General features: G+C 57.3%; 41 protein-coding genes, 1 pseudogene and 1 CRISPR repeat array. Of the genes and pseudogenes, 15 read left to right on the top strand and 27 right to left on the bottom strand.

Features of this window, described 5'->3' with window-relative positions; translation table 11 throughout:
• Positions 1-141: 141 nt before the first annotated feature.
• Positions 142-993, top strand: a complete 852-nt coding sequence (locus NW805_RS10140) for a hypothetical protein (RefSeq protein WP_414422409.1) — start codon at positions 142-144, stop codon at positions 991-993.
• Here the strand turns inward: NW805_RS10140 and NW805_RS10145 are convergent.
• The 4 genes and pseudogenes from NW805_RS10145 to NW805_RS10160 form a co-directional block, all read right to left on the bottom strand.
• Positions 962-1,798 (bottom strand): metal ABC transporter permease, encoded by an 837-nt coding sequence (locus tag NW805_RS10145; protein WP_414343173.1) that lies wholly within the window; start codon positions 1,796-1,798, stop codon positions 962-964. The genes NW805_RS10140 and NW805_RS10145 overlap by 32 nt on opposite strands.
• A gap of 10 nt (positions 1,799-1,808) precedes the next feature.
• Positions 1,809-2,600 (bottom strand): metal ABC transporter ATP-binding protein, encoded by a 792-nt coding sequence (locus NW805_RS10150; protein ID WP_414422410.1) that lies wholly within the window; start codon positions 2,598-2,600, stop codon positions 1,809-1,811.
• Positions 2,597-3,718 carry a metal ABC transporter solute-binding protein, Zn/Mn family gene (locus tag NW805_RS10155; protein ID WP_414422411.1) on the bottom strand — a complete coding sequence of 374 codons (1,122 nt, stop codon included), beginning with the start codon at positions 3,716-3,718 and terminating at the stop codon, positions 2,597-2,599. Before NW805_RS10155 ends, NW805_RS10150 begins: the two co-directional genes overlap by 4 nt.
• Before the next feature lie 13 nt (positions 3,719-3,731).
• Positions 3,732-4,037 (bottom strand): annotated as a pseudogene (locus NW805_RS10160) (SufE family protein); the annotation flags it as partial.
• Positions 4,038-4,095: 58 nt separating this feature from the next.
• On the opposite strand from NW805_RS10160, the gene NW805_RS10165 reads away from it, so the two are divergent.
• Positions 4,096-4,838, top strand: a protein-coding gene (locus NW805_RS10165; protein WP_414421590.1) for an IS5-like element ISSoc13 family transposase whose coding sequence is annotated in 2 segments (ribosomal slippage) — positions 4,096-4,414 and positions 4,414-4,838 — 744 coding nt in all. Because the reading frame shifts where the segments join, the coding sequence is not laid out codon by codon here.
• On the opposite strand, the gene NW805_RS10170 is transcribed toward NW805_RS10165, so the two are convergent.
• The 8 genes from NW805_RS10170 to gcvP form a co-directional block, all read right to left on the bottom strand.
• A complete protein-coding gene (locus tag NW805_RS10170) occupies positions 4,758-4,988 on the bottom strand; it encodes a SufE family protein (protein WP_414422412.1) in 231 nt (76 codons plus the stop codon). The genes NW805_RS10165 and NW805_RS10170 overlap by 81 nt on opposite strands.
• A 97-nt stretch (positions 4,989-5,085) precedes the next feature.
• Positions 5,086-6,261: a cyclopropane fatty acyl phospholipid synthase gene (cfa, locus tag NW805_RS10175; RefSeq protein ID WP_414422413.1), complete on the bottom strand. Its 1,176-nt coding sequence runs from the start codon at positions 6,259-6,261 to the stop codon at positions 5,086-5,088.
• Between the two features lie 506 nt (positions 6,262-6,767).
• Positions 6,768-8,318, bottom strand: coding sequence for a glycosyltransferase family 2 protein (locus NW805_RS10180; protein ID WP_414422414.1), 1,551 nt, complete (start codon positions 8,316-8,318; stop codon positions 6,768-6,770).
• A 248-nt stretch (positions 8,319-8,566) separates the two neighbouring features.
• Positions 8,567-16,588: a CRISPR direct-repeat array (repeat unit 36 nt; unit sequence GTTTCCAATTTCTAGGGATCCCCCCGAAGGGGGAAC).
• A 278-nt stretch (positions 16,589-16,866) separates the two neighbouring features.
• Positions 16,867-18,522, bottom strand: a complete 1,656-nt coding sequence (locus tag NW805_RS10185; protein ID WP_414381618.1) for an ABC1 kinase family protein — start codon at positions 18,520-18,522, stop codon at positions 16,867-16,869.
• A gap of 45 nt (positions 18,523-18,567) precedes the next feature.
• On the bottom strand, positions 18,568-19,149 hold the full coding sequence (locus NW805_RS10190) for a peroxiredoxin family protein (RefSeq protein WP_414422415.1): 582 nt from the start codon (positions 19,147-19,149) through the stop codon (positions 18,568-18,570).
• A 38-nt stretch (positions 19,150-19,187) separates the two neighbouring features.
• Positions 19,188-19,625, bottom strand: a complete 438-nt coding sequence (locus NW805_RS10195; protein ID WP_414343614.1) for an SRPBCC family protein — start codon at positions 19,623-19,625, stop codon at positions 19,188-19,190.
• 2 nt (positions 19,626-19,627) lie between these two features.
• A complete protein-coding gene (locus tag NW805_RS10200) occupies positions 19,628-20,191 on the bottom strand; it encodes a hypothetical protein (protein WP_414422416.1) in 564 nt (187 codons plus the stop codon).
• Positions 20,192-20,332: 141 nt separating this feature from the next.
• Positions 20,333-23,299, bottom strand: a complete 2,967-nt coding sequence (gcvP, locus tag NW805_RS10205) for an aminomethyl-transferring glycine dehydrogenase (protein WP_414422417.1) — start codon at positions 23,297-23,299, stop codon at positions 20,333-20,335.
• Between the two features lie 193 nt (positions 23,300-23,492).
• Between gcvP and psbU the strand changes: the two genes are divergently transcribed.
• The 3 genes from psbU (at position 23,493) to csaB (ending at position 26,069) form a co-directional block, all read left to right on the top strand.
• The gene (gene psbU, locus NW805_RS10210; protein ID WP_041436072.1) at positions 23,493-23,861 is read left to right on the top strand and encodes a photosystem II complex extrinsic protein PsbU; all 369 of its coding nucleotides are present in this window, start codon (positions 23,493-23,495) and stop codon (positions 23,859-23,861) included.
• A gap of 50 nt (positions 23,862-23,911) precedes the next feature.
• The gene (locus NW805_RS10215; protein WP_414422418.1) at positions 23,912-24,793 is read left to right on the top strand and encodes an Rpn family recombination-promoting nuclease/putative transposase; all 882 of its coding nucleotides are present in this window, start codon (positions 23,912-23,914) and stop codon (positions 24,791-24,793) included.
• Between the two features lie 190 nt (positions 24,794-24,983).
• Positions 24,984-26,069 carry a polysaccharide pyruvyl transferase CsaB gene (gene csaB, locus NW805_RS10220; protein WP_414422419.1) on the top strand — a complete coding sequence of 362 codons (1,086 nt, stop codon included), beginning with the start codon at positions 24,984-24,986 and terminating at the stop codon, positions 26,067-26,069.
• Between the two features lie 155 nt (positions 26,070-26,224).
• Here csaB and NW805_RS10225 read toward each other — a convergent pair whose 3' ends face one another.
• The gene (locus NW805_RS10225) at positions 26,225-27,379 is read right to left on the bottom strand and encodes a homocysteine biosynthesis protein (protein WP_414416684.1); all 1,155 of its coding nucleotides are present in this window, start codon (positions 27,377-27,379) and stop codon (positions 26,225-26,227) included.
• 129 nt (positions 27,380-27,508) lie between these two features.
• Here NW805_RS10225 and NW805_RS10230 point away from each other — a divergent pair, with 129 nt between their 5' ends.
• Positions 27,509-28,438, top strand: a complete 930-nt coding sequence (locus tag NW805_RS10230; RefSeq protein ID WP_414422420.1) for an ABC transporter permease — start codon at positions 27,509-27,511, stop codon at positions 28,436-28,438.
• Between the two features lie 11 nt (positions 28,439-28,449).
• Positions 28,450-29,268 (top strand): ABC transporter permease, encoded by an 819-nt coding sequence (locus NW805_RS10235; protein WP_414422421.1) that lies wholly within the window; start codon positions 28,450-28,452, stop codon positions 29,266-29,268.
• Here the strand turns inward: NW805_RS10235 and cpdA are convergent.
• The 4 genes from cpdA to NW805_RS10255 form a co-directional block, all read right to left on the bottom strand.
• Complete coding sequence (gene cpdA, locus NW805_RS10240; protein ID WP_011431802.1) at positions 29,265-30,059, bottom strand: 3',5'-cyclic-AMP phosphodiesterase; 795 nt, start codon at positions 30,057-30,059, stop codon at positions 29,265-29,267. The two genes, NW805_RS10235 and cpdA, sit on opposite strands and share 4 nt — an antisense overlap.
• A gap of 330 nt (positions 30,060-30,389) precedes the next feature.
• The gene (gene psbP, locus NW805_RS10245; RefSeq protein ID WP_414381637.1) at positions 30,390-30,914 is read right to left on the bottom strand and encodes a photosystem II reaction center PsbP; all 525 of its coding nucleotides are present in this window, start codon (positions 30,912-30,914) and stop codon (positions 30,390-30,392) included.
• A 308-nt stretch (positions 30,915-31,222) separates the two neighbouring features.
• A complete protein-coding gene (locus NW805_RS10250; RefSeq protein WP_414381640.1) occupies positions 31,223-31,981 on the bottom strand; it encodes a PspA/IM30 family protein in 759 nt (252 codons plus the stop codon).
• 67 nt (positions 31,982-32,048) lie between these two features.
• Positions 32,049-32,732 (bottom strand): polysaccharide deacetylase family protein, encoded by a 684-nt coding sequence (locus NW805_RS10255; protein WP_414350259.1) that lies wholly within the window; start codon positions 32,730-32,732, stop codon positions 32,049-32,051.
• An 80-nt stretch (positions 32,733-32,812) separates the two neighbouring features.
• On the opposite strand from NW805_RS10255, the gene NW805_RS10260 reads away from it, so the two are divergent.
• From NW805_RS10260 to grxC, 3 genes are all read left to right on the top strand, one after another.
• Positions 32,813-33,043, top strand: coding sequence for a hypothetical protein (locus NW805_RS10260; RefSeq protein WP_414422422.1), 231 nt, complete (start codon positions 32,813-32,815; stop codon positions 33,041-33,043).
• Between the two features lie 28 nt (positions 33,044-33,071).
• Entirely contained in the window at positions 33,072-35,867 is a 2,796-nt protein-coding gene (gene polA / locus NW805_RS10265) for a DNA polymerase I (protein ID WP_414422423.1), read from the top strand.
• Positions 35,868-35,959: 92 nt separating this feature from the next.
• Positions 35,960-36,220 carry a glutaredoxin 3 gene (grxC, locus tag NW805_RS10270; RefSeq protein WP_011431797.1) on the top strand — a complete coding sequence of 87 codons (261 nt, stop codon included), beginning with the start codon at positions 35,960-35,962 and terminating at the stop codon, positions 36,218-36,220.
• A gap of 19 nt (positions 36,221-36,239) precedes the next feature.
• On the opposite strand, the gene NW805_RS10275 is transcribed toward grxC, so the two are convergent.
• Both NW805_RS10275 and NW805_RS10280 read right to left on the bottom strand, forming a co-directional pair.
• Complete coding sequence (locus NW805_RS10275) at positions 36,240-36,536, bottom strand: DUF2470 domain-containing protein (RefSeq protein WP_414422424.1); 297 nt, start codon at positions 36,534-36,536, stop codon at positions 36,240-36,242.
• Positions 36,537-36,741: 205 nt separating this feature from the next.
• Positions 36,742-37,413 carry a hypothetical protein gene (locus NW805_RS10280; RefSeq protein ID WP_414350264.1) on the bottom strand — a complete coding sequence of 224 codons (672 nt, stop codon included), beginning with the start codon at positions 37,411-37,413 and terminating at the stop codon, positions 36,742-36,744.
• Positions 37,414-37,512: 99 nt separating this feature from the next.
• Here NW805_RS10280 and NW805_RS10285 point away from each other — a divergent pair, with 99 nt between their 5' ends.
• Complete coding sequence (locus tag NW805_RS10285) at positions 37,513-37,941, top strand: hypothetical protein (RefSeq protein WP_414422425.1); 429 nt, start codon at positions 37,513-37,515, stop codon at positions 37,939-37,941.
• A gap of 69 nt (positions 37,942-38,010) precedes the next feature.
• On the opposite strand, the gene ispG is transcribed toward NW805_RS10285, so the two are convergent.
• From ispG to NW805_RS10300, 3 genes are read right to left on the bottom strand one after another with little or no spacing between them, the layout of a single operon-like run.
• The gene (ispG, locus tag NW805_RS10290; RefSeq protein WP_414355422.1) at positions 38,011-39,240 is read right to left on the bottom strand and encodes a (E)-4-hydroxy-3-methylbut-2-enyl-diphosphate synthase; all 1,230 of its coding nucleotides are present in this window, start codon (positions 39,238-39,240) and stop codon (positions 38,011-38,013) included.
• A 49-nt stretch (positions 39,241-39,289) separates the two neighbouring features.
• A complete protein-coding gene (locus tag NW805_RS10295) occupies positions 39,290-40,111 on the bottom strand; it encodes an MOSC domain-containing protein (protein ID WP_414422426.1) in 822 nt (273 codons plus the stop codon).
• A 45-nt stretch (positions 40,112-40,156) separates the two neighbouring features.
• Positions 40,157-40,672, bottom strand: coding sequence for a bifunctional nuclease family protein (locus tag NW805_RS10300; RefSeq protein ID WP_011431791.1), 516 nt, complete (start codon positions 40,670-40,672; stop codon positions 40,157-40,159).
• On the opposite strand from NW805_RS10300, the gene NW805_RS10305 reads away from it, so the two are divergent.
• Positions 40,671-41,519: a cobalt-precorrin-6A reductase gene (locus NW805_RS10305; protein ID WP_414422427.1), complete on the top strand. Its 849-nt coding sequence runs from the start codon at positions 40,671-40,673 to the stop codon at positions 41,517-41,519. The genes NW805_RS10300 and NW805_RS10305 overlap by 2 nt on opposite strands.
• A gap of 25 nt (positions 41,520-41,544) precedes the next feature.
• Here NW805_RS10305 and NW805_RS10310 read toward each other — a convergent pair whose 3' ends face one another.
• On the bottom strand, positions 41,545-41,901 hold the full coding sequence (locus NW805_RS10310) for a single-stranded DNA-binding protein (protein WP_414381665.1): 357 nt from the start codon (positions 41,899-41,901) through the stop codon (positions 41,545-41,547).
• Positions 41,902-42,237: 336 nt separating this feature from the next.
• Between NW805_RS10310 and NW805_RS10315 the strand changes: the two genes are divergently transcribed.
• Together NW805_RS10315 and scpB are read left to right on the top strand one after the other, a co-directional pair.
• Positions 42,238-44,394 (top strand): NAD(P)H-quinone oxidoreductase subunit 5, encoded by a 2,157-nt coding sequence (locus NW805_RS10315; protein ID WP_414422428.1) that lies wholly within the window; start codon positions 42,238-42,240, stop codon positions 44,392-44,394.
• Positions 44,395-44,558: 164 nt separating this feature from the next.
• Entirely contained in the window at positions 44,559-45,056 is a 498-nt protein-coding gene (scpB, locus tag NW805_RS10320; RefSeq protein WP_414374371.1) for an SMC-Scp complex subunit ScpB, read from the top strand.
• Positions 45,057-45,158: 102 nt separating this feature from the next.
• Here scpB and NW805_RS10325 read toward each other — a convergent pair whose 3' ends face one another.
• The 3 genes from NW805_RS10325 to NW805_RS10335 all read right to left on the bottom strand — a co-directional run bounded on the left by NW805_RS10325 (position 45,159) and on the right by NW805_RS10335 (position 47,654).
• Positions 45,159-45,809 carry a peroxiredoxin gene (locus tag NW805_RS10325; protein ID WP_414422429.1) on the bottom strand — a complete coding sequence of 217 codons (651 nt, stop codon included), beginning with the start codon at positions 45,807-45,809 and terminating at the stop codon, positions 45,159-45,161.
• A gap of 144 nt (positions 45,810-45,953) precedes the next feature.
• Positions 45,954-46,835 (bottom strand): alpha/beta hydrolase, encoded by an 882-nt coding sequence (locus tag NW805_RS10330; RefSeq protein WP_414422430.1) that lies wholly within the window; start codon positions 46,833-46,835, stop codon positions 45,954-45,956.
• A gap of 231 nt (positions 46,836-47,066) precedes the next feature.
• Positions 47,067-47,654: a lysostaphin resistance A-like protein gene (locus NW805_RS10335; protein ID WP_414422431.1), complete on the bottom strand. Its 588-nt coding sequence runs from the start codon at positions 47,652-47,654 to the stop codon at positions 47,067-47,069.
• Positions 47,655-48,146: 492 nt separating this feature from the next.
• Here NW805_RS10335 and NW805_RS10340 point away from each other — a divergent pair, with 492 nt between their 5' ends.
• Positions 48,147-48,275, top strand: a complete 129-nt coding sequence (locus tag NW805_RS10340; protein WP_414422432.1) for a hypothetical protein — start codon at positions 48,147-48,149, stop codon at positions 48,273-48,275.
• An 18-nt stretch (positions 48,276-48,293) separates the two neighbouring features.
• Here the strand turns inward: NW805_RS10340 and NW805_RS10345 are convergent.
• On the bottom strand, positions 48,294-48,799 hold a 506-nt coding region (locus NW805_RS10345), incomplete at its 5' end, for an RNA-guided endonuclease InsQ/TnpB family protein (protein ID WP_414422433.1).

The following is a 48,799-nucleotide window of genomic DNA, read 5'->3' on the forward strand; positions in this document are numbered from 1 at the left end:
CGAGACGACTGCGCAAGGAGCCATCCATGCGTAGCGTGGTAGGAATCTCCGGCCTTCAGGCCGGGGAGGATGTCAAACGAACGACACTTGCTTTCTGAGCCACTAACCTTGTAGAAAGACAAGGGCGAAAGGGCGGCTTTGATGCGGCGGCGCATTCTACAGCTTTGCATCCTCGGCTGGACGATGCTCCTCGTCCTGGCAGTGGGGGGCAGGGGATCCCTGCTGGTTCCCCACTTTTTTGGCATTGAAGCCCTGCAAGCCCAGGCTCAAACTCAAGCCGGAGAACTGCCGCAGCCGATGCGGCTCAAACTCCCCCCCGGCCTGGGTCGCTACGCCTACGACAAGGCGGTGGGAGACTACTTTGAGGAAATCGAGCCGCTTTTGCCAGGTGGAGCCTATGCCCAGTGGGCCTTCTATCCCGTCCCTATCTACATCCAAGGGGATCACCCCCAGTGGAAGGCCTCCGTGGAGCAAGCGGTGAAGGAGTGGTCGGCCTACATCCCGCTCAAGGTGGTGGCCAAAGAGGAGGAGGCTTTCTACGGGATGAGCATTTACCGCGTTCCTCCTATTGGCGGCGGGGTGGCTGGGGCGGCCCGCCCGAAGTTTTTCTTCGCCTCCGATGGCTCTTTGCAGCAGCGGGTGCGCATCGTCATTGCAGAAGGACAGGGGTTGGCCGAAATAACGGCGGTGGCCCGACACGAGATCGGGCATGGGCTGGGGCTGTGGGGCCATAGCCCGAACCTGCGGGATCTGATGTATGGCGGACACCATGCGGCGGCTACCGGCAATCGGCGGGTGTTGCGGGTGCCCAACATTACCAAGCGGGATCTCAACACCCTCAAGCGCGTCTACGAGCAGCCCACCCTCAGCGGGCAGGTCTTTCCAGAGAGCTATCGCCGCCTGTTTGGCCAGCTTCTGCAGGAAAAGCCGCTGCCCGAGAGAGCTCTTGGATTGCCGCTAGCTAGAGCTGCAGGAGTTGCGACACCCCCTTGAGCGCCATAGCTAGGAGAAAAAAGAGCAACTGGGTGGCAACAATGCTGGGGCCGGAGGGCAGGTTGAAGGTTGCCGAGGCGATCATCCCCAGCACCGCGCTCAGTCCCCCAATACCTATGGCCAGCAGCACATAGGTTGTAAAGCGGGATCCCAAAAGCCTTGCCGTCGAGGCTGGGATGACCACAAAAGCGCTCACCAGCAACACCCCCACAGAGCGAATTGAGAGCGCCACCACCACAGCCAGCAACACCACAAAAGCCAGCTTCTGCCAGCCCACCTGAACCCCCCGCGCCCGCGCCAGCGGCTCATCCAGGGTCAGCAACATTTGGGAGGGCAAAGTCAATCCCACATAGGCCGAGCTGATCAGCAAGAGGATCCCGCTCGTCCACAGGGCTGCCGGGCTGATCCCCAAAATCTCCCCAAACAACAACTGGTTGAGGTTGCCCCGATAGCCGGGCAGCAAGCTGAGGGCGATAACGGCCAGCGCCAAAGAGGAAGAGTAGATGATGTTCAGCACCGCATCCGCCGACAGTTGAGTGCGCTCCAAGACAAAGGTGACGCCCAAAGCAAATCCCACCCCAAACACCATCAACACCACGGTGGGATTCAGCCCCAGCAGCACTCCCAAAACAATCCCCAGCAGAGCCGAATGCCCCAGGGCATCGCTAAAAAACGACAGTTGCCGCAGAATAACAAAACTGCCCAGCAGCCCACCTGTCATGCCGGTGAGGATCCCACCCAGCATGGCCCGCTGCATAAAGGGCAACTGCAACAGCTCCACTACCCGCACCCAGCCCTCCAACATCGCCTTCCCCTCAGTGACGGTGGATGTAGCGGACAAAATGGTGCTCCGCACCGCTGTCGCGAACAGGCCCATAAACCCGGCTCAGCACTTCTGGTGCCAAAGCCACCTGGGGGGATCCCTGGCAGATGAGGGATTGGTTGAGGCACAGCACGCGGTCGCAATAGCAAGACACCATTTCCAGATCATGGGAGATCTGCAAAATGGCCCAGCCCAGAGATTGGCGCAGCTCTTCCAGGAGCCGGTAAAACTCCCCCTCGCTGAGCGTATCTAAGCCTGCCGGTGCCTCGTCGAGGATAAGCAGCCGCCGCGGCCAAGCCAAGCAATAGGCCAACAGCACCCGTTTCAGCTCCCCGCCGCTGAGCTGGCCCAGAGCCTTGGAGGACAGGTGGGATGCGCCGGCTCGTTCCAGCGCCTCTTGCACCGCCTGCTGCCGAGCAGAGCGCTGCTGCCAGGGCCAGCGGGGTTGCAACGCCCCCCAACCCAAAGCCACAAACTCCTCCACCACCATGGGGATCCCAGGATTGAACTGAAAACGCTGGGGCACGTAAGCCACCTGCTGCCGCACCGAGGGGGGCAAATAGCCGGACAGGCGCACCGGCTCTCCCAGAATCCAAACCGAGCCGCACTGCCGCGGCAGGATCCCCAAGATGGCCTGCACCAAGGTACTTTTGCCAGCGCCATTGGGGCCGACAATGGCCGTATGGGATCCCGCCCTCAGCTCAAACGACACATTTTGCACCGCCAACTGGGATCCCCGATAGACCGTCAGCCCCTCGACGCGCAGGACAACCTCGCCGGTCACCGCCCCCTCGCCAGTAGTTGTTCCAGTGAACCTTGCCCAAGCCAGGGCAGCTCCAGCGGCACAAAGGCCGTCTCCTTCTCAAAGGCCGAGATCAGATTATCCACGTTCTGCCGCATGATGGTCAGGTAATATTCCGGCTCGATCCCCTCAGGGCCAGCGGTTTCGATGGGATCGAAAACGCGAACTTGGATCCCTAGGTCTCTGGCCAAAACCTCAAAGGGGTTGTTACTCCCCAGCTGCGGTTCCACCAGGATCGTCTTCAGGCCGGATGCCCGCACCGTCTCCATCACCCGCCGCACATCTTCGGGGGAGGGGCTGGCTTCAGGGATCTCCACCAAAAACTCAGCCTTGAGGTTGTAGCGCTCGGCAAAGTAGGGGGCAAAGTTGTGGAAAACTACAAACTTTCTGCCGGCAAAGGGAGCCAAGCGCTGCTCGATCTCCTCATCCAAAGCCTTGAGCTTCTCGATAAAAGCAGCCGCATTGGCCTGGTAGATCTCTGCCCCCGCCGGATCTACAGAGATGAGGCCATCACGAATATTTTCCACCTGCTGAATGGCCCGCCTGGGATCCAGCCAAATGTGGGGGTTAAACTCGCCGTGGCTGTGCCCATGAGAGTGGCCATGGCCATGCCCGTGAGAATGGCCGTGACTGTGTCCATGAGAGTGTCCATGGCCGTGACCGTGGGAGTGCCCATGCTCTGGCTCCTCAGCCCGCAAAGTTGGGATCCCTTCGCTGCTGTCAACGATTTGCAATTGGGGGTTCCCAGCGCTGGCGATCAACCCTTCCAAAAACGTTTCCATACCCAACCCGTTGATCACCAGCACATCCGCCTGAGCCAGCAAACGAACCTCCTCAGGTCGAGCCTGAAAGTCGTGGGGCCCCATCTGAGGGGGAAGGAGTGGCGTGACTTCTGCCCGATCCCCGGCCACAGCACGGGTAAATTGCGTTATCGGCAAAATCGTGGTCACCACCTTTGGGGGGCTGGATCCCTGCTGGGCCCGGGACTCTTCTTGGCGCATCTGCAGGCTTCCCAGGATCCCGACCGAGAGGGCGGCCAGCAGCGAGACCAGCGATCGCACCGGTCGAGCCGAACGGATAGAGTTAGCTTGATCAGTCATGAGCCTGAATACCTCACAAGACAACAGAGACAGCAGAGCTGGAAGCAACTGACTTCCCAAAAGCCAAGGCCCTCTGCCGCAGCATCGAAAACATGCTCACCAGACCGTTGCTCCTGGAAGGGCTAAGGCTGAAATTGAGGCCCATCTCCTGCACAAACTCTGGGGAAACCCCCAAAATCTCTTCCGGCGCTAGGCCACTTAGCCCCTCCACCACAATGGCCACCAAACCCTTGACCAACTGAGCATCGGCATCCCCTTGGATGTAGACCTTGCCCTCCCTAAACTCGGTGGCCAGCCACACCCGCGAAGCGCAACCTCTGACTAGGTCGTGTTGATCTTATGTTAGGATAGAGAGAGTAATTTATAGAGGAAAGAGGATGAAGTTGGTTTTTTTAGATGAAAACAAATGGCAGAAGATATTAGCTTTTTTACAGACAGAAGAGAGAGTTAACATTGGGAAAGAAGCAAACTGCAAACAGTTTATTGAAGCAGTTCTTTGGATAGCCCGTTCCGGTGCTCCTTGGCGCTACCTCCCAGAAGGATATGGCAAATGGTACACCATCTATCAAAGATTTCACCGGTGGAGTCGTGTTGGAGTGTGGGAACGGATGTTCAAGTATTTTATTGACGACCCTGATTTAGAGCATCTCATTATTGATTCAACCACGGTTCGAGCGCACTCCTGTGCTGCCGGAAAAAAGGGGAGCAAGCTTTGGGGAGAAGCCGAGGCGGATACAGCACCAAGATTCATGTGAGTGTAGATGGGTTGGGAAATCCGCTGGAATTGAGAATAACTGGCGGAGAAAAGAGCGATATTACTCAAGGGGAAGAATTGATAGAGGGCTGGCAGAGAAAGGATACCAAAGTAATTGGGGATAAAGGATATGATGCGGATAAGTTGATTAAGAAGATAGGGGAAGCTCAAGCGGTTATTCCACCTAAAAGGAATAGAAAGACGCAGCGGCATTATGACAAGCATCTGTACCAAGAGAGGCATTTAATCGAATGCTTTTTTCATAAGTTAAAGCAGTACCGGCATCTATTTTCTCGTTTTGACAAATTGGCCAGGAACTTCTTGAGTTTTCTCTATCTCGTCAGTGCTCTCTTTTGGCTCAAATGAAAGATCAACACAACCTAGGTTCTCCTCCTTCCTCTCCGCTTCGGGAAAAGGTGGCAGGCGCTTGGCATAGGCTAGGAGAAGCTCATACTTCTGCCGCGAGGTCTTGGCCTTCTGGAAGCGATTGACAATTTGCTGCAGAGCTGCGGGCATCCCTCAGCTTGTCTAGAGTGAGAATGATAATCAAACTCATCATAACACCCCCACTCAGCGAGGGCGCAGGGGCACCTGCAAACTTTTGGGACTGTCGTTACCGAAGCGAGCGATAGCCGCCACTTACTCCCCGTGGTGAGAGGACCAGTTGCCAAAGTTGGCTGGCCCGGGCCTTGAAGCTACCGGCACTCATCAGGAGATAGAGCCGCCACATGCGGCGAAAGCGCTCATCGTAGCGGTCGGCTAATTTTGGCCATGCCTGCTCGAAATTGGCGTGCCAGGCTTTTAAGGTGGCCACGTAATTGATCCCAAAATTGTGCCAGTCTTCCAGCACAAATAAGCCCTCAAAGGCTGCAGTAATCAGATGAGGCGAGGGCAGCATCGAGTTGGGGAAAATGTAGCGCTCAATCCAGGGATCCCGCCCCTGGTAGGCCACGTTGCTGCCGATGGTGTGCAGAAGAAACAAGCCATTGTCGTTCAACAAGCGGCGGGCTACCTGCATAAACGTTCGGTAGTTTCGGTAGCCAACATGTTCAAACATGCCGACAGAAAGGATGCGATCAAACTTTCCCTGGGTCTGGCGATAGTCTTCTAACCGAATCTCGACCGGCAGGCCGCGGCAGCGTTCGCTGGCCAGTTTGGCTTGCTCTTTGGAAACAGTAATCCCCACAACCTGCACCCCGTAGCGTTCGGCCAGGTACTGGGCTGTGCCGCCCCAGCCACAGCCGATGTCGAGCACCCGCATGCCGGGTTGGAGTTCCAGCTTGCGGGCAATGAGGTCAAGCTTAGCTTCTTGGGCTTCATCCAGAGTTTGCGCGCCCCCATCCCAATAGGCACAGCTGTAGATCATGCGGTGATCCAGCATGGCCTCATAGAGATCGTTGCCAATGTCATAGTGGCGCCGGCCAATGACAAATGCCCCCTTGCCCCGCTGGCGGTTGATGAGGCGACTGTCCAGCCCAAGTAGGGGCTGAATTAGCCAACCCACCTGCTGCGGTGCCTGGGCAGTTAGGAGACGACAAACTAACTCATCAATGGCCTCGCAATCCCACCAGCCCTCCATGTAGGCCTCGCCAAAGCCCAGGGATCCATAGAGCAGGCAGCGCAGGTATAGCCGCTCGTCGTGAACTTGAATATCCCAGGGCTGTGAGCCATTGAGGGTTATACCGGTAGCATCCAGAACTCGAAGCGCATACTGACGCGCCAGCCGGTGCAAGCTGTTGAGTCCTTTCCCCATCTCTAGGGATCCCTCACTGCAGGGAAACTGACTCAACAAATACACCCCAAGGTGGCAAGGGATCCAACAAGTTGTTTCCAATTTCTAGGGATCCCCCCGAAGGGGGAACACTTCGACCTACGAAAGTCTAGATTCAAGCGCTTGCTTGAACTGTTTCCAATTCCCTATGGATCTTTTCCAATTCCCTATGGATCTCCCAAAGAAGGAAAGAAATAGCTTCAAAGCCAGACCCTAAGCTCCAGAGCGCCCACAAGCTGTCAATCCTCACCCTAAGCTTGTGACAAACTTAGAAAGTCGACCTCTACCTAGCTCAACTCCGGCTCCGCAGCCCAGAGCTTGGGCAACAGAGCAGACGAGCAAGCGGCTTGCAGGTAGCCCTGGATGGTGGTTGGATAGTCCTAAAAAGCAGCTCGCAGCTTAAGGTCGTGCTGTATTTAGGATAGCTGAGGGTACTCTTGCAGTTTACTGCCCGGCACCTCCAAACTGCCTTGCCAGTCGATAGCAACGCACGACTCCTCAAATACCCCAAGCTCCAACTTAGGTTAATTACCGTCGTCGATAGCTGCGCCGGCGTTGACCCACAGCCAAAAGGTCGCTAACAACGCAGTCGGCAAGAAATCGTAGAGCGGGTAGGTGGCTACAGCACGCCCCACGCCTACATAGGTAACCAAAGTAACGGCGATGCTGTACCCAAGGCAGCAGTAGCAGAAACGCTGGAAGCGACGTAGCTTGTTGTTGGTGCTCGCTGCGCCCGTGGGCTGCCAAGGCATGAGGTTGCCGGTGGCCAAGTCCCAAATGGCAAAAGCGTGAGCCCAGCTATAGACGACGGGCAAACGCAGCGCATACAGGCCCCAAGGGGCTCGGTGCCAGAACGGTGTGACGGCAAAGGTGTAAATAAACGCGGGCAGCACAAAGACCGGGTTGTACCAATGGACGTTCTGCGGAAAGAACCACGCCATCACCAACGGGTGCAGGGGCGTCAGCAGCACTGCTGCGGCCGTGCAGAGGTAGTAGAGCATCCCGCCGAAGTAGTTGAGGCGCACCATCCTCGGTATGGGCGATAGCCAAAAGCGACGCGAGAAGCACAGAGACAGACTGCCACAAGCCCAGCGGTACTGCTGGACAAAGTACGCCGGCATCTGGTCAGGACAGAGGCCCTTGGACAAAATCAGCGGAATGTAGCGAATCCGCCAGCCGTGGCGCAAGAGCTGAAAGCCCGTATTGACGTCTTCCGAGTGGCGTATCTGGTAAAACCCGCCCACGCTCTCCAACGCCTTGCGCCGGTACAGGGCGCTGGTACCGCAGCAGATGGCCCCACCCCAGGTGTCCCGCACCGTCTGCACCACCCGGTAAAAGAGCTCCTGCACATAGGCAGCGCCACGGGCCAAACGGTTGAGGCGGGGGTCACGACTGTCGAAGTACTGTGGCGTCTGCAGAATGGCCAGCCGGGGGTCGGCCCGCAGGTACGGCGCCGTCTGCCGCAGAAAGTCCGGCGCCACCGCAAAGTCCGCATCCAAAACCAAAATATAGTCTCCACCGCCGCCTTCGGCCAGCGCACTGTACGTAAACCCGTATTTGAGGTTGCCCGCCTTGGCCATGCGGCCCCGGTCGGGTCGACTCAAGTAGACAAACCCGTAGCGCTCTGCCAGCTTGCGCACCTCAGGACGTCCCCGGTCGTCCAAACAGTACAAGCGCAAACGGTCTCGCGGCCACTTCAGGCGCGCCGCGTGGGCAAACGTATTCTCCAAAACGGCCAAGTCCTCACCGCAGTTGGGCACGAATACGTCCACCCGCTCGGCTCCGTCGGCGTATCGCCGAAGCAACCGCTCGTGCTCGCTCAACCGAAACGGTCGCGCCACCAGCGTCACGGCGTAGGAGAAGGCCAGCCACCAACCGTAAGTGGCAATGTAGAGCCAGTAAATAGCTAGCCAAGGTGCTTGGGTGGCAAACAGCACGGAAGCGGTCAGCAGCCCTGCTAAGGACAGGAAATTGTACAACGCTAGGGCGGCTTTATGAGTCTTGACGTAGGCGTAGCGCTCCGCGTAGTCGGGGGGTTTAGGCAGATACATATACAGCGAAAAAATGTGCAGCAAAGTTTGCCCGCAGCTTGACCTGGGACAGAACTCGATAAGTGTGCAAATTTGTCGCTGGCTAACCAATAGCGCTGTTTAGTCTGGCCAGACGCTTCAGTATGGTGTCCAGCTCTTGCATCTGCTCATGCAACGTGAGCGCGTCTTCCAAGAGAAAGTGCTCAATCGTCATCAGCAGCTCGCCACCTTTTACGTAGGAGTGACAGGGAACCAGTCAGACCATAGGCAGCCGTTCGCCACGTCGGTAGGGAGTTTCCAATTTCTAGGGATCCCCCCGAAGGGGGAACCTCTGTCTAAATCTGTATTAATCACAGTCACTTCTAGGAATTTCCAATTTCTAGGGATCCCCCCGAAGGGGGAACCCTACAGCACCTATACTACCCCCCTGCCCACCTAAAGTTTCCAATTTCTAGGGATCCCCCCGAAGGGGGAACCTCCCCGAAGTTGGGGTCGCACTGGTTTACACTCCTGAACCGATTTCCAATTTCTAGGGATCCCCCCGAAGGGGGAACAAGTTCTGTAATGCTTAATATGGGGCAAGTTTCATACAAATTTCCAATTTCTAGGGATCCCCCCGAAGGGGGAACTCACGGAGTAGAAACAACACCCAGGTGAAATACCTGGGTGTATTTCCAATTTCTAGGGATCCCCCCGAAGGGGGAACTGGGCATTCTAGGGGCATTAGAGAGAACGTTCTGGTAATATTTCCAATTTCTAGGGATCCCCCCGAAGGGGGAACCCTAACACAATCCAGTGGCCATAACGATGGTCAATCGTCATGAATTTCCAATTTCTAGGGATCCCCCCGAAGGGGGAACAATGATGACATTATTACAGCTGCACTTCGACAAGTGCAGCTTATTTCCAATTTCTAGGGATCCCCCCGAAGGGGGAACGCGAGTGAGACAGGGCTGTGGATTTTCCCGATCCAATTTCCAATTTCTAGGGATCCCCCCGAAGGGGGAACTTTCTCCGTGACTGCATGGTATACGACAGCATAACGGAGATTTCCAATTTCTAGGGATCCCCCCGAAGGGGGAACCGAAGGTACTATCGATAACACGTTCTTTGTGTTTAATGAATTTCCAATTTCTAGGGATCCCCCCGAAGGGGGAACAGCTCAACTTTGGCGGTAGATGGACCACCAACTAGTTGTCAAGTGATTTCCAATTTCTAGGGATCCCCCCGAAGGGGGAACTTAGACATGGCGAAAGCCATGTTCGAAGCCAAGTTCGGCGATTATTTCCAATTTCTAGGGATCCCCCCGAAGGGGGAACAACCGCTATCGGTATCAGCTCTAGCGAGAACGGCTGTGGCCGTTTCCAATTTCTAGGGATCCCCCCGAAGGGGGAACAGTGGACCAACAGCCCGCCCTGGCAGACGACCCAGCAGCAAGGTTTCCAATTTCTAGGGATCCCCCCGAAGGGGGAACCCCAAGTACAAGCTGGAAAGAATCTCAAAAGTGCTCAAGCCTTGCTGTTTCCAATTTCTAGGGATCCCCCCGAAGGGGGAACTGCGACGCTTGTACTCTTCCAGTTGCACCATGATCTCTTGGTGGTTTCCAATTTCTAGGGATCCCCCCGAAGGGGGAACCTGGAGGTTTATATGAACGACACTTACGCTTATCCTTGTGTTTCCAATTTCTAGGGATCCCCCCGAAGGGGGAACAAACACTGTAGCAGTGCTTGCAAGTTGGGGTTTGGATCCCCGGTTTCCAATTTCTAGGGATCCCCCCGAAGGGGGAACCATGAGTCTTGCTTCGCCCCTGTTGTCGAGATAGGCCCCAAGGTTTCCAATTTCTAGGGATCCCCCCGAAGGGGGAACTTATCTGTGCTTGGTGTAGTGACTACAGTATTTGTATTGTTTCCAATTTCTAGGGATCCCCCCGAAGGGGGAACTGTCTACAGTCCGTTCCTGCGTAGAAAAGCAGAGTTTACGGAGAGTTTCCAATTTCTAGGGATCCCCCCGAAGGGGGAACTTGTACGCCCGAGAGGGGTGCAAAGAGTAGGGTTGTTTCCAATTTCTAGGGATCCCCCCGAAGGGGGAACAAGGCCCGCAAGGCGGAGTGCCAACCGAGTGAAATAGTTCCGGGTTTCCAATTTCTAGGGATCCCCCCGAAGGGGGAACAAGGGAGGAAATACGATGAACATCTTTAAATTCTTGTTTCCAATTTCTAGGGATCCCCCCGAAGGGGGAACAGGGAGGAGAATATGCAACCACTGGTTACTATCATCATGTTTCCAATTTCTAGGGATCCCCCCGAAGGGGGAACTATTTGATACCTAAGGTTTGATACCTAGGGCGCGGAGAAGTTTCCAATTTCTAGGGATCCCCCCGAAGGGGGAACCTTTTATATATTACAGAAGCGGACACCGCTTCGTTAAGCGGGTGTTTCCAATTTCTAGGGATCCCCCCGAAGGGGGAACTTAGGAGGTTGGGATGTTTACGCATCGTCAGCAAAAACGTTTCCAATTTCTAGGGATCCCCCCGAAGGGGGAACACTGGTTACTATCATCATGAAAAGTAACTACAAAACTAGTTTCCAATTTCTAGGGATCCCCCCGAAGGGGGAACGAAAGCCAAAGCGCAGGCTGAAGTCCTGCGTAAGCAGTTTCCAATTTCTAGGGATCCCCCCGAAGGGGGAACTCCCACCTGAGTGGAGAGATCAAGTCCGTCTGGCAAACGGGTTTCCAATTTCTAGGGATCCCCCCGAAGGGGGAACTGTTGTTTATTTCCCTTGAAGGGAGGAGAATATGCAACGTTTCCAATTTCTAGGGATCCCCCCGAAGGGGGAACGCCATGGTTGTAGCACTGAACTTTTGTCCTGAAACCTGGAATGTATGTTTCCAATTTCTAGGGATCCCCCCGAAGGGGGAACAGTATGTAATCTGTTACAACTAATAATACAACTAATCTAGTTTCCAATTTCTAGGGATCCCCCCGAAGGGGGAACAGTAGTAGTTCTTGCCATTGAGGTTCTTAACGACCAGTTTCCAATTTCTAGGGATCCCCCCGAAGGGGGAACAACGCGAACCTGGTTTGATGAAGACCGGGATCGGTTTAACATAAGTTTCCAATTTCTAGGGATCCCCCCGAAGGGGGAACTGCGAATATATCCGCGATATCGCGGCCATCCTAGGGAAGTTTCCAATTTCTAGGGATCCCCCCGAAGGGGGAACGAAATCTTATATATCCTAGGCATACGCAAATAACCTCCCCCGTTTCCAATTTCTAGGGATCCCCCCGAAGGGGGAACGGCCTCTGCCCATTCGGGCATTAGGTCCTCCGATTCGAGTTTCCAATTTCTAGGGATCCCCCCGAAGGGGGAACATATTTTAGAAGGCAGGTTCAGTCTTTCACCTGTCTTTAGGAGGTTTCCAATTTCTAGGGATCCCCCCGAAGGGGGAACTTGACTGCCACGCCAGCGCCGTGCCGCAGGCCATAGGACGTGGTTTCCAATTTCTAGGGATCCCCCCGAAGGGGGAACCGGGATGGAGGCATGGAGGCTCCTACGCGGAGCACCTAAGTCGCGTTTCCAATTTCTAGGGATCCCCCCGAAGGGGGAACGTTCCAGCCGGTCTCTAAAACCAGCCAATGACCGCGGTAAGTTTCCAATTTCTAGGGATCCCCCCGAAGGGGGAACCTGAAGGGCAAATGGGCGCCCAAGCTCAAAGGATTCACGTTTCCAATTTCTAGGGATCCCCCCGAAGGGGGAACGAGGAAAGTAGGCACAAACTGTATTACCATCAACGGAGAGTTTCCAATTTCTAGGGATCCCCCCGAAGGGGGAACATCTTGTTGCTTCTGCAAGGTGCTGATTTTTGGGTAGTTTCGTTTCCAATTTCTAGGGATCCCCCCGAAGGGGGAACCTTAAGTGCGTCGCCACTTACCCCAAAGAGGGGCAGTTTCCAATTTCTAGGGATCCCCCCGAAGGGGGAACGTTTATTTCCCACAAAGGGAGGTTTTATGCTCTCGAGAGAAGGTTTCCAATTTCTAGGGATCCCCCCGAAGGGGGAACACTCAATCAATTCCCAGTTCTACTTCACTTTGAACAGTTTCCAATTTCTAGGGATCCCCCCGAAGGGGGAACAAGGAGGTAGCATCCCAACCTAGACCGCCGCAGGGAACCGTTTCCAATTTCTAGGGATCCCCCCGAAGGGGGAACATCTACATGATCAACACTAGCTATATCAAAACACTACGTGAGGTTTCCAATTTCTAGGGATCCCCCCGAAGGGGGAACCTTCGAAAGGAATTTACTTTCGAAGCTTCGCTCAGGATGTTTCCAATTTCTAGGGATCCCCCCGAAGGGGGAACTCGTTTAACCCGAAGAGTCGCTCCCATCCCGTTTCCCGTTTCCAATTTCTAGGGATCCCCCCGAAGGGGGAACCCAAATCGGTAGCAACGTCAAACCGACCTCCGGGATGGAGGCAGTTTCCAATTTCTAGGGATCCCCCCGAAGGGGGAACATCCCTGAAGAAGGGAGGAGTCTATATGGATATTCGTTTCCAATTTCTAGGGATCCCCCCGAAGGGGGAACCTGGGTAGGTTCCTCAACTGACTCCGGACACTACAAACTAGTTTCCAATTTCTAGGGATCCCCCCGAAGGGGGAACACCTAGCAGGTGCCGCCATCAATGGTGCGAAGATCCAGTTTCCAATTTCTAGGGATCCCCCCGAAGGGGGAACGTCTGCTTATCTCGGCGAGGCATACAATACGTGTGCCAACGTTTCCAATTTCTAGGGATCCCCCCGAAGGGGGAACCACACCAAATTCCTCATTGTCGAGGAGAGCACCGGTAGCGAGGTTTCCAATTTCTAGGGATCCCCCCGAAGGGGGAACTTGAGGGAGGTTAGATTACCTCAGCGTGTTTAACCCAGTTTCCAATTTCTAGGGATCCCCCCGAAGGGGGAACCCTGGGTATGGTGAGCTGGATTGAAGCCTGTCGCTTCAGTTTCCAATTTCTAGGGATCCCCCCGAAGGGGGAACTCCAAGGCTTTGCGTCCGAGGCCCTCAGGCTGGGTCGCGTTTCCAATTTCTAGGGATCCCCCCGAAGGGGGAACTTACTCGATGTGGCCAGCAGGGTGGGTGCTTTTCCAAAAAGGTTTCCAATTTCTAGGGATCCCCCCGAAGGGGGAACGACAGGATTCATAACCACCTCTCCCTTCACTGGGGATAAGTTTCCAATTTCTAGGGATCCCCCCGAAGGGGGAACAAGTAGTTTAACCTCCCCCTCAAGCACCCAGGTTCATACCTGTTTCCAATTTCTAGGGATCCCCCCGAAGGGGGAACGGCCTCTGGCTGGTGGAGGACCGGTACGACTGGCACGGTTTCCAATTTCTAGGGATCCCCCCGAAGGGGGAACATTGGATTATCCTAGAACAGGGGTGGAACCGGATAGTTTCCAATTTCTAGGGATCCCCCCGAAGGGGGAACTCAAAGGGTACCTGGCAGAAGTCTTCGGCCTGCTACACGTTTCCAATTTCTAGGGATCCCCCCGAAGGGGGAACATAGACTCCTCCCTTTGATTGGGATAAAGAACACCCGTTTCCAATTTCTAGGGATCCCCCCGAAGGGGGAACCGAGCAGCGCTCTGCTCGTATAATCTGCTCCTTAGTAGTTTCCAATTTCTAGGGATCCCCCCGAAGGGGGAACATGTTCCAGGGTTTAAGGCGAAGGTGCAGTCCTACCAGCAGTTTCCAATTTCTAGGGATCCCCCCGAAGGGGGAACTTCAGGGGTGTAAGTAGGTACGACCCCAACTTTGGGGAGTTTCCAATTTCTAGGGATCCCCCCGAAGGGGGAACACAACGACATCGAAGCGTATTTCGATGTTGTCCTGCTCGTTTCCAATTTCTAGGGATCCCCCCGAAGGGGGAACTTGAAGTTTATAAAGGACTGCACAACTTGTGACATAGCGTTTCCAATTTCTAGGGATCCCCCCGAAGGGGGAACTGGGGGAGGTTTAGACGTTAATGCCCATCTCTTTTTGTTTCCAATTTCTAGGGATCCCCCCGAAGGGGGAACTTTTGATCGAGGAAGGTTTTCTACGATTGGGGAGTCAAGTTTCCAATTTCTAGGGATCCCCCCGAAGGGGGAACAGGAGATAATCCTGGGTGCTTTGGGTGGGGGAGGTTTAGAGTTTCCAATTTCTAGGGATCCCCCCGAAGGGGGAACTACACTTCGTACCGGCGCTCGGCGTAGTTGCCCCGGATTTCCCACCGTTTCCAATTTCTAGGGATCCCCCCGAAGGGGGAACACCTGTTCTTTGGTGTACTTGGCGTCTAAGTCACTGAGTTTCCAATTTCTAGGGATCCCCCCGAAGGGGGAACTGAAGCTTTTCTACTTTAGGGGATCCTGGATCGTTTTGTTTCCAATTTCTAGGGATCCCCCCGAAGGGGGAACAGTAATAGCCTGAAGGAAACGTATGAAATCTTGAAGTTTCCAATTTCTAGGGATCCCCCCGAAGGGGGAACAGTGGGGTATGGCACATGCCACCCCCATTACTTCGTCCTAGGGTTTCCAATTTCTAGGGATCCCCCCGAAGGGGGAACTGTATACTGAGCCTATCAATGAGGAGGTAGGGAGGTTGGTTTCCAATTTCTAGGGATCCCCCCGAAGGGGGAACATCTTAATGGAATCCGTCCTCCTTCTTGCAGAAGGAAGTTTCCAATTTCTAGGGATCCCCCCGAAGGGGGAACCTTCTGCGAAAAGGGCGAGGACGGAGGGTGGTATGTATCGTTTCCAATTTCTAGGGATCCCCCCGAAGGGGGAACGTGTTAGGGAGGAAGGTTTAGTTTCGGATACCTAAGTCGTTTCCAATTTCTAGGGATCCCCCCGAAGGGGGAACTTTGATGATTTGGAACTCGCATTCAAAGATGCATGTGGTTTCCAATTTCTAGGGATCCCCCCGAAGGGGGAACGACCGTGCAGCGAAAACCAGGATTCGGGAGGCGAAAGTTTCCAATTTCTAGGGATCCCCCCGAAGGGGGAACCGTATATGTAGGTCCAGATGTTAGGTACTCCGTCCTTGTTTCCAATTTCTAGGGATCCCCCCGAAGGGGGAACCGGTTACTGGATCGTGTTAGAAACCGGCTGGAACCGGGTGTTTCCAATTTCTAGGGATCCCCCCGAAGGGGGAACTTGGACGTAAAGTCCAAGTCTAACCTAGTTGAAGTCGTTTCCAATTTCTAGGGATCCCCCCGAAGGGGGAACGACCGTCAATCTCAGCCTCGACAGTATGTTTTTGGGATGCAGTTTCCAATTTCTAGGGATCCCCCCGAAGGGGGAACGGACCAAGCCCAAGCCAAAGGTGCGCAAGAACTCCCGGAGTTTCCAATTTCTAGGGATCCCCCCGAAGGGGGAACCGTTTAGCTTAAGTGTTTTCCACTGTTTCTGAATTATGTTTCCAATTTCTAGGGATCCCCCCGAAGGGGGAACCAAGGAGGTTAATTATGGCAGTTGTGAAACTGAACTTGGTTTCCAATTTCTAGGGATCCCCCCGAAGGGGGAACCGCATAAGGGAGGAGTTTACAATGCAAATCACACTCTTTGGGTTTCCAATTTCTAGGGATCCCCCCGAAGGGGGAACTCAGAACTGAGTTGAATTGCTATAAAGGGCATATCAGGTTTCCAATTTCTAGGGATCCCCCCGAAGGGGGAACGATAGACTTTCTATAATTTCCGAGGCCTTTTAAAGACGTTTCCAATTTCTAGGGATCCCCCCGAAGGGGGAACCCTCCGACATGACGGAAGAAGAGTTGTGGGAGCTTTTGAATAAATGTTTCCAATTTCTAGGGATCCCCCCGAAGGGGGAACAATCCTGGGTGTTCTTTCTATCCCGTAAAGGGAGAGGTGGGTTTCCAATTTCTAGGGATCCCCCCGAAGGGGGAACTCCCATAAGGGTAGCGACATCCCTAATGTACGAGCAGCGCTCTGGTTTCCAATTTCTAGGGATCCCCCCGAAGGGGGAACACGGAGGAACGCAGAATCTGCTCTTTGGTGTATTTCATTGTCGTTTCCAATTTCTAGGGATCCCCCCGAAGGGGGAACAAGGGCCGCCGACGTAGGTCCGCTACTGCCAACAGCACGTTTCCAATTTCTAGGGATCCCCCCGAAGGGGGAACACTGTCGGATCCCATAGGTGTGGGAGTTTTTGCTGTTGTTTCCAATTTCTAGGGATCCCCCCGAAGGGGGAACATTGGCGTCCACCAACATTACGAACCACCAACTTCGGCTGTTTCCAATTTCTAGGGATCCCCCCGAAGGGGGAACTCCACCCCTATTAAACCCAAGCAGGGCAAGGAATGCAAGGCCCATTTGCGAGGGATCCGGAAAAAAGTCGGCAAAAAGAGTTTTGGCGAGGGGGTTTTGTAGCCGGAAAGCCTTGTGGCGCAAGGCGTCGAGGGATCGAACGAAAGAATCGGCCTTTGCGGCTTTTGGCGGATCGCTCGCGGAGGCGTTGATACCGTTTTGGTGTTCTTTTGGAAACATCGAGATCCAGACAAGGGCAGTAGGGCCCTGAGTCCACTGATGAGCCAACCTCAGCCAATCTAGCCGCGCAGGCGACCGGAGCGCAGGATGCTGATGACGAGCCACAGCCCCAACAGGCTGGCCGCGCCGAAGAGGAGTTCGCTCAGCCCAAAGACCTGGAAGCGCTGCGTCTGAGCCGAGATGATGGCGGCCCCGACGATCAGAGAGCCGACCACAATGCTGTAGGAGAGGCGGTTGGCCGACTGATCCAGGCTGCTGCGGATCCCGTCCAGCTCTTGGATGGTCAAGTTCCAGCGCTGGGTTTCCGAGGTGATGCGGCTGAGCAGCAGCTCCATCTGGCGCGGCGATTGCAGAGAGAGATTTTTCAAATCCAAAGCCGTGCGCAGCAGCGAAGGCAGAGGGGCTTCCCCCAGCAATTGCGCCCGAAACACATCCGCCATCAGGGGGCGAAGCTGCTCCGGCAGGTTGTAGCCGGGGGTGAGCTGGCGGGCGATCCCTTCCAAATTGGCCAGCGCCTTGGCACAGAGGCCCAAATTGCCGGGAATGCGGATCTGGTTGCGCCGGGCCGCCTGCAGGATCTCAGAAAAGAGCTGGCTGAAGTTGAGCTCCGCAATGCTCAGGGTGTAGTACTGCCGCAGCAGACGCTCGTAGTCGCTTTGGAGCTGGGCCAAGCTAACCGGCTGCTCCCGCAAGCGGGCCGTGGATCTTTCCGGCAGGGCCAACTCTAGGGTCAATTCGGCACAGCGCTGGGCATCGAGGCTGACAATGGCCAGCATCAGCTCCAGCAGAATCTGCTGCGTGCGCGGATCCAGCCGCCCAATCATGCCGCAATCCAGCAGGGCCACGCGACCGGATCCCAGATAAAACAGATTGCCCGGATGGGGATCGGCGTGGAAATAGCCGTCGATGCAGATCTGCTGAAAAAAGGCGCGGGTCAAGAGGCGAGCGATGTTTTCCGGGTCCGCGTCGCTGCGATCCGCCTCCAACAGGGGCCGGCCCTCGATCCACTCCAGCGTCAACACCTTTGGCGTAGTGAGAGGCCAATGGATGCGCGGCACCACCAGTTGGGCCGGATCAAACCAACGCCCCCTTTGCAACTGTTGGCGGAGCTGCTCGGTGTGGCGGGCCTCTTGGGTAAAGTCCAGCTCTGCTTGAATGGCCCGGCAGAACTCATCCGCCAAGGCCACCACATCTGCCAACCTGCCGAACTCCGTTTGCGCCACCAGCTCGGCAATGCCCCGGATTAGCCGCGTATCCCGCTCCACCACCGCCTCCAGCCCGGGCCGCTGGATCTTGAGGGCCACCCACTCGCCGCTGACCAGACAAGCCCGATGGACCTGGGCAATGGATCCCGCCGCAACCGACTCTGTGTCCAGGCTGCTGAACACCTGCTCCAACGGCTGCCGCAACTGCTGCCGCAGCAGGATTTCCACCGCATTCCAGGGAACAGGAGGTACGTCGGCCTGCAGAGTGCTGAGGGCCTCGATGTACTCTCGCGGCAACAGGTCCGGACGGGTGCTCAGCAGTTGGCCTAGCTTGACATAGACCGGCCCCAGATCCACCAAAATGTTGCGCAGCACCATTGGGGGGGGCAGTTGGGGTTCCCCAGCCTTGCCAAAAGAGAGCAAGCGGCGCATGTAGTCCCAACCGTGGCGCAAAACCACCTCCAGGATCTCGGCCTGACGCGCCCCACTCTGGGCCAGACGGGCAAACATCGCAGTCTCTCTCCCTGGAAGTCCAATGGCAGAGAAGCCCGATCCCTAGAAAAAGGGGATAGGGGCCACCCTACGGGTTCCATCCCAGCCGGTTTGCAGCCCCTCCCGCAACACCCGCAGCACCTCATCGGTATCGGCATTGGGCTGGGCAAAGGAGAAAACATGCTTGAAGCGCAGTTTGCCCTCCCGATCCACAACGAACTGGGCCGGCAGGGGTGCTCCCAAAGCTTGGCCAACCCCATAGAGGCGGAAGGTTTTGCACTCGGGATCCACCAGCAGCGGGTAAGGCAGCTGCAGGTCTGCTTGAATCTGCTGGCTTTGAACCGGATCAGTGCTGGTGACCATCAGCAGCTCGGCCCCCAAGGCTTGGATCTCGCCGTAGCGGGCTTTCAGCTCTTGGATGTGGGGGTAGCAAAAAGGGCAAAAAAGCTTTTCGGTGAAGATACGAGTAAAAGCCAGAACCACCGGCTTTTGGCTGCGGTAGTCCGATAGCCGCACGGGATCCCCTTGCACGCGCGGCAGCTCAAAATCGGGGGCAATCTGGCCGATTTCCAGAGAAGTGTTGGCTGGTTGGGGGATGAAGTTGTCGGCAAAGCGACGGTTAAACAGTCCGCTGTTGCTGGTCATTGCAGTTTTTTTACGTTTCTTTACTACTTGCCACCAGCCTAACCCAAAGCCTCGGCCACCGCCTTCAGCCGTCGGAGCTGGGCCCGCATATCCTGCTGGGTCGGCCCTGCTGCCAACAGGTAAAACCCTGCCGCCACCCAGGGACTGGGGATGCGGAAGTTGAAGCAATTGACCAGAAGGGTACCCCCCGGCTGGGGATGGCATTCCCAGCGGTCGGTTCCTTCAAAAAATCCCTTAAACTGCCACTGCACCAAGCCTTCTGCCCGCTCTGTAATCACGCAATCCAAGCTGGGGGATACAAACGGCAAGCGAAGGAAAAAGCGGTAGCGGCTGCCCAATTCCGCCAGAGGGGATCCCACCGCCTCGCAGCCCAACAGCGGGTTGAGCCAGCGCTTCATCAACTCCAGGTCGGTAAGGCAGCGATCCACCTGGGCCACGCTGGCCGCAATCGGAATTGACTGGGTGTAGACAGGCATCCTCAGGGGGAAGTTGGGGGAGCGAGCTTGGCTGAAGAGAGGTCTTCTGCCGTGGCAGAGGGGGATACGGTGCTCAGCAAAATCAAGATATCGCGGTATTCCACCTGATCCGGCCCCCGACGGGGGGATCCCACTTGCACCACCGCCTGTTGGAGAGGCTTTTTGGGGTGGGGGGGAGACTCGAACACCAAGGTGCGGATCCCATTGGCCTGCTCGATGTCCGAGAGGATGTCCCAGCCGCGGCCCCACAGGGTGCGGCGGTAGTAGGCGGCAATCGCCTCCAGAGGCTGAGAGGTCTGCAAGATCAGGGAAGCAAGGCCCCCCTCTCGATCCCGAATCTGCCCTGAAGAGACGATGACAGCGTTGGGCAACTGCAAGTGACGGGGAAACTGGGGGGGAAGAGCGCGGGTATCCCCCAGGGAAGCTTCAAAATGCGTGCCATCTTTGCCGATGTGACGCCGCACGGGATCCTGATCCACTTCTTGAGCAACCGGATCAGGCATCTTGCGGCAGGCCACGAGGGATCCCGCCAACAGCCCCAGGGTTAGCCGAGTAAGAATAGGCAAAGAACTTGGCCCCACTGACGTGAACCGCTCAAGACGGGGATTTTTTCTCATCCGTTGGCCAGGGATCCCTGACTGGTTATAGCGGATCCCGCCTTTGGATACAACCAATCTCCCTTTCTGGGCCAAGTTCCAGAGCAGCCATCATTCGTCGAGCCAGGGCTGACAACTGCACACCAGGTGGCGATCCCCGTAGGCGTTGTCGATGCGGCTGACGCTGGGCCAGAACTTGTGGGCCTTGACCCAAGGGAGCGGGTAGGCGGCCAGCGAGCGAGGATAGGGGCGATCCCAGTGGTCGGCAGCCACCACCTCGGCGGTGTGGGGGGCCAGCTTGAGGGGATTGCGCACCGGATCCATCTCGCCTCGCTCAATGGCGGCAATCTCCTGGCGGATGGCAATCATCGCCTCGCAGAAGCGATCCAGCTCCTCCAGAGATTCGCTCTCGGTGGGCTCCACCATCATTGTCCCCGGCACCGGCCAGGAGATGGTGGGGGCGTGGAAGCCATAGTCCATCAGGCGCTTGGCCACATCTTCCACCTCGATGGCAGCGCTTTTTTTCAGGGGGCGCAAATCCAAAATACACTCGTGGGCCACCCACCCCCCCGGCCCCTTGTAGAGCACTGGGTAGTAGGGATCCAACCGCTTGGCGATGTAGTTGGCGTTGAGGATGGCCACTTGGCTGGCCAGGGTGAGGCCGGCGGATCCCATAAGGCGAATGTAGGCCCAGGAGATGGGCAAAATGCTGGCACTGCCCCACGGGGCAGCGCTGACGGGGCCGTTACAGCCGGGCAAAACAGGATGGCCAGGCAAATAGGGCACAAGGTGGCGGGCCACGGCAATGGGCCCTACCCCCGGCCCACCTCCCCCATGGGGAATGCAGAAGGTCTTGTGCAGGTTGAGGTGGCAGACATCGGCCCCCAGCTCGGCAGGACGGCAGAGGCCCACCTGAGCGTTGAGGTTGGCCCCATCCATGTACACCTGTCCCCCCGCCTCGTGGATTATCTGGCAAATCTCGCGGATCCCTTCCTCAAACACACCGTGGGTAGAAGGGTAGGTGATCATCAAGGCGGCCAGCCGCTCCCCGTGCTGCTCCACCTTGGCCCGCAGATCCTCAATGTCGATATTGCCGGCTTCATCACAAGCTACGCTCACCACCTGCATCCCCGCCATCACGGCGCTGGCCGGGTTGGTTCCGTGGGCCGAGGTGGGGATCAAGCACACCTGCCGCCGGCTTTCCCCTCTGGCTTGGTGGTAGCGGCGGATAGCCAACAGGCCGGCATATTCCCCCTGAGATCCGGCATTGGGCTGCAGAGAAACTCCGGCAAAGCCGGTGATCTCCGCCAGCATCTTTTCCAACTGGGCAAAGAGGGCTTGGTAGCCGCGGGCCTGCTCCAGGGGCACAAAAGGATGGAGCTGGGCAAACTCCGGCCAGGTGACCGGCATCATCTCCACCGTGGCGTTCAGCTTCATGGTGCAAGAGCCCAAGGGGATCATGGAATGGGTGAGAGCCAGATCCCGGCTTTGCAGGCGGTGGATATAGCGCAGCAGCTCAGTTTCCGAGTGGTAACGGTTAAAGACCGGATGGGTGAGGTAGGGGGTGGTGCGCAGGAGCTGGGGCGGCAGGCTCTGGCCCAAGTCCAGCTCTGGGCTGTCGGGATCCCAAGCTGGCGGTAAGGACTCCGTTCCGCTGCGGGGAAGGGTTCCGGCGAAGATCTCCCACAGATCCCGCAGATCCTGAGCGGTGGTAGCCTCATCCAAGCTGATCCCCAGCGTCTGGTCATCGATCTGGCGTAGGTTGATCTGTCGCTGGGCAGCGCCGGCCTGGATCGCCTGCACCTGCTCTGGAGAAGCTACCTTGACCCAGAAGGTATCGAAGAAATGCTCTGGCCCCACCTCATAGCCCAACTGACGGATCCCGGTGGCCAAGTGATGGGCCTGGCGGTGGATCCGCTCGGCTATGTGTCGCAAGCCACGGGGGCCGTGGTAGACGGCATACATAGAGGCCATCACCGCCAAAAGCACCTGAGCAGTGCAGATGTTGCTGGTGGCCTTGTCGCGCCGGATGTGCTGTTCGCGGGTCTGTAACGCCAAGCGCAGGGCCGGCTTGCCTTGAGCATCTTGAGAAATCCCCACCAGCCGTCCTGGCAGCAGCCGCTTGTGGGCCTCGCGGGTGGCGAAGTAAGCCGCATGGGGGCCACCATAGCCCAAGGGCACCCCGAAGCGCTGGGTGGATCCCACCACGATGTCCGCTCCCCACTCTCCTGGGGGTTGCAATAGGGTTAAGCTGAGCAGGTCGGCAGCCACCGTCACCACCATCCCCTTTTGGTGCGCCTGCTCCACCAACTGCCGGTAATCCCGGATTTCCCCATAGGTGCTGGGATATTGCAACAGCAGCCCAAAGCCCTTCTCCGGGCAAAACTCCGCCAGATCCGTCACGCGCACCTGGATCCCCAAGGGCTCTGCCCGCGTCTGCACCACTGCAATCGTCTGGGGATGACAGCCCCGATCCACCCAGAAAACTGGGGATCCCCTGCCTGCCAAGGTGTAGGCAAGAGCCATGGCTTCGGCGGCTGCGGTGGCCTCGTCCAGCAGGGAAGCATTGGCGATCTCCATCCCCGTCAGGTCGATCACCATCGTCTGGAAGTTGAGCAGGGCTTCCAACCGTCCCTGGGCAATCTCAGCTTGGTAGGGGGTGTAGGGGGTGTACCAGGCAGGGTTTTCCAGGATGTTGCGCTGAATCACCGGTGGCGTCAGGGTGTTGGAATAGCCCATGCCCAAAAAGGATCGCCACACCTGGTTCTGGGCAGCCATTGCCTTCAGTTCCGCCAACACCTGCAGCTCAGGGCAAGGGGATCCCAATTGCAAAGGCTGGCTGCTGCGAATGGCCGGCGGCACCGCCTTCTCCACCAGCTCCTGCAGCGAACTCAGCTCCAACACTTGCAACATCTGCCCAATTTGCCGGGCATCCGGCCCAATGTGCCGTCTGAGAAAGAGTTCGGTCTGCCCCAGCAACTCCAGCTCCGGAGAAGGCGTGGGTTGTGGGATCCCTGGAGATGGATCCCGGCTGGGGGGGTCAAGTCGAGTCGAGTGGAGAAGGGCCAAGTCGGACATGGTGCGATAGCCGAGAAAGGGAGAGCAAGAAAGACTGTCTCCTGATCATAGTTGTTAAAAATTGTTTCTGTCGGGATCCAAATCCTGTCTTGGCCCTCGATTCGGGGTGGAGGGGATGAGACACTAGATGGTCGGAGAATGTTAGCAACCTATACAGATGAGCCTTTTGGATTCTGCTTGGAGAAGTGATGCTATGCGCTGGCTGCTGTCCATCTTGGTTCGTGTGGTGTTAGTGCTCTGTCTGTGCTTCGCTCCTTTGGGGATCCCTGTTGTGGCCAGGGCCGCAGAGCTTCCCCCGGTAAAGCACTTGGACACTCCGATTGACGTGAACAACACCATCTTGCGCAACTACCGCCAACTGCCCGGCTTCTATCCCACCCTAGCTCGCATCCTGGTGAAAAATGCCCCCTACAAGAGCCTGGAAGACATGTTGCAGATCTCAGGCCTGACAGAGCAGCAAAAGGCCCTGATCAAAGCCAACGCCGAGAACTTCGTGTTTGGCGAGTATCAGGAAGGGGCTAACCAACTGGAAAACCGCATCAACCAAGGGTACTACGGCTGATCTCGGCAGAGGAGCCATCGGGAGAATCGGCTTTTTGGGAAAGGGATCCTGTGGCCTACGATAACGTCTGCAAGTACTTGGTGGAATGGTTCCCCGAGTCTTTTGTCCGGTGGCTACTGGGATCCCCTGTTTCCTTGGCTCAGCTACAGCCGACGGAGCTGTCCACCGAGCCCATCCGAGCGGACTCTCTTATCCTGCTGCGGGCCCAAAACTTAATTTTGCATCTGGAGTTTCAAACCGACCCGGATCCCGATATCCCCTTCCGCATGGCCGACTATTGCCTGCGCCTGTTCCGTCGCTATCCCGACCAGGAGGTGCAGCAGATTGTCATCTACCTAAGAAAAACCCAGTCAGAACGGGTGTACCAGACTTCTTTTCAACGGGGATCCCTGTCCCATCGCTTTGAGGTCTTGCGCCTGTGGGAACAAGATCCAGAGGTGCTATCCCGATACCCAGGCCTCTTGCCCTTGGCGGTACTGGCAGAGCCGGACAATCCAGAACCCCGTCTGCGGCAGGTGGCCAGAGCCATAGCTGAGATGGAGGATCCCAAGCTGCGGCAGGAGTTGAAAGCGGCCACTGCCGTCTTAGCAGGATTAACATGGACGCCAGAGGAAATCAGCAGGGTTCTGGGAGGTTTGGCTGTGCGGGAATCGACCATCTATCAGATGTGGCGAGCAGAAGCCCTCAAAGAAGGGCGAGAGGAGGGCCTGAAACAAGGCCTAGAGCAAGGTTTGCAACAAGGTCTGCAACAAGAGGCTGCTCGACTGACCTTGAGTCAACTGCAGCGCAAGCTGGGGCCCCTGCCGGAAGACCTCTCTGAGACCATCCGCCGCCTGCCCACCGAGCAATTGGAGGGGTTGGCAGAGGCTCTGCTGGACTTTCAGACGCTGGCCGACCTGACCCAGTGGCTAGAGGAGCTGGCATCTGCCTAGGTTTTGCTGTCACGGCCTTTTCCCAATTTTTGTCGGCATCTCTCTCCTGGGAGGAGCTCTGCCATGGTGGCGGTCTGGATTCCCAGAGAAAGCAGTAGATTGAACTGAGTTCTCGATAAACCGGGCTGAATGCAACCCAACCTTGACCTCAGCAGGATCCCAGCGCGACTTTCCTGAGCGAGCCGGTTCTATGCAAGGGCCTCGGGTTTTGATCTGCGGCTACCATGGCTACGGAAATGCTGGCGACGAAGCCCTGTTGCTGGCTCTCTTACGACAGCTAGAGCAGTTGCCCGACCCTGTGCAGCCGGTGGTGCTCTCCCCTTGCCCTGCCGAAACGGCTGCCACCTATGGGGTGCTGGCCTGCCCCCGCTTTGACGGCTGGGCTTTGCAGCGCTGTCTGGCCCAGGCCCAGGCTTTCATCTGGGGTGGAGGTGGCCTGCTGCAGGATCGCACCAGTTGGCGCAGCCCTCTCTACTACCTGGGGGTGATGGGCCTAGCCCAGCGCTGGGGACTGAAGACCCTTGCCTGGGCCCAGGGGATCGGGCCGCTGCAGCGGGGGTGGATTCGCGCACTAGCCCGTCGCTCGTTGGCAGGTTGCACGGCCATCAGTGTGCGGGATGGGGTTGCCTCCCAATGGCTGCAAGAGTGGGGGATCCCTCACCAGGTGGCTCCGGATCCCGTCTGGAGTTTGCCGTCCAAAACCTTGCCGGAATGGGAAACGTGGCCTCAGCCCCGCATTGCTGTGGTCTTGCGTCCGCATCCGCAACTGACTGGAGCCTGTCTAGAAGCTTTGAGCCAGGGTTTACAGCGTCTCCAGGCTTCCACGGGGGCATACCTTCTCTTCGTGCCCTTTCAGCTGGCTCCTCCCGGATCCCCTGACCTTGGGCCAGACTACCACTTGGCTCAGCAGCTTCAGCAGCGCCTACCCCACCGTAGCCAAGTGCTGGAAATTCGGGATCCCTGTCTATTGAAAGGAGTCTTTCGGGGTGTCAGGCTGGCGATCACCATGCGCTACCACGGATTGGTGATGGCGGCGGCAGAGGGCTGCGCCTGTTTTGGTCTCAGCTACGATCCCAAGGTGAAAACGCTGCTCCAGGAATTGGGCATGCCTGGCTGGGATCTGCAGGAGATGCCCACCGATCCTGAAGCCTTACACCAAGCTTGGCTGGCCTGCTACTCAGAGGGCCTAGCTCTCAGCCCTACCCAAGCTGACCTGTGGGCGAGGCAATCGGCTCAGCACGCTCAGTTGTTGAGACAGCACCTGAAGTGGGGTTGATGGGGTTGCCTGGAGAAGTTGCTGCCAGGGCGAATTCCGGTAGCGGTTCTTCTGGAGAGCCGCTTTACCCCAAAAGTAGGGAGGCACGGTGTCCCCGAACCAAAGCGCTGCGTGCATCCGCTTGAGGAGGCCCCCAATTCATTGAGGGGAGGACGTCACCTGAGAGGGTTTTGGGGGAGAAACTCCCGATCCAGGGGCAGGGGGGCGACAGGTTGGGTGAGGGTAAATTGGCCGCTTTCTATCCATTGCTTGAGGATTTCGGCAATTTGCATGGAGCGGCGCAGGCTGGCCAGGGGAGCGGTGCGAACCTTGCGGCCATTGAGGGTGATCTGGCCGGATTTGAGCTGGGCATAGCTCACCAAGCCAAAGGTGGGCCGCACCCGGCGGGGAATGGAAAAGTCGATCACGGGGGCAACCAACTCCTCATCCCGAATGGCAATGGCCTCCAAATCCGCAGGAGCAAGGATGGGGATGGGGATCCCGACCCCCAACATCAAGCTGGGACCGTAGTTGCGGAAGTAGCAGCCCCTCACCCATTCCGCCTGCATTTGCTTGGCATCCCCAATCAGGGCTAGAGTGGCCGCCGGGCCGATGGGAGTTTGGTTGGGCAATCGCTTTTGCAGCGGAAAGTGTTGGGTGCCCTCCCAGGCGACGTAGCCGATGCCGCCTCCCAAAAAGATGCGGCTGCCGATCCCCACCCGCCGCAACAGGGGATCGTTCAACAAGGGGGATAGCTCTCCCGGGTTGGAATAGACGGCATTGCCCAGATGCGGTTCCAACAGACCCAAGTAGGTGTACAAAGGCCGATCCCCGCCGTTCACCCCGACGATGAAGTTTTGGTAGGCATTGCGGGGGTTGAACAGGTAAAACTGGTTGAGCTGATCCCGAGTCAGGGTGGTCTCGTAGTCGGCGCGGGGGTAACAATCGGTCACTTGGCCGATGGCCCGCAAATGGACGCGCTTGCCCGCCACCAGGTCGGCAATGACATGGCCGCCCCCATAGGCTTGATCCGCTTGCTCGCTGGGTTGGGCTGCCCCCAGGTAAAGATCCACCGCGCCAAATCCGGCATAGGCCGGTACCCCGTTCAGCCAAGCTTGGCGAATCTTGATGGGCGGATCCGTATGGCCCAGGTTCACAATGGCTCCTGAAGACTCCATTGGCTCAAAGGTGCCGGTGGTGATCACATCCACCTGCTCAAAGGCTTCCTGGATCCCCAAGGTGGCCAGCTTGGCTTTGGCTTCCAGGGCCGTCCACACCCGCGCCTGGCCTTTGGCAATGCGTTGGTTAATCTGGTCTAGGGTTCTCTCCATGGGATGTAAAGATCGCAATGGTTGGTCGCGTTGGCGGTGTGGAGCACTAGGCAGTCTTGATCGCTTGATCGTCGAGGGATCCGCTCCCATCTTGAATTCTCTCGTGAGGCAGCTCTTGGGACTGGCTCAATGAATAGCTTAAATGGACGGGGATCTGGGCCGGTGGGGCTTAAGGGGATCCGGCAGTATGGGCCGCTTTTGCCGGCGTTGGGGTTGGTGGGCCTGCTCTACGGCGGGGGGCTGCTGCTGGCTCTGGCCCAGAGTGTGGGCCTCTACGGCCTGGGCGAGAGGGGGTTTACCCTGCAGGGGTATGGGGAGCTGCTGCGGGATGCGGAAGTCGGGGGATCCCTGTTGCTCAGCCTCAGAATCGCTCTGTTGGCAACGGGGTTGGCGCTGCTTTTGGGGCTGGGGCTGGCGCTGCTGTTGCGGGGGGTGGGGGGGTGGGCCATCTGGCTTGGCCAGTTGACGCTGCCGATTCCTCATTTGGTGGGGGTGGCAGGGATGCTGCTGCTGCTGGGGCCCAGCGGTTGGCTGGCGCGGCTGGCCTTCCAACTGGGCTGGATTGCCTCGGATCAGGATTTTCCCTTGTGGGTGAACGACCGCGGCTATGTGGGGGTGTTGCTCTATTGGCTTTGGAAGGAGATCCCCTTTGCCGCTCTGGTGGCGCTGACGCTGCTGCGCGGGATGGGATCCGAGCTGGAGCAACAGGCTCGGCTGCTGGGGGCTTCTGCCGCCCAGACGTTTTGGTATGTAACGCTGCCCTTGCTGAGGCCGGGGCTGCTGGCCACCGGGATTCTCATCTTCGGCTTTGTCTTCAGCGCCTTTGAGGTTCCCTTGCTCTTAGGGCCCACCTACCCGCGCACCTTGCCCGTTCTGATCTATCAGCGCTTCACCCACATCAACCTGGAGCAGCGGCAGCAGGCGGTGGCGCTGGGGGTGATCCTGTTGGTCATCTCGGCAGCGGTGGTCAGTTGGATGGCAGGGCTGTTTGCGGCCAGGGGATCCCTTTGGCAACCGCCGGTCGCCTCAGCAGGACGGAGTCCTTGGAGAAGGCCGTGAAAGGACGCCACATGCACAGATGGATTGGGGGATCCCTGCTCCGCCTTGGGGTGGCCGGAGTGGCCCTCCTTTGGGCTTTGCCCTTTGGGGTGCTGGCTCTTTGGGCCTTCACGCGGGCCTGGTATTTTCCCGATGCCCTGCCGCAGGCATGGAGCATAGCCGGTTGGCAGCAACTGCTGAGCTGGGGATCCCAGTTCCGGGCAGCCTTCGGCCAGAGCTTGCAAATTGCCCTGTTTACCACCCTGCTGGCCTTGGGGGTGGGGATCCCGGCGGGACGAGTTTTGGGCACCCGTCCCGTGCCTGCCTGGCTGCGCCTGCTGCTGCTATTGCCCATCATCACCTCTCCTTTGGCCGTATTGATGGGCATCCAAGGGGTGCTGATTCGCCTGCGGCTGGACAGTACCCTGCTGGCGGTGGTTTTGGTGCATCTGATCCCCACCATTCCCTACATGGCTCTGGTGATGGGCAGTGTGTTCGCCCGTTTCGACCGCGGCTACGAGGCGCAGGCCCGCTGTTTGGGGGCGGATCCCTGGCAAGTGTGGTGGCAGGTGACGTTGCCCCTCATTGCCCCTGGGGCAGCCATTGGGGCGGTATTTGCCTTTTTGATCTCTTGGAACGAATTTTTGCTCACCTTCTTTGTCGGCGGTGGGCGGGTTCTCACGCTGCCGATGCTGCTCTACAGCCTTTTGCAAGGGGGAAACAATACCCTGGTGGCTGCAGTGGCCTTCCTGTCGCTGCTGCCGGGGTGGTTGGCCTTGCTGGGGGCCAGCGTCTGTTTGGGGCAGGCCATCGGGCTACCCCCCACAGAGGTTCAAGAGGGGGAGAGCTAATATCCCTTCAGGGCCAGGTTGGGCCGTTGCAGAGCAGCTCCCACCCGTTGAACCTGAGTTTTGAAGCTGCCATCTCGCTCCAACCATATCTGCCTCAGGGCAGGGGGAATTACCTCCAGGCCAAACTGGGGGCTCTTGGGACGAAATTGCACACAGGTTGAGGGACAAGCCAGGTAATCAACCCCCTCCCGCCGGCGGTGCAGGTCTTGGTGAATATGGCCGAATACAACGAGGCGGATGTGGTCGAACTCGTCCAGAACCCCAAACAACCGCTCCGGCTGCTGCAGGGCACTTTGATCCAGCCAGGCAGAATCCACCGAAAAAGGGGGATGGTGCAGGGCCAACAAAACATGGTGTTGGGCGGCTTTGCTCCGCTGCAATTCCTGTCTCAGCCACAGCAGCGTGCGCTCCGTCAGGTAACCGCTATCTTTGCCGGGCACGAGGGAGTTCAACAAAATAAAGCTCCAATTTTCCCGGCTGAAGCTCTTGTCCCCAAATAGCCGCTCGGCATGAAGCTCTTGGTTCATGGTGTGCAGGCGATCGTGGTTGCCTGCCAACCAGTAAGTATCGATGGGGAGAGCCTGCAAATGGGCTCTCAAACGGGCGTAAGATGCCGCACTGCCATCTTGAGAGAGATCTCCGGTAAGCAGCAGCAGATCCGGCAAGGGATCCAGAGCGGCAATGGCCTTTTGCACCTGCAGGAAAGAGGCTTCCGTGTCCACCCCCAGCAGCCGGTGATGGGGCTTGGCAAACAGATGCAGGTCGCTGATCTGAACCACGTATACGGTCATAGAGCAGGCCCAAGAGGGTGGGATCCCATCTCCGCAGGTTCAAAACACTACCGTTTTACGTTTTAACACCAGATGGCCCGGCTGGAACCAGTAGGTAGGGTCATTTCGATTCAAGCTAGGACACTGCACCCACACCCAAAACGTTGGTCGCGTCTTCGCGTCAGCGTTGCGGAGCAATAATCCCCAGAACCACAAGGCTTTTCTCAGTAGCCCAGGCGTCTCGCCCCCAACCTAAAATGACCATAACTCAGCCCTAAAGGGCTCAACCTTAACCTACCCAAGTCCGTCAACCCGGTTCAATCCCTTGAGAAAATCCTCTCAGGAAAAGCTTTAGGAAACATTCAGAGAGCGGCCCACGTTCCTAAAGGCAGCTTGCACCTGAGGCCAGCGGGATTCCTGGGTAGAGGCCGTCAGCGTATAGAGGCGATGGTGCCGAACGGTTACCGTCACCACCTCATGACGAAGCTGGGATCCCATATCGGTTTGGTATTCCAGCAGGTAATAGGGGTGCTCCTGCCGCTCAAAGGCTTCGGCAGCCAACAGCTTGGCCGAGCGACCGGATCCCTCAGGAGCAATGATCTTCTCCGCCACCAACTGCCCCACCTCATCCGGGCTGCCCAAATCGGCAATCGTCTCCCCCTTGTCAAACGGGGCGATCATCAGGCTGACGTTCTCGGTCTCGTACACCAGGTCGCGCAGGAGAACCACTGGCCCTTTTCCCGGCCCAAGATTGACCGCCACCATGCCATTGGGGTAGGCAAAAGCAAAGGCTCCGCTGGGATCCCTGTAGGCCCGTAGGTTAGAGCCTGCGGAACAGGCACCGACCACCAAGCTGAGGCAGACACAGAGCAGCAACAGCGCTCTAGACAGCCACGGGCTGGTTGCGTAAGTGGGCCACAGGCCTGATCGGGCAGAATGCGCGCCTCGTGCTGCTGACATTGCTGGGATCCTCTCCTCAGATGGGTTGCCTATTGTTCCTTTATCATCCTAGTACGAGCGCGCCAGCTCTAACCCCTTGGCCTGGGTGCCGGGCGTGCTCAGGCCTGAGTATCCAGCCCAGTTGGCCGGACTGCGCCCACGGAAAACTCCGGCTCAGCAGCGTGGTCGCCGATGTCGGCTGAGACTGAAAACAGGGGATCCTACCGGCCTAAAAGCAACTGCCGCTATTGAGGGAGCCGCTTCTCGAAATCCAGATCCGGTAGCGGCAGGTTGGCCTGGGCACCTCCTTGGCCGGTGAGCATTGCCAAGCGGCGGGAGATTTCATCGTCCATGGCCATTTCATCCAATTGGGCAGCAATCTGCTCGCTGCGATCTTCCGAGAGCTCGCTCATGGCTCGGGATCTGAGCTGGCGAGCCTGGATAGCATTCTTTGCCGCCTCAAATTGGGACTTGGCCGAGTCGATGTTGTAGGAATTGTTGATGCGGGTCATCTGCTCCAGAGCTTGGTTCACCTCGTTGATGTCTTTGAGGTTGCTCAGCTCGCTCTTGTAAGCGGCCAATCGCTCTTTCTCGCGGGCCAGCTTTTGCTTGGCGGCGTTGACGTAGCGCTCGGCAGTTTCCACGTTCTCCTTAAGGGGGCCGAGAATGGCCTCAATTTGCAGCGCTTGGGACATAGCCAGGCGGGCAGCCTCTTGATCGCCCCGTTGGGCGGCCAGGCGAGCTTTGTTCTCCAGGGCCTGGTACTCCCGCACCTTTTGCATGTACTTCTGCTCAGCCCGCTGATAGGCGGCTACTTGGGTGGCAACGGCTTCCGTGAGACGCTGAACCGTCTCCTGCATCGTGCGTAGGGATTCTTCCGCCACCATCACCGCCTCTGTGCCACCTTTCTCCACCGGGATCCCCCACAGCCAGTTCCAAGTTCCGACGATGACGCTGCCGGCCCGTTGCCCAAAAATGCCGTAGATGATCTTGCGTGCGCCCATGGCTTGACCCTCCTGCCTACGCGTGCTTCTACTGTATTTAATTTATTTCTCCCCAACTGGAAAGATCTCAGGGATCCGGCAAGTGGACAAATTCAAATCCCCGCTTCTTCAAAGTTGGGATCAACTGCCGCGTTACCTCAACCACTTGGGCTCCTCCTTGTACCCCATCGTGCAGCACGATTAAGGAGCCAGGCCGCACCTGGGCCAGCACCCGCTCCACTACCACCGATACCGGTGGGATCAGCCAATCCTCAGGCACCACGCTCCACATCACCGGACAAAAGCCCCAACGGCGCAAATCCGCAAGCGTCTGCGGCCAAAACAAGCCATTGGGCGGGCGCACAGCCCGATAATCGTCAGGGATCCCGCCACAGGCAGCCACGAGGGTGGTTTGGCTGCGCTTCAGGCTCTGATAAAGCTCTCCAGGGGCAAGCTCGGTAAAAGGGCGATGCTGCCAGCCGTGAAGGCCAATGCGGTGGCCTTGTTGGCGGATCTGACGGGCCAGGTGGGGCCAGCGCTGCACCCGTTCTCCCAACACAAAAAACGTGGCCGGCACCTGAAAATCCATCAAAACCTGCAACAAAGCAGGGGTGTACTCAGGGTGAGGGCCATCGTCAAAGGTCAGAGCCACCCGCTGGGTATGGGGATCTGCCGGCAACTCCCACAGGCCGTCGGGAAAGAGGGTCTTGAGGCCCCAATGCAGGGGTGGGTAGAGAGATGGAGGCAGGATTTGCTGAGAAGAGAAGAGCATTGTGGCGGGCTGTATTTTGTCCAGAACCAGAGGGCAATGCTTTGGGTGATCAACTGGGTAACAAATTTAGGTATTGCCGATTGAGCCAACCAATTGAAAAAATGGGCATGAGCATTGTAGCCCGCAAAACGGAAATCAGGGTTGGCGGGCCCGTCGGTGGGCTTTTGGATCTCGTCCTAGCCAGTTGTGATTACAGATTGTGCCTACAGATTGTGATTACAGAAGTTGCCATTGGGTGTCGGCAGCAGCCCGCCGCTCGAGTTCTTGAGACGGATGTGGGATCCCTTCTGCCCATAGCCCAGATCCGATAGGCTAGATTCACCCTCAAGGTATCAGCTGATGGCTTGGCAAACTCCAACACTGCTGCTGGTGGATGGTCACTCTCTGGCCTATCGCTCCTTCTACGCCTTTGCCTACAGCCGCGAGGGGGGGTTGCGCACTTCCACTGGGATCCCCACCAGCGTCAGCTTTGGCTTTTTGAAATCGCTGTTAGAAGTCTTGGACAAATACACTCCTACCCATGTAGCCGTTGCCTTTGATACACGGCAGCCCACTTTTCGCCACGAGGCCGACGAAACCTACAAATCAGGCCGCCCGGAAACGCCGCCGGAGTTTATCGAAGATGTGGAGAACCTGAAGCAGGTGTTGACGGCACTACGCATCCCGATTTTGGTGGTGCCTGGTTTTGAAGCCGATGACATTTTGGGCACCCTCAGTAGGCTAGCCCCCCAAGATTACCGAGTGCAGATCTTAAGTGGCGATCAAGATCTGTTCCAGTTGATCGATACCGATGGAAGAGTTCGGGTTTTGCACCTCAACAGCAAAGATCGCATCAGCGAGTTTGGCCCCGAACAAGTGAAAGAAAAATTGGGCATCTGGCCTTGGCAGGTGGTGGATTATAAGGCCCTCTGTGGTGACCCTTCTGACAACATTCCCGGGGTGAAAGGGATCGGCCCCAAGCGAGCTGTGGAGCTGCTGGAGCGCTACGGCAGTTTGGATGAAATTTTCGACCACCTGGACGAGATCCAAGGAAAAGTCCAGCAATACCTCAAAGAAGGGATCCCGGCGGCCCATCACTCGCAATTTATGGCTCGGATCAAATGCGACGTTCCTCTTTCTCCCGACTGGGAGAGCATGAAATTAACCGGGTTTGATCAAGCAGAATTGCTGCCGCTGCTGGAAAAATTGGAGTTTCACAGCTTCATCGCCCAAGTGCGCAAAATACAAACGGCTTTGGGGGGGATCCCAACCGAGGCAGAGGTGGTTGGCGCTTTTAATCCCACCGGGGATCCCGCAAACGCTCCTGACGAAGCCCTGTGGTTTGATTTTGCCCTCGATCCCGTCCCTTCTCTGCCGGCGGTGCGCATCATCGATACGCCGGAACAACTGGAGCTTTTGCGGCAAGAGTTGCTGGCCTGCCCAGGGATTGTAGCTTGGGATACTGAAACCACCAGTCTAGATCCACGGGATGCCCAATTGGTGGGGATCGGCTGTTGTTGGTCAGAGGGAGATATCGCCTACTTGCCCATCGGCCACCGCCAGGGATCCAACCTGGATTGGGAGCTGGTTAAACAAAGCCTGCAACCCCTTTGGGAAGATCCCAACCGACCCAAAAGCCTACAAAACTGTAAGTACGACCTGAGCATTTTCCGCGCCCACGGGATCCGCCTGCAAGGGATCCAGTTTGATCCCATGTTGGCCAGCTACGTTTTGGATCCAGAAGCCAGCCACAACTTGGCCGATTTGGCAGCTACCCATTTGGGTTTGCCAACCACCAGCTACAAAAAGTTGCTGGGCAAGGAACAGTCCATTGCCGATATCCCGATTTCCAAAGTTGCAGAATACTGTGGAACCGACGCCTATTGTGCCTATCGTCTGGTGCCAATCCTCACCGAAAAGCTGCAGAAAACCGATCCACGCCTGTGGGATCTTTTTATTCAAGTCGAGCTGCCCTTGGCCCAAGTTCTGGAAGAAATGGAGTGGATCGGCATTCGCGTTGATACCGAGTTTCTGAGGCAATTTTCCCAAGAGCTGGAACAAGAGCTGCAAAGTTTGGAGCAGAAAGCCTATGCCCAGGCTGGAGAAACCTTTAACCTCAATTCTCCCAAGCAACTGGGATCCCTGCTCTTTGAAAAGCTGAAATTGGACATTCGCAAAACCCGCAAAACGGCTACTGGCTATTCCACTGACGCCTCAGTTTTAGAAAAGCTAGAGGGGGATCATCCTCTCATCGAAACCATCGTGCAATACCGCACCTTGGCCAAGCTGAAATCGACCTATGTGGATGCTCTGCCTGCCCTGGTAAGAAGCGATACCGGCAGAGTCCACACCGACTTTAACCAAACCGTTACTGCCACCGGCAGGCTCAGCTCCTCAAACCCCAACTTGCAAAATATTCCCATTCGCACCGAGTTCAGTCGCCGGATTCGACAAGCTTTTATTCCCCAAGAGGGATGGCTATTGGCGGCAGCAGATTACTCTCAAATTGAGCTGCGCATTTTGGCCCACCTCAGCCAAGAACCTGCCTTGCTGGAAGGCTTTCGCTCAGGGGAAGATGTGCATACCCTGACCGCCCGCCTGCTCCTGGAAAAACAGGAAATAACCAGCGAAGAACGCCGCCTGGCCAAAACGATCAACTATGGGGTGATCTATGGCATGGGAGCGCAGCGCTTTGCCCGCACTGCGGGGGTTTCTTTGTCGGAAGCCAAGCAATTTTTACAGCGATTTAACGAGCGCTACGCCGGCATTTTTGCCTATCTGCGCTCCACTGAAGCCTTTGTGGAAAAGCATGGCTATGTAGAAACGATCTTGGGTCGCCGTCGCTATTTTCCCAATTTGTCTCGTCTGACAGGCCATCGCAAACAAGCGGAATTGCGGGCAGCTGTGAATGCTCCCATTCAGGGATCCGCCTCGGACATTATCAAAGTAGCAATGGTGCGCCTGCGGCAAAAGCTGCAGAACTTTCGTTCCCGCTTGCTCCTGCAAGTGCATGATGAGCTGGTGTTTGAGGTGGATCCCTCGGAATGGCAGGCCCTAAAACCGCTGATCCAAAGGGAAATGGAAGGAGCAGTGCCCCTCTCCATACCGCTGGTGGTGGATATCCAAATTGGCCACAATTGGAAGGAAGCCAACTAGACCATGGGAGGCAGAAAACCCCAGGTTTGCAAGGAAAGGGATCCCGGCTCCGTGAAAATGTTAAGCTATGTAAAAGCGTTTGTTGTTTTCTTATGACTGTTGAGATTTACACCTGGCGTTTTTGTCCCTTTTGCATCCGGGCTAAGCAACTGCTGGATCGCAAAGGCGTGAAGTATATCGAGTACGCCATCGATGGAGACGAGGCAGCACGGGCGGAAATGGCCAAGCGGGCCAACGGCCGCCGTTCGGTGCCGCAAATTTTCATCAACGACCAGCATATCGGCGGCTGCGACGATCTTTACGCGCTAGAGGCTCGCGGCCAGTTGGATCTGCTCCTACAGCAGGCCAGCTAAGCCTCAACTGTATCTCTCATCACTTTGTAGCCTGTTTAACTTGAGCGCGAGCCTGCTTCACCATGGCAATTAAGGTTTGATGGGCGTCCTCGGAGTCCCGCAGGGGGTGGTCGAAGCGGATCCGCAGCGTTTGTACGGCCCCGTCGACCTGCACCTGCAAGTCCATCCCTTCTGGGTCGATAGCCTGCATGCGGGCTTGGGTAACTCCTTCCACCTGGCCAAAGACCCTGGCGTAAAGGGCTATCGCATCGGCATGATCTTCGTTCATGTGCTTGCAGATGCGCTCGCTAACTTGGGGGGTGAGAGGATCGCCCATGGCAGTTGTTTTTAGCTTACAGCCCTCAGTTTAAAGCTCCCGCCAGTCCACAGTAAACTACCCAACCCTACCCCTGGCCAGTACAATAATGCGGCTAACCCAGCGTTAAAAGCGGCGCTCCCGGATAGGCAGCCGTTTAGGTTTCAGAATAAAAAGGCAGGGATCCCTTCCCCTCCATCCCAGAGAACACCAGGGATCCAGGGGATCAAGCTTGTCCTTGGGCCTGTAGCTCCAACAGCTCATCTGCCATATCCAAAAAAGCCTCCCGATCCAGATAGGAGACATCTCCCACCCACTCCCCCAGCTTGACCACATAGACCTCGCTCAAGGTGGGCCGGCGCTGCAAATCGCGGGAATAGGCTTTCACCAACCCGAGCACCGATTGCTTTTTGACAATTCGCCTGTAGCGGGGATCGTCCTTGGCCCGCACACGATAGACGACTCCGGTCTCATCGCCAATTTCCATCTCAAACTGGCGCTCCCGCACCTCTTCAATGTAGAAGTTGCCCTCTTCATCCAGCTTTTCTCGCTCTTCCACCACCACCTCGTAGCGGCGAGTGCGCAACACCTGCCCAAAAAACAATCCCCCATAGGGAATCTCGCGAAAGGCTAGCTGACGGCGGGAGATGGTATAGAGCGGCCCCCACAGGAAGGGATAGAGCAACGAGAGAATCCCGACCAGGAAGGCGATTGCCCCCAGAAAGGATCCCTCGCCGAAAGCGCGAGAGAGAACCAGCAACGCCACACCCACCAAAATGGCCGTGATGATGCGGCCCGTGCTCTTGAGGGCATCGCTCCAGTAAGCCGCATACTGAAGGCGCGTTGGCACCACCGGAATCACCGATTCGCATTCTTCTGGGGTTAGCTCCAACAACATGCTCCAAGGATCCTCGCAATGCCACACTCCATCTGCAACCCTGGTGAGGGCGGGCCAGACCTTATCTTAAAATGAGGCAGGGCTGCTTCGCCGCCGGGCTTGTCTGCTGCCAGTTCTTGCACACTTCCCATTTCCATGCTGACAGGATCCCATTGCTCCTCGACTGGCCAGGCCATCAGACAGCAGGTGGCCCAATTGGACGAGGGATCCCGTCGAGACAAGGCTTGGCTGGGGGATGCGGTGTTAAGCTTGTTTGCCCGGCAGTGGCTGCTTGGCCCACCTCAAGACTGGCAAGTGCCCTCCCCGCCCAGTTGTGACCTGAATCGCGCAGAACTCTTCACTTGGCTGACCTCCAACCAATTTTTGTCGGCCTTCAGGGATCCCACGCAGGTTGAGGCGGAAATCGGCCTGGTTTACGAAAAAGAAGGTCTACAAGCAGCGTTTGAATATATCCAGGCGCACCTGCTGCCTCTGTTTGTAAGGCAGGTGAACAACCGCGCCAAAGCTCTGCGTGGCAAACGCCACTAGCCAGTTTCTGAGCGAAGCAAGAGCGCGGCAGGATGGCTGGGCAGGTCGCCTCTTGAGGGGGAAGCAGAGTTAATGGGAAGAAGGGGGATCCACCCAGCGCCCATCGGCTTTGATCAGATCGATCAGCGCCTGCACGCCTTCCGATTCCGGCACCCTTTTCACTTCCTCTTTGCCGCGGTAGAGAGAGATCACCCCCGGCGTCTTGCCCACGTAGCCGTAGTCGGCGTCGGCCATCTCTCCCGGCCCATTGACAATGCAGCCCATCACGGCAATGTCCAACCCCACCAGATGCTGAGTTGCGGCGCGCACCTTCTGCAGCACCTCCTCCAAATTGAAGAGGGTGCGGCCACAAGAAGGGCAGGCCACATACTCCACCATGGTTTTGCGCAGGTTCAGAGCTTGCAAAATGCCGTAGGCCACCGGGATCTCCTTTTCCGGCGCTTCCGTAAGAGAAACCCGAATCGTGTCGCCGATCCCTTCAGCCAAGAGGGTTCCGATCCCCACCGCCGACTTGATGCGGCCATATTCCCCGTCTCCGGCCTCGGTGACGCCCAAGTGGAAGGGATAGTTTAGGCCCAGGGCATCGAAGCGACGGGCTGCCAGCCGGTAGGCCGCCAACATGACCTGCGGGCGGGAGGCCTTGAAGGAAAGCACCACATTGTGAAAGTCTTGCTCGGCGCAAATTTGGGCAAATTCCAGGGCCGACTCCACCATGCCCTCAGGCGTATCCCCGTAGGTGAAGAGCATCCGCTCTGCCAGGGATCCATGATTGACCCCAATGCGCAGGGCTTTGTTCTGGGCTTTGAGGGTCTGGACAAGGGGGGTGAAGGTTTCCCGGATTTTGTTACGAATGGCCTCAAATTCCGCCTGGGTATATTCTGTGCGACCGGGCTGAGGTTTTTCAAAGATGAACAACCCCGGATTGATGCGCACCTTGTCCACGTATTTGGCCACCTCCAGGGCGATCTTGATGCCGTTGTGATGGACATCGGCTACCAAAGGCACCGGCTTGTAGGTTTGGATCAGCTTCTCCCGAATTGCCTCCATCGCCTTGGCATGGGCCATGCTGGGAACGGTAACCCGCACAATCTCTGAGCCTGCCTCGTGCAGACGGCGGATCCCGGCCACTGCTGCGTCGACGTCGAGGGTGTCCTCGTTGATCATGGACTGTACCACCACCGGGTGCTGGCTGCCGATCAACACATCAGCTACGGCCACCGTGCGGGTGGGGCGACGGGGATAGACCGGTTCTGGGTAGGGCTGCTGGGGGGGGGCGTTGGGCCGATCCAGGGTTTGCATAGCTTGGTCAAGCCAAAAGAGCTGCTCTAGCTTGATTGTAGGTCGGAAACTAACCTGGGATTCGACTCAGCTCAGGGTAGAGGCTGAGGGGTTCAACCCCGAGGATTTCGACGGGATCCCCAACCCTCAGGTGCTTGCCCGCCTCCGTTCTCGGGATCCACGTATTGATCCCAAGGCGATAGAAATGGTCAAAGCGGCTGGCTTCGGCCCAGGGTGGCAAGGTTTTCTGCCGTTGCGCTACGAAGTGCTTTTGAAAACCGGGATAGGCCTCTCCGCTCAGGGGATCCCGGGTGGGCACCACACAGCGGGCGCAGGGGTTGAGGCCCAGCAGCTCCACTTCCCCAATGCGAAAGCGCACCCCTTGATCTGCGCGGGCAAAGAGACGATCCTCCCAAAAGGCAGAGCAATCCGACAGCTCGATATTCATGCGAAAGCGCTGCCGAACCGCTTCCAGGGTCAAGTTGGGGAACCAACCGGCCACCGTCTCCAGAGTGGCTGTGCTGATCAGGGTGGGGCCGTCGGCATAGGGATCGTCTGGAAATCCCCTGACAGGATCCTCGAGCAGTTGCACCGGAAAGCCCAACCAGTGGCTGAGCCAAGTTTGTAAAGCATCCCGCTGCTGCTGCAGGTCAAACTGGGCCGTCTTGCCATCCCCCCACAACTGCACCTGGCCCAACTGGGGATCAAACCGGGCCCGCAGGCGGTGGACCGCAGCATGGCGCTTGCCGTTCACCCGCTTCCCCTCCGCATCCAAGAGGGCGTAGCGGCGATCCCCTTCCAAAGTTCCCCCCGCCGTCAGCCTCACCTCAGACAAAGAGATCCCATCCAGGGACTTGATGGGATAGACCGTTAACCTGGCAACCTGGGGCATGGCCTGTCTGCCGGGATCCCTGGGGGTGGGATCCGCCTTAGCTGCTTAACTGTCGGCTTCGGTGGGATGGTCGGTCATGGGGTAGCTGCGGATAAAGTCTCTGGGGGTTACATTTTCTACAAACTTGCGAAAGGCCTCCCGCTCCGCCTCGTCGGCATCCTGGTTCATGGGGATCGAGGCTTCCGCAATGACCTCTTCCACCGTCCAGATGGGAACATGGGCCCGCAGAGCGAGGGCAATGGCGTCGCTGGGGCGGCAGTCGATCTCTTGTTTTTTGTCACCATTCACGGTGACGAGCACCGCGTAGAAGGTGTTATCCAGCAACGCGTGAATGATGACTCGCTCCAGCTTGATCCCCCACGTCTTCCAGGAGTTGAGGATGAGATCATGGGTCATGGGGCGCAGTGGCTTTTGGTCGTCCAGGGCCTGCAAAATGGCGTTGGCCTCTGCTTTTCCCACCCAAATCGGCAGGGCACGACGCTCACTGCCATCGCGCAGGATGACAATGGGGTTTTGGTTGACGGCATCGACCGCAATCCCAGCCACATGCATCTCGATCATGAGCAATTGCCTCCAGCCGGTGATCTTGATCGTATCTACGGGCGTCAAAGTTTGGCAACACACCATGAGCTCAGTTGGTAGTCCAGTTGAAGTGGCTTTGATCGGGGGCACCAGCGAGAGCCGCAGCTTGGCCGACGCCCTCAGCCGGCAGGGGATCCCTTGGGTGGCAACCGTCACCACCGAAGGGGCCAGAAGACTGTATCAGGATTTGCCTGGTCAGGTGGTGGTCACCCGATTTTCGCCGCCATCTCTGGAACAATTCCTGCAAGAGTGCCGGATCCGCGTAGTGGTGGATGCCTCTCATCCTTTTGCCCAGCAAATCTCGCAACTGGCCATCCAGGTGACGGCTCAACTGAGGATCCCCTACCTGCGCTACGAACGCCCTCCTCTGGAGCTGGATCCCTGGGTCCAGGTGGCACCGGATTGGCAGGGGGTGCTCACAGATGCGGTGCTGGCAGGGCGGCGGGTGCTGTTGACGGTGGGAGTGAAGGTGCTGCCCCTGTTTGTGCCTTGGCAAGATCGCTGCCAACTGTGGGCACGGGTGCTGCCGGAATCGGTTTCCCAGGCGGTGCAAACGGGGATCCCTGCCGAGCGGGTGATTGGGATGCGCTTACCCCTCAGCTTGGAGCAGGAACTACAGCTTTGGCAACAGCTCAGCCCTCAGGTGGTGATCAGCAAAGCCTCTGGGGAAGCAGGCGGGCTGGGGATCAAGCAGGCGGTGGCCAAAACCCTGGGGATCCCTCTGTGGGTGATCCGCCGACCCCCCTTGGACTATCCCTGGTGCAGCCAGGATTTGACAGAGGTGGTGCAGGAATGCAGGCGATGCTTGGGCAGAGCCAAACCTTGAGGTTGCCCGGCTCCGGCCAGACAAGTCAAAACGGCTCTTCGGGGGGCAGGTTGGCGTCGCGGTCTTGACGGGATCCCAGCAATTCCAGCCGATCCACAGCGATGATGGGTCTCTGGCGCTCTTCTCCGGTGGATTTGTCTGTCCAGCGATCAAACTTCAGTCTGCCCGTTACTCCGATAAGACTGCCTTTGCGCACATACTCTCCCGCCACCTCGGCAGTGCGGTCCCACAACTCTAGGCTGAACCAATCGGGCTTGTCTTCCCCTTTGCGGAATCGGTTGACCGCCAAGCTAAAAGTACAGACCACCTTGCCCGACTCAAAGTAGCGCACCTCCGGATCCATGCCGGCTCGCCCCACCAAGGTCACCAGGTTCAAGCTCATGGGCAGCTTCTCCAGACCGCTGAGAGATCTAGCCTTTGTTGTAGCGTTGGCAAGGGATCCCTGTCATCTTTTGGCCTGCGACCGTCGGCTTCGGCTCAGAGCCGATTCTTTAGGATATTTACAGATTTAGCTGCGGGGATCCCGATTGATCTCTGGGAAAAGCCTCTGCTGTGATGGACTTGATGCTCGGGATCCGGATCCGCACTCTGTCGCAAAAGTTTACAATGGCAGAAGCAGTTGAGCAAATGCCAGCCCACCAGACACTCCCACCGGCCAATTGCAGGGCTAGCAGAGCAGGTTCGTTGCTGTGAGAGGACGCATTCGGAAGCATTTCCCATGGAATTCATCTACACATACGCCTGGTTGATCCCCGTCTATCCTTTGGTGGCAGCCTTTCTCCTCGGCTTAGGTATCCTGATGTTCAACGCCTGGACAAGGGCCAACCGCTCTTTGGCTGCCTTTTTGAGCGTGTTCGCGACCGGGACGGCGATGGTTCATGCCTTTGCCCTTTTGGTCAGCCAGGTGCAAGGGCACGAAACCGTCCTCAGAACCATCACCTGGGCCCAGGCGGGATCCTTCTCGGTGGACATGGGCTTTGTCGTGGATCACCTGAGCGCCATGATGCTGGTGGTGGTGACCACGGTGGCCTTTCTGGTGCAAATCTACTCCGACGGCTACATGGCCCACGATCCCGGCTATGTGCGTTTCTACGCCTACCTGAGCTTATTTAGCTCCTCGATGCTGGGCTTGGTGGTCAGCCCCAACCTGGTGCAGATCTACATCTTCTGGGAGCTGGTGGGGATGTGCTCCTACCTGCTCATTGGCTTTTGGCACGACCGGCAGGCGGCGGCAGAAGCAGCGCAAAAGGCGTTTGTGGTCAACCGGGTGGGAGATTTCGGCCTGCTGTTGGGCATTTTGGGCTTTTACTGGATTTCCGGCACCTTCGCGTTCAACGAGATCGGGCGCAACTTGCAGGAGATGTTGGCTGCCGGAGCGGTGAGCAGCAGCTTAATTGCCCTGTTTGCGGTGTTGGTGTTCTTGGGGCCGGTGGCCAAGTCGGCCCAGTTCCCGCTGCATGTGTGGTTGCCGGATGCCATGGAGGGCCCCACGCCCATTTCCGCTCTCATCCACGCAGCCACGATGGTGGCGGCTGGGGTATTCCTCTTGGCCCGCATGTTCCCGGTGCTGGAAGGGATCCCGGTGGCTATGGACATCATTGCCTGGACGGGGGCGGGCACAGCCTTCTTGGGGGCCACCATTGCCATCACCCAAAACGACATCAAAAAAGGCTTGGCCTACTCCACCATTTCCCAACTGGGCTACATGGTCATGGCTATGGGATGTGGGGCCTATGGGGCGGGCCTGTTTCACCTGATGACCCACGCCTACTTTAAGGCGATGCTCTTTTTGTGCTCTGGCTCAGTTATCCACGGCATGGAAGCGGTGGTCGGCCATGACCCGGTTTTGGCCCAAGACATGCGCCTGATGGGGGGGTTGCGCAAATACATGCCGGTTACGGCCATCACGTTTTTGATCGGCACGTTGGCCATTTGTGGGATCCCGCCTTTCGCCGGCTTTTGGTCTAAGGATGAGATCTTGGGCGCTGTTTTTGAACGGAACCCAGCTTTGTGGGGGGTGGGCTTCCTCACCGCCGGCATCACTGCCTTCTACATGTTTCGCATCTATTTCCTCACCTTTGAAGGGGAGTTTCGCGGCACCAACCTGAGACTGCGGCAGGAGGTGGCTGTCAGCGCGGGTCGTCCTGTGCCGGCTTTTGCCTATGTTTTCGCGGGGAAACAGCCGGCCTTTGGCCCCGGAGCCATGAACATTCAAGAAAAACCCCAGCCCAGCAGCCATCCTGAAGCTCAGGAAAACCTACACGATGGGCATGGCCACGCCTCAGAGCCCCATGAGTCCCCTTGGTCGATGACCTTCCCGCTGTTGGCTCTGGCCATCCCTTCTGTGCTGATTGGCCTGGTGGGCACCCCTTTTGCCAACTTCTTTGAAGCTTTCATCCACCCGCCGGCTGAGTCTGTGGCGGAGGCAGGCTCGATTTTGCCGCTGGTGGCAGCAGAGTGGCAGGAGGTGCTGGCGGGCCATTTCGATTGGGCAGAGTTTCTGATCATGGCGGGTAGCTCCGTGGGCATTGGGCTGATCGGCATCACTTTGGCCAGCTTGATCTACTGGCAAAAGCGCATCGACCCGGGCACCTTCCCCCAAAGCCTGCAACCGCTCTACTACTTCTCCCTCAACAAGTGGTACATCGACGATCTCTATGAGCGAGTCTTTGTGCAGGGCACCCGCTTCGTGGCACGGGAGGCGCTGGAGGTGGACAGCCGCATTGTGGATGGTGTGGTCAACCTGACGGGCTTGGTGACCATGGTGAGCGGCGAGGCGATGAAATACCTGGAGAGCGGCAAGGCCCAGTTTTACGCTTTGATTATCTTTGCAGCGGTGGTGGTGATGGTGGTGGCCTCGGGGGTGGGATTCTAGCCTGAGGGCAAGGCTGCTCGCTCGGCCAAAGGATCCCTCAGCCTAGAACTGCTGCTATGCTACGGAGCAAGTTGAGCGGATCCCTTGTTGCAATGGCCCCGCGTTCTCTTAAGTCGATTTCGCATCCCTTGTTGGCGGAAAGGCAAGGTCAGAGGGAGCGTGTCTTGGCCCTGAAAAATCAGATCGAAGCGATCCTCTACTTAAAAGGGCAGCCCCTGGAGCTATCCGCCCTGGCCCAGTTGGCCCATTGCAGTCGCGACGAAGCCTACGATGCGCTGCTGGAATTAATGGAAGACTATGCCCATCGCGATTCTGCCCTGGAAGTCCTACAGGTGGGGGAAGGGTTTGCCCTGCAGTTGCGGGAGCCGTTTTTGGAGCTGGCCAACCAGCTTTTACCCCCTGAAATTGGGGTGGGTGCTACCCGTACCCTGGCTACAATCATTCTGCGTGGCCCCCTCTCGCAAGCCGATTTGGTGGAGTTGCGCGGCCAAGGTGCTTATCAGCACGTGGCAGAGTTGGTGGAAAAAGGCTTTGTGACCCGCTATCGCAAAGAAGGCTGCCGTTCCCCTTGGTTGCGCGTGACGGATAAATTTCATCGCTACTTCACAGTAGATGAGCTGGCCAAAAAAGCAGCAGAGGCAGCCTCCTTCCCCGAACAGTAAAAAGGATCCCCGATAAGGGGATCCAGACCAAAAGGATCCCAGCTTTACCCGACGAAGGGATCCCTTCTCAAGCGCCCGTCAAAGTTGGTGTTCGGGCTTTTACTACTTATTAGGCTGAGGGGTGACCCGCAAATAGGGCTTAATTTCCTTGTAGCCTTTTGGGAACTTCTCTTTCAGCACTTCCGGATCTTTCAGCGAAGGCGGAATGATGACATCGTCACCGTCTTTCCAGTCGGCGGGAGTGACGACATTGTACTTATCCGTCAGCTGTAGGGCATCGATCACCCGTAGGAGCTCGTCGAAGTTGCGGCCCGTGCTGGCTGGGTAGGTGAGAATGAGGCGGATCTTCTTATTGGGATCAATAACGAACACCGAGCGCACCGTCAGGGGCAGCCCTTCTTGATTGAGGTTGGTTTGATCCAACATGTCGTAGAGCTGAGAGACCTTGCGGTCTGCATCTGCCAAAATGGGATAGGTCAAAGTGGCGTTCTGGGTTTCCTCGATGTCTTTTACCCAGCCGACGTGGGAGTCCACATCGTCCACACTGAGGGCGATCACCTTCACACCCCGCTTTTCAAATTCGGGCATCAGCTTCGCAACAGTGCCTAGCTCTGTGGTGCAGACCGGCGTGTAATCGGCGGGGTGAGAGAACAACACCACCCAGCTATCCCCGGCCCAAGAGTAGAAATCGATTTCGCCGTGGGTAGACTTTTGCGTGAAATTGGGAGCAGTATCGCCAAGTCGGAGAGACATACGCTCTTGATCCTCCGTAAAAGGGTTCAATCCGGTGAGACAGGGATCCGAATCCTTCAATCCGATCCCTCTTGATCTTGCCACATAAACACCGATTTTCCGAGCGGATTACAGGTGATTTTAAGATTGTCCTCACCTAAGCCGCTACTGAGGGAAGACGACATGGGGATCCACCAGCTCGGCCACGAATTGGTGCAGGATGGGGACATAGCGCTCTCCGGCCACTTCCAGCAAATTGTTGTGACCGGCCCCTTCGATAGGCACCAAGCGTTTGGGATCCCTCGCTGCTTGATAAAGGGTTTCAGCGTGCCAAAAGGGGATCAAACGATCATGTGTGCCGTGCAAAATCAGCAGCGGGCAATCGATCTTGGCAATGCGGCTGAGGTTATCGAAGCGATCGAAGGGCAGCAGCGGGATGCGGGTTAAGACGCGAAAGGCTGTGACGAAGGTGGATTCCAGGATCACGCCCCCCACCGGCTTTTGGGCTGCCAAATAAACCGATGGCCCACCCCCCACCGAGCGCCCATAAACCAAAATCTGCTCCGGCAGGATCCCCTGGGCAACCAGGTGAGCGTAAGCGGCCTCGATGTCTTTGTAAGCGCCGGCCTCGGAAGGAATCCCTTCGCTGGTGCCGTAGCCGCTGTAGTCGTAGGCCAAGACGCCAAACCCGGCCTGCTGCAGGCCCACCAAGCGGGGCAGGATATCCCCCAAGTCTTCGGCGTTGCCATGGCTGTAGAGGAGGGTGTAGGCAGCGGCGGGATTGGGCAAATGTACCGCTGAAATCTGTAGCCCATCAGAGGTCGTGAGCTTGAGAATGGCATCCCCATCTCGATAGCTGGCGGGACGAGGCAAAAAGATCATTCGCTCCGATTGAAACCAGCCCAGCCAGAGCAGGTAGCCGTACACCACCAGCCCGACGAGCAGCAAAGATCGCCCCACGCGCAGCCACGAGAAGGATCCCAAAACTGGAAATTGCAAGAGGTCTCGGATTGGCATTGACGAGAAGGCATCGACAAATACGGTCATTTCAATTCAAACCAGGACAATGCGCTCACACCCAAAACGTTGGTCGCGTCGTCGTGTCAGCATTGCGGAGCAATAATACATGCGACCAAAGGCTTTTCTCAATAGCCTAGGTATCTCACCCTAACCTGAAGCGACCATAAGTTACGGTCACCTCAATTTGGGGGACTTCCCTGAGGTTCTGCGCTGCTTACCGACCACCCTCAACTTCTTTCCCACAGGGGGAGAGGGCCTTCAGGGCTCCGCTTGAGAGAAAAAGCATTTCCAGGTGCAGACCCCAATCCAGTTGACAAGGGTGTGGGCGACAATGGTGACCAACAGGTTTCCCGACAGCCACAAGCCGATCCCCATGAGGATGCCGACCCCACCGGCCCAGACGGCATAAGGCCAGCCTTGCCATCCCAACCAATGCAAGACGCCAAACAAGAGGCCACTCAGGAGGATCCCGCCTGTCCACCCCAAGGGGCTGGCCACCAGCAGGGACATCAACACGCCGCGAAACAGCCATTCCTCGCTCCAGCCCGGCAGCAGGCCCACCCAAAAGACATCTCCCCACCGCAAGGGATCCGCCACCCAGTGTAAATAGGCAGTGGCTGCCCGACGATAGGCTGGCCAGAGCCGGTAAACCCCGCCGCTGAGCAGAGCCACCCCCAGTCCCAGCCCTGCCCCCCACGCCAAGGCTAGGGGATCCCAGCGAAACGGCACGGGAAAGGAGGATCCCAGCCCGATCCAGAGACCCACAATGAGAGCCGAAAACAGGGTGGTGATGCCCATTCCATTCAAGATCTGTTCGCGTGTGCAGGGCTGAATCTGGGAAGTCATGGAGGGGATCCCTAGGCTTCGAACTCCGGAGGGTTAACAGCAGCTGCTGTTTTTATCATCGTTTATCTCAGCGGTCCTAGGTTCACGGCAGGTTGACAGCAGCTACAGAGCGTCCCTCAAAACTGCCTCAGCTTGTAAGCCAGCATGGATATGAGCCTTGAGTGTGACCAAAGGGACTCAATCGCCCCCTTGCTCTGTCTTCTGAGCCTCTGTGTAGCGCTTGATAACCTCTCCGGAAACTTGCCCCGCTGTACCCGCGTAGTAGCTTGGGTTCTACAAATAACCACCCCAGAGCCTCTTTTTGAGTTCAGAATGTCTCCCAAAGAGAGCAGGAGCCGTGGAACTTTTAATACCTTGGCAACGACCGCCGGAGCCGCCTTGGGAGAAGCAGAAAGAAAAACGTGATTCAAGGCTTAGAGTAGAGAAGGGCTTCCAAGCTTTTACCCTCAGCCCGGCTATACCCCAAATACCCACACCCGAGATGGGTGCAAAGTGCTCCGCACCACGGACGCGACCGAGCGGCGCATTCACCAAGCCATTCAAAACGCGCAGGCTCGCTTCGACAGCGACAAGTTCGCCGACAAATTTGCCCAGCAACTGCGGGGAGAGCCGGGGAAGTAAACTACCCGGCTCCGACCGCTAAGCGGTACGGAGCGGGCTTTCAGTAGCCCTGAGCCTGCTCTGCTCTACCAGAGAACAAAACAAGCCCGGACCTCTAGGCTGGTTTACGGCAGCCCCCAAGAGCGCAATCACATTCGCACCATTCAAATCCGCATCCCCTTCCCATCCACAGTGCCCACACTTGAACGACTTGCCACTGCGGTAGGATTGCGCAGGGTCGGGATGGATGTGCAAACACCGGTGGCAGGTCTGCGACGTGTAGGCAGGCGGAACAAGAATCAGAGCAACCCCCGCACGCAGAGCCTTGTATTCCAGAAATTGACGTAGTTGGTAGAACGCCCAACTGTTGGTCCTACGCCGCTCGGCTTTGCTGCGTGGCTGTTGATTGACCCTTTCCCGGATCCCTGTCAGGTCTTCCAGGGCGATAGCGCTGTTGGTAGCTTTTGCCCTAGAGACAATAGCTTTGGAGATGCGATGATTGACCCACGTTTGAAAGCGTCTCTCCTTGCCAGACAGCCGTTGCA

This window comes from Synechococcus sp. W60.1, from assembly GCF_047461575.1.
GTDB lineage: Bacteria > Cyanobacteriota > Cyanobacteriia > Thermostichales > Thermostichaceae > Thermostichus.

Coding starts and splice junctions, on each gene's coding strand:
- NW805_RS10140 (WP_414422409.1), top strand. CDS start 142: ATGCGGCGGCGCATTCTACAGCTTTGCATCCTCGGCTGGACGATGCTC.
- NW805_RS10145 (WP_414343173.1), bottom strand. CDS start 1,798: ATGTTGGAGGGCTGGGTGCGGGTAGTGGAGCTGTTGCAGTTGCCCTTT.
- NW805_RS10155 (WP_414422411.1), bottom strand. CDS start 3,718: ATGACTGATCAAGCTAACTCTATCCGTTCGGCTCGACCGGTGCGATCG.
- NW805_RS10170 (WP_414422412.1), bottom strand. CDS start 4,988: ATGCCCGCAGCTCTGCAGCAAATTGTCAATCGCTTCCAGAAGGCCAAG.
- NW805_RS10185 (WP_414381618.1), bottom strand. CDS start 18,522: ATGTTTGCCCGTCTGGCCCAGAGTGGGGCGCGTCAGGCCGAGATCCTG.
- NW805_RS10190 (WP_414422415.1), bottom strand. CDS start 19,149: ATGACCAGCAACAGCGGACTGTTTAACCGTCGCTTTGCCGACAACTTC.
- NW805_RS10195 (WP_414343614.1), bottom strand. CDS start 19,625: ATGCCTGTCTACACCCAGTCAATTCCGATTGCGGCCAGCGTGGCCCAG.
- gcvP (WP_414422417.1), bottom strand. CDS start 23,299: ATGTCCGACTTGGCCCTTCTCCACTCGACTCGACTTGACCCCCCCAGC.
- psbU (WP_041436072.1), top strand. CDS start 23,493: ATGCGCTGGCTGCTGTCCATCTTGGTTCGTGTGGTGTTAGTGCTCTGT.
- csaB (WP_414422419.1), top strand. CDS start 24,984: ATGCAAGGGCCTCGGGTTTTGATCTGCGGCTACCATGGCTACGGAAAT.
- NW805_RS10225 (WP_414416684.1), bottom strand. CDS start 27,379: ATGGAGAGAACCCTAGACCAGATTAACCAACGCATTGCCAAAGGCCAG.
- NW805_RS10230 (WP_414422420.1), top strand. CDS start 27,509: ATGAATAGCTTAAATGGACGGGGATCTGGGCCGGTGGGGCTTAAGGGG.
- NW805_RS10235 (WP_414422421.1), top strand. CDS start 28,450: ATGCACAGATGGATTGGGGGATCCCTGCTCCGCCTTGGGGTGGCCGGA.
- cpdA (WP_011431802.1), bottom strand. CDS start 30,059: ATGACCGTATACGTGGTTCAGATCAGCGACCTGCATCTGTTTGCCAAG.
- NW805_RS10250 (WP_414381640.1), bottom strand. CDS start 31,981: ATGGGCGCACGCAAGATCATCTACGGCATTTTTGGGCAACGGGCCGGC.
- NW805_RS10255 (WP_414350259.1), bottom strand. CDS start 32,732: ATGCTCTTCTCTTCTCAGCAAATCCTGCCTCCATCTCTCTACCCACCC.
- polA (WP_414422423.1), top strand. CDS start 33,072: ATGGCTTGGCAAACTCCAACACTGCTGCTGGTGGATGGTCACTCTCTG.
- grxC (WP_011431797.1), top strand. CDS start 35,960: ATGACTGTTGAGATTTACACCTGGCGTTTTTGTCCCTTTTGCATCCGG.
- NW805_RS10275 (WP_414422424.1), bottom strand. CDS start 36,536: ATGGGCGATCCTCTCACCCCCCAAGTTAGCGAGCGCATCTGCAAGCAC.
- NW805_RS10280 (WP_414350264.1), bottom strand. CDS start 37,413: ATGTTGTTGGAGCTAACCCCAGAAGAATGCGAATCGGTGATTCCGGTG.
- ispG (WP_414355422.1), bottom strand. CDS start 39,240: ATGCAAACCCTGGATCGGCCCAACGCCCCCCCCCAGCAGCCCTACCCA.
- NW805_RS10295 (WP_414422426.1), bottom strand. CDS start 40,111: ATGCCCCAGGTTGCCAGGTTAACGGTCTATCCCATCAAGTCCCTGGAT.
- NW805_RS10305 (WP_414422427.1), top strand. CDS start 40,671: ATGAGCAATTGCCTCCAGCCGGTGATCTTGATCGTATCTACGGGCGTC.
- NW805_RS10300 (WP_011431791.1), bottom strand. CDS start 40,672: ATGATCGAGATGCATGTGGCTGGGATTGCGGTCGATGCCGTCAACCAA.
- NW805_RS10310 (WP_414381665.1), bottom strand. CDS start 41,901: ATGAGCTTGAACCTGGTGACCTTGGTGGGGCGAGCCGGCATGGATCCG.
- NW805_RS10315 (WP_414422428.1), top strand. CDS start 42,238: ATGGAATTCATCTACACATACGCCTGGTTGATCCCCGTCTATCCTTTG.
- NW805_RS10325 (WP_414422429.1), bottom strand. CDS start 45,809: ATGTCTCTCCGACTTGGCGATACTGCTCCCAATTTCACGCAAAAGTCT.
- NW805_RS10330 (WP_414422430.1), bottom strand. CDS start 46,835: ATGACCGTATTTGTCGATGCCTTCTCGTCAATGCCAATCCGAGACCTC.
- NW805_RS10335 (WP_414422431.1), bottom strand. CDS start 47,654: ATGACTTCCCAGATTCAGCCCTGCACACGCGAACAGATCTTGAATGGA.